General features: G+C 34.4%; 53 protein-coding genes and 1 pseudogene (1 of these 54 running past the window's edge). 2 read left to right on the plus strand and 52 right to left on the minus strand.

Annotation, left to right across the window (positions count from 1 at the left end; all coding sequences use genetic code 11):
* Positions 1–37: 37 nt before the first annotated feature.
* From HMPREF2603_RS05350 to coaBC, 16 genes are all read right to left on the minus strand, one after another.
* Positions 38–1,282: a glycosyltransferase family 4 protein gene (locus HMPREF2603_RS05350; RefSeq protein WP_186822223.1), complete on the minus strand. Its 1,245-nt coding sequence runs from the start codon at positions 1,280–1,282 to the stop codon at positions 38–40.
* Positions 1,283–1,311: 29 nt separating this feature from the next.
* Positions 1,312–2,523, minus strand: a complete 1,212-nt coding sequence (locus HMPREF2603_RS05355) for an O-antigen ligase family protein (RefSeq protein ID WP_060803951.1) — start codon at positions 2,521–2,523, stop codon at positions 1,312–1,314.
* 18 nt (positions 2,524–2,541) lie between these two features.
* Positions 2,542–3,510, minus strand: coding sequence for an ATP-grasp fold amidoligase family protein (locus tag HMPREF2603_RS05360; protein WP_060803950.1), 969 nt, complete (start codon positions 3,508–3,510; stop codon positions 2,542–2,544).
* A 24-nt stretch (positions 3,511–3,534) separates the two neighbouring features.
* Positions 3,535–4,725, minus strand: a complete 1,191-nt coding sequence (locus HMPREF2603_RS05365; RefSeq protein WP_002480644.1) for a lipopolysaccharide biosynthesis protein — start codon at positions 4,723–4,725, stop codon at positions 3,535–3,537.
* A complete protein-coding gene (locus HMPREF2603_RS05370) occupies positions 4,722–5,792 on the minus strand; it encodes a glycosyltransferase family 4 protein (protein ID WP_398575016.1) in 1,071 nt (356 codons plus the stop codon). The genes HMPREF2603_RS05365 and HMPREF2603_RS05370 overlap by 4 nt, the downstream gene beginning before the upstream one ends.
* A 72-nt stretch (positions 5,793–5,864) precedes the next feature.
* A complete protein-coding gene (locus HMPREF2603_RS05375; RefSeq protein WP_002480642.1) occupies positions 5,865–7,139 on the minus strand; it encodes a nucleotide sugar dehydrogenase in 1,275 nt (424 codons plus the stop codon).
* Between the two features lie 52 nt (positions 7,140–7,191).
* Complete coding sequence (locus HMPREF2603_RS05380; protein WP_060803948.1) at positions 7,192–8,331, minus strand: DegT/DnrJ/EryC1/StrS family aminotransferase; 1,140 nt, start codon at positions 8,329–8,331, stop codon at positions 7,192–7,194.
* Positions 8,332–8,333: 2 nt separating this feature from the next.
* Positions 8,334–8,954, minus strand: a complete 621-nt coding sequence (locus HMPREF2603_RS05385) for an acetyltransferase (protein WP_070501989.1) — start codon at positions 8,952–8,954, stop codon at positions 8,334–8,336.
* Positions 8,951–9,547, minus strand: coding sequence for a sugar transferase (locus HMPREF2603_RS05390; protein WP_060803946.1), 597 nt, complete (start codon positions 9,545–9,547; stop codon positions 8,951–8,953). Before HMPREF2603_RS05390 ends, HMPREF2603_RS05385 begins: the two co-directional genes overlap by 4 nt.
* Positions 9,548–9,585: 38 nt before the next feature.
* On the minus strand, positions 9,586–10,350 hold the full coding sequence (locus tag HMPREF2603_RS05395) for a tyrosine-protein phosphatase (RefSeq protein WP_060803945.1): 765 nt from the start codon (positions 10,348–10,350) through the stop codon (positions 9,586–9,588).
* Positions 10,350–11,042 carry a polysaccharide biosynthesis tyrosine autokinase gene (locus tag HMPREF2603_RS05400; protein ID WP_002480637.1) on the minus strand — a complete coding sequence of 231 codons (693 nt, stop codon included), beginning with the start codon at positions 11,040–11,042 and terminating at the stop codon, positions 10,350–10,352. The genes HMPREF2603_RS05395 and HMPREF2603_RS05400 overlap by 1 nt, the downstream gene beginning before the upstream one ends.
* A 17-nt stretch (positions 11,043–11,059) precedes the next feature.
* Positions 11,060–11,728: a Wzz/FepE/Etk N-terminal domain-containing protein gene (locus tag HMPREF2603_RS05405; RefSeq protein WP_002480636.1), complete on the minus strand. Its 669-nt coding sequence runs from the start codon at positions 11,726–11,728 to the stop codon at positions 11,060–11,062.
* A 243-nt stretch (positions 11,729–11,971) separates the two neighbouring features.
* Positions 11,972–12,319, minus strand: a complete 348-nt coding sequence (locus HMPREF2603_RS05410) for a hypothetical protein (protein WP_261676368.1) — start codon at positions 12,317–12,319, stop codon at positions 11,972–11,974.
* Between the two features lie 157 nt (positions 12,320–12,476).
* A complete protein-coding gene (locus tag HMPREF2603_RS05415; protein ID WP_060803944.1) occupies positions 12,477–13,109 on the minus strand; it encodes an NAD(P)-dependent oxidoreductase in 633 nt (210 codons plus the stop codon).
* 302 nt (positions 13,110–13,411) lie between these two features.
* A complete protein-coding gene (gene priA / locus HMPREF2603_RS05420) occupies positions 13,412–15,820 on the minus strand; it encodes a primosomal protein N' (RefSeq protein ID WP_060803943.1) in 2,409 nt (802 codons plus the stop codon).
* Positions 15,820–17,031 carry a bifunctional phosphopantothenoylcysteine decarboxylase/phosphopantothenate--cysteine ligase CoaBC gene (gene coaBC, locus HMPREF2603_RS05425; protein WP_060803955.1) on the minus strand — a complete coding sequence of 404 codons (1,212 nt, stop codon included), beginning with the start codon at positions 17,029–17,031 and terminating at the stop codon, positions 15,820–15,822. The genes priA and coaBC overlap by 1 nt, the downstream gene beginning before the upstream one ends.
* A gap of 216 nt (positions 17,032–17,247) precedes the next feature.
* On the opposite strand from coaBC, the gene HMPREF2603_RS05430 reads away from it, so the two are divergent.
* Positions 17,248–17,565 carry a thioredoxin family protein gene (locus tag HMPREF2603_RS05430; RefSeq protein WP_060803942.1) on the plus strand — a complete coding sequence of 106 codons (318 nt, stop codon included), beginning with the start codon at positions 17,248–17,250 and terminating at the stop codon, positions 17,563–17,565.
* Positions 17,566–17,634: 69 nt separating this feature from the next.
* On the opposite strand, the gene rpoZ is transcribed toward HMPREF2603_RS05430, so the two are convergent.
* Positions 17,635–17,865, minus strand: a complete 231-nt coding sequence (gene rpoZ / locus HMPREF2603_RS05435) for a DNA-directed RNA polymerase subunit omega (RefSeq protein WP_002480630.1) — start codon at positions 17,863–17,865, stop codon at positions 17,635–17,637.
* Positions 17,865–18,488, minus strand: coding sequence for a guanylate kinase (gene gmk / locus HMPREF2603_RS05440; protein WP_002480629.1), 624 nt, complete (start codon positions 18,486–18,488; stop codon positions 17,865–17,867). The genes rpoZ and gmk overlap by 1 nt, the downstream gene beginning before the upstream one ends.
* 169 nt (positions 18,489–18,657) lie before the next feature.
* Here gmk and HMPREF2603_RS05445 point away from each other — a divergent pair, with 169 nt between their 5' ends.
* Positions 18,658–20,376: an Rqc2 family fibronectin-binding protein gene (locus HMPREF2603_RS05445; protein WP_057511012.1), complete on the plus strand. Its 1,719-nt coding sequence runs from the start codon at positions 18,658–18,660 to the stop codon at positions 20,374–20,376.
* 51 nt (positions 20,377–20,427) lie between these two features.
* Here HMPREF2603_RS05445 and HMPREF2603_RS05450 read toward each other — a convergent pair.
* The 34 genes and pseudogenes from HMPREF2603_RS05450 to HMPREF2603_RS05615 all read right to left on the minus strand — a co-directional run.
* Positions 20,428–21,192 (minus strand): annotated as a pseudogene (locus tag HMPREF2603_RS05450) (tyrosine-protein phosphatase).
* Positions 21,193–21,341: 149 nt separating this feature from the next.
* Complete coding sequence (locus HMPREF2603_RS05455; protein WP_002480626.1) at positions 21,342–21,743, minus strand: VOC family protein; 402 nt, start codon at positions 21,741–21,743, stop codon at positions 21,342–21,344.
* Between the two features lie 503 nt (positions 21,744–22,246).
* Positions 22,247–22,438, minus strand: coding sequence for a hypothetical protein (locus tag HMPREF2603_RS05460; protein ID WP_060803941.1), 192 nt, complete (start codon positions 22,436–22,438; stop codon positions 22,247–22,249).
* Positions 22,439–22,464: 26 nt separating this feature from the next.
* A complete protein-coding gene (gene pyrE, locus HMPREF2603_RS05465; protein ID WP_023015755.1) occupies positions 22,465–23,076 on the minus strand; it encodes an orotate phosphoribosyltransferase in 612 nt (203 codons plus the stop codon).
* Between the two features lies 1 nt (position 23,077).
* The gene (pyrF, locus tag HMPREF2603_RS05470) at positions 23,078–23,782 is read right to left on the minus strand and encodes an orotidine-5'-phosphate decarboxylase (protein ID WP_060803940.1); all 705 of its coding nucleotides are present in this window, start codon (positions 23,780–23,782) and stop codon (positions 23,078–23,080) included.
* Positions 23,782–24,699 (minus strand): dihydroorotate dehydrogenase, encoded by a 918-nt coding sequence (locus HMPREF2603_RS05475; protein WP_057511010.1) that lies wholly within the window; start codon positions 24,697–24,699, stop codon positions 23,782–23,784. Before HMPREF2603_RS05475 ends, pyrF begins: the two co-directional genes overlap by 1 nt.
* Entirely contained in the window at positions 24,696–25,460 is a 765-nt protein-coding gene (locus HMPREF2603_RS05480; RefSeq protein WP_060803939.1) for a dihydroorotate dehydrogenase electron transfer subunit, read from the minus strand. Before HMPREF2603_RS05480 ends, HMPREF2603_RS05475 begins: the two co-directional genes overlap by 4 nt.
* Before the next feature lie 57 nt (positions 25,461–25,517).
* Positions 25,518–28,691, minus strand: a complete 3,174-nt coding sequence (gene carB / locus HMPREF2603_RS05485) for a carbamoyl-phosphate synthase large subunit (protein WP_023015758.1) — start codon at positions 28,689–28,691, stop codon at positions 25,518–25,520.
* Entirely contained in the window at positions 28,684–29,784 is a 1,101-nt protein-coding gene (locus tag HMPREF2603_RS05490) for a carbamoyl phosphate synthase small subunit (protein ID WP_060803938.1), read from the minus strand. The genes carB and HMPREF2603_RS05490 overlap by 8 nt, the downstream gene beginning before the upstream one ends.
* Positions 29,785–29,790: 6 nt before the next feature.
* Complete coding sequence (locus HMPREF2603_RS05495) at positions 29,791–31,062, minus strand: dihydroorotase (protein WP_002480618.1); 1,272 nt, start codon at positions 31,060–31,062, stop codon at positions 29,791–29,793.
* Positions 31,049–31,957 carry an aspartate carbamoyltransferase catalytic subunit gene (locus HMPREF2603_RS05500; protein ID WP_060803937.1) on the minus strand — a complete coding sequence of 303 codons (909 nt, stop codon included), beginning with the start codon at positions 31,955–31,957 and terminating at the stop codon, positions 31,049–31,051. The genes HMPREF2603_RS05495 and HMPREF2603_RS05500 overlap by 14 nt, the downstream gene beginning before the upstream one ends.
* A 30-nt stretch (positions 31,958–31,987) precedes the next feature.
* The gene (locus HMPREF2603_RS05505) at positions 31,988–33,289 is read right to left on the minus strand and encodes a uracil-xanthine permease family protein (RefSeq protein ID WP_060803936.1); all 1,302 of its coding nucleotides are present in this window, start codon (positions 33,287–33,289) and stop codon (positions 31,988–31,990) included.
* Between the two features lie 221 nt (positions 33,290–33,510).
* Entirely contained in the window at positions 33,511–34,038 is a 528-nt protein-coding gene (gene pyrR, locus HMPREF2603_RS05510) for a bifunctional pyr operon transcriptional regulator/uracil phosphoribosyltransferase PyrR (protein WP_002480615.1), read from the minus strand.
* Positions 34,039–34,573: 535 nt separating this feature from the next.
* Positions 34,574–35,425 carry a P-loop NTPase family protein gene (locus tag HMPREF2603_RS05515; protein WP_060803935.1) on the minus strand — a complete coding sequence of 284 codons (852 nt, stop codon included), beginning with the start codon at positions 35,423–35,425 and terminating at the stop codon, positions 34,574–34,576.
* Positions 35,422–35,739: a CRISPR-associated endonuclease Cas2 gene (cas2, locus tag HMPREF2603_RS05520; RefSeq protein WP_002480613.1), complete on the minus strand. Its 318-nt coding sequence runs from the start codon at positions 35,737–35,739 to the stop codon at positions 35,422–35,424. The genes HMPREF2603_RS05515 and cas2 overlap by 4 nt, the downstream gene beginning before the upstream one ends.
* Positions 35,740–35,763: 24 nt before the next feature.
* Positions 35,764–36,414, minus strand: a complete 651-nt coding sequence (cas1, locus tag HMPREF2603_RS05525; RefSeq protein ID WP_261676369.1) for a type II CRISPR-associated endonuclease Cas1 — start codon at positions 36,412–36,414, stop codon at positions 35,764–35,766.
* Positions 36,415–36,627: 213 nt separating this feature from the next.
* The gene (gene cas9 / locus HMPREF2603_RS05530) at positions 36,628–40,662 is read right to left on the minus strand and encodes a type II CRISPR RNA-guided endonuclease Cas9 (RefSeq protein ID WP_060803934.1); all 4,035 of its coding nucleotides are present in this window, start codon (positions 40,660–40,662) and stop codon (positions 36,628–36,630) included.
* 255 nt (positions 40,663–40,917) lie between these two features.
* Positions 40,918–41,835, minus strand: a complete 918-nt coding sequence (locus HMPREF2603_RS05535) for an RluA family pseudouridine synthase (RefSeq protein WP_002480608.1) — start codon at positions 41,833–41,835, stop codon at positions 40,918–40,920.
* Positions 41,836–41,847: 12 nt separating this feature from the next.
* A complete protein-coding gene (gene lspA, locus HMPREF2603_RS05540; protein WP_002480607.1) occupies positions 41,848–42,330 on the minus strand; it encodes a signal peptidase II in 483 nt (160 codons plus the stop codon).
* A 129-nt stretch (positions 42,331–42,459) separates the two neighbouring features.
* Positions 42,460–42,945 carry a CHAP domain-containing protein gene (locus HMPREF2603_RS05545; protein ID WP_060803933.1) on the minus strand — a complete coding sequence of 162 codons (486 nt, stop codon included), beginning with the start codon at positions 42,943–42,945 and terminating at the stop codon, positions 42,460–42,462.
* A gap of 6 nt (positions 42,946–42,951) precedes the next feature.
* Entirely contained in the window at positions 42,952–43,746 is a 795-nt protein-coding gene (locus HMPREF2603_RS05550) for a VOC family protein (protein WP_060803932.1), read from the minus strand.
* Between the two features lie 178 nt (positions 43,747–43,924).
* Positions 43,925–46,672, minus strand: coding sequence for an isoleucine--tRNA ligase (ileS, locus tag HMPREF2603_RS05555; protein ID WP_070501991.1), 2,748 nt, complete (start codon positions 46,670–46,672; stop codon positions 43,925–43,927).
* A gap of 234 nt (positions 46,673–46,906) precedes the next feature.
* Positions 46,907–47,521 carry a DivIVA domain-containing protein gene (locus tag HMPREF2603_RS05560; RefSeq protein WP_023015769.1) on the minus strand — a complete coding sequence of 205 codons (615 nt, stop codon included), beginning with the start codon at positions 47,519–47,521 and terminating at the stop codon, positions 46,907–46,909.
* Positions 47,522–47,547: 26 nt separating this feature from the next.
* Positions 47,548–48,321 carry a YlmH family RNA-binding protein gene (locus HMPREF2603_RS05565; protein WP_060803930.1) on the minus strand — a complete coding sequence of 258 codons (774 nt, stop codon included), beginning with the start codon at positions 48,319–48,321 and terminating at the stop codon, positions 47,548–47,550.
* 71 nt (positions 48,322–48,392) lie between these two features.
* Positions 48,393–48,686 (minus strand): YggT family protein, encoded by a 294-nt coding sequence (locus HMPREF2603_RS05570; protein WP_002480600.1) that lies wholly within the window; start codon positions 48,684–48,686, stop codon positions 48,393–48,395.
* Positions 48,687–48,697: 11 nt separating this feature from the next.
* A complete protein-coding gene (locus tag HMPREF2603_RS05575) occupies positions 48,698–49,300 on the minus strand; it encodes a cell division protein SepF (RefSeq protein WP_002480599.1) in 603 nt (200 codons plus the stop codon).
* Positions 49,301–49,305: 5 nt separating this feature from the next.
* Complete coding sequence (locus HMPREF2603_RS05580; RefSeq protein ID WP_002480598.1) at positions 49,306–49,980, minus strand: YggS family pyridoxal phosphate-dependent enzyme; 675 nt, start codon at positions 49,978–49,980, stop codon at positions 49,306–49,308.
* A gap of 19 nt (positions 49,981–49,999) precedes the next feature.
* Positions 50,000–50,788 carry a peptidoglycan editing factor PgeF gene (gene pgeF / locus HMPREF2603_RS05585; RefSeq protein ID WP_023015771.1) on the minus strand — a complete coding sequence of 263 codons (789 nt, stop codon included), beginning with the start codon at positions 50,786–50,788 and terminating at the stop codon, positions 50,000–50,002.
* A gap of 222 nt (positions 50,789–51,010) precedes the next feature.
* Positions 51,011–52,177 (minus strand): cell division protein FtsZ, encoded by a 1,167-nt coding sequence (ftsZ, locus tag HMPREF2603_RS05590; RefSeq protein ID WP_002480596.1) that lies wholly within the window; start codon positions 52,175–52,177, stop codon positions 51,011–51,013.
* 29 nt (positions 52,178–52,206) lie between these two features.
* Entirely contained in the window at positions 52,207–53,625 is a 1,419-nt protein-coding gene (gene ftsA, locus HMPREF2603_RS05595; RefSeq protein WP_060803929.1) for a cell division protein FtsA, read from the minus strand.
* A 102-nt stretch (positions 53,626–53,727) separates the two neighbouring features.
* Complete coding sequence (locus tag HMPREF2603_RS05600) at positions 53,728–54,657, minus strand: cell division protein FtsQ/DivIB (RefSeq protein WP_057510999.1); 930 nt, start codon at positions 54,655–54,657, stop codon at positions 53,728–53,730.
* 14 nt (positions 54,658–54,671) lie between these two features.
* Positions 54,672–56,021, minus strand: a complete 1,350-nt coding sequence (gene murD / locus HMPREF2603_RS05605; protein WP_070501993.1) for a UDP-N-acetylmuramoyl-L-alanine--D-glutamate ligase — start codon at positions 56,019–56,021, stop codon at positions 54,672–54,674.
* A 3-nt stretch (positions 56,022–56,024) separates the two neighbouring features.
* The gene (mraY, locus tag HMPREF2603_RS05610; RefSeq protein ID WP_057510997.1) at positions 56,025–56,990 is read right to left on the minus strand and encodes a phospho-N-acetylmuramoyl-pentapeptide-transferase; all 966 of its coding nucleotides are present in this window, start codon (positions 56,988–56,990) and stop codon (positions 56,025–56,027) included.
* 81 nt (positions 56,991–57,071) lie between these two features.
* Positions 57,072–57,671: the 3' end of a penicillin-binding protein gene (locus tag HMPREF2603_RS05615; RefSeq protein ID WP_060803927.1), read on the minus strand. 1,554 nt of this gene lie beyond the right edge of the window; 600 of the gene's 2,154 nt are visible here — the last part of the coding sequence; its start codon lies beyond the right edge, outside the window; its stop codon occupies positions 57,072–57,074.

The following is a 57,671-nucleotide window of genomic DNA, read 5'->3' on the forward strand; positions in this document are numbered from 1 at the left end:
TTGGACTGTATTTATGTCCCAGCCCCTTTGTTTAACTTTATCTTTCAATAACCTCTATTAATTTGTTAGTAAGATTTTCAAAATCAAAGTCGATAGATTTCTGTTTTGAATTTTCACCTTGTGTTCTTGCTTCATTTTCATTTTGAGCAAGATCAACTAAAGCTTTAGCAACTTCTTCTGGTGTTTGATTTTTTGCACAGTAACCACAATTTTCTGTTTCAATTACACTGTAGCCAGTCGAATAAGTTTGAATAATAGGTCTACCCGCTGCTAAATATTCAAACAATTTATTTTGACTCTGTCCATATTTATCTAAGTTTGTACTGCGATTATGAAGTATATTGCCATAAGAGTTTTTCAAAATAAACGGAACATATTTTTTATGTACTTTTCCTTTAAATACTATATTAGATAATTTCAATTCACTTACTTTTTCTTCTAAATTAGTTTTCTCGTCTCCATCGCCATAAACAAGAATTCTTATGTTTGAATCTGGATATTTTTCGTCTAATATTTTTGCAACATCAACTAAAAACGATAAGTAGTTTACTTTTCTTATTGATCCAGTGTATACATAATTTTTATAATTAGTGTCCATTAGTTCTGAGTCATTTACTTTATATAAATCAGCATTCTGATTAAAGTTTTTTAAAACTACACCATTACTAATATGGTAAATTTTTTCTTCTGATATTGAAGAGAACCAACCTTGATTTTTAATATAATCCTTACCACCTTGCCACGTCATTACAATTGCATCAGCTTTTTCATAAATTTTCTTTTCTGCTTGATACATCATTTGTGTAATTGGGTTGCTTTTACTTAAAATTTCATATGCAACAATACTTTCTGGCCATAAGTCTCTGACTTCAACTATACATTTCACTTGTAATTCTTTTGCTATTTTTAAACCTGCTATTAAAGTGAGTGGATGTACACTTGATGCTATAATAATATCCGGTTTGCCATATCTTTTTCGATATTCTTCTGATACTTTAAGTAATCTTTTACTAAAAGAAAGCATATTTAAAATTCTATGATGGTTATTTGAATTATAAGTATGGGATTTCACAAAAACAAATGGAATTTCGTTAACAACTCTTTCTGCATACAGTTTTCTGTTGGTATCTATAACATCATTAGAATTATGTCTCGTATTTGCACAAAATATTGTAACTTTATACCCTTTTTTCTTTAAAAATTCTGCAAACCAATAATGTCTTCCGCCTTCATTAAAATAATTGTCTGTAGCATAATGGTTAAATATCCATATATTTTTCAAGTTAACAACCTCCATATTTTTTCGATAAATCATTCTATTATCATTTTGCTTTCTTTGTTTAAGTTTGTCGCAACACTATATCCAACACCCATTATAAATACTTGTAGCAATCCTACTGATAACTGATTTTGGAATAAGGTAATCTCAAATGATTGGTGTACAATTACTCCTAAAAAATAACTAGCAGATAATTTAACAATGAAATTATCTCTTTGTTTTACCATTGCATTCCATATAATCAATAAAATAGCTGAAATTAGTATTAAGCCTAAATAACCAATTTGCATCAAAATATTTAAATATAAATTATGTGGCGACTGATCATGTGAATATAATTCTTCTGCCATAGTTCCAGGGCTATAACCAAACCAAGGCTTTTCATTAATTAATTCAATTAATGGAATCCACAAGTCATTTCTACCAGACATTATACTTTTACCAGTATGATCCAACATCCACTGTTCTATAGGTGTAAAGAATCTAAAAGTAGGTAACATTGGATAGATATAAACAAATGAAATACTAAGTATAATTATGAGAGCAAAAAATAAGACTGCTATAATTTGATACTTAGTTAAAAATTTCCAAAATAAGAACACGAATATCGTTGCAGCAATACTCAAAAGTATAGATCGTGTATCACTAGCTAAAACAAGAATTAAACTAATAAAAAGAATTCCAATATATATAATTTTAAATTTAGAGTATCTTATACCTAATATCAGGAAGAAAGAAGTATAAAACATATAAGGACCAATCAGGTTTGAATTATTATATATACTTGCAAAGAAACCAGGTAAACCCATTGCTACCCATACTATAAAATGAAATAGGACGAATATTGCGACTAACACGTTTATATATTTAAGATTTTCAAAACTTATTTTGATAAAAGATAAATACATAATGATTAATAAACACGCAATCATTTGAATTGTATTAATTAAATCCTTCATTTCAAATGTATTATTTGAAATAGAAGTAACACATACCATTGTCAATAATAGAATTAAAATCAATACTGCCAACTGCGATTTATCAAAAGGAACTAATTTACTGATATAAATAAGTATTCCTAAAGCGGCAATAAAAAAAGTTAGAAACAGCGATGCAGTTCCAATAAGGACAGTTGCAGATTCTGTCGCATTAAGTGATCCTATAATTATTAACAAATACAATATGAATATAACAATTGTAGATACTTTAATCGTAAACTTATGTTCATGCAGATTATTTTTCATACTTTACCTCCTTAACCATTAATGATTAAGCTGCTTTTTCAAATCGCTTTGAGGAATTTTATTCAAATGAATTTTTTCTCCATACTTTAATTCATTTTCTAATGGGTACAGCACTAATTGACCGCCATTAGGATGAAATGTCATTTCACCAAAATACAATTTATCCTTACTCACAAAAAAATCAACTCTACAAAACGGAAATCTCGACGCTAAATTTTCAGATACTTTAATCATTTCAGGTATAAATTTACTGAATTTGAAATCATCATCATTAAACTCTTGTCTTTTGATATCTATATTCATTTTATTCAGGTCTGTGTCGTATAGATTAATTTTACTTTCTAGAGATTGGTTGCCTTGCTCATCATTAATATTTTTTATGATAGCAAAAAATTCTACTTTACCTTCAAATACGAAGAATTTATAATCAATAAAATCCTTCATATCTAAATACTCTTCCACTAAAATTTTAGGTCTAATATTCTTATAATTCCATTCTCTTGAATATTTAAAATAGTTATCTTTCATAGCTGCATCAAATTTTTCTTTAGTTTTCTTTAAGTTTGTTTTGTTTTTTTCAACTGCTTGGTTTACCCCAGATGTATGGTTGGTTTTTAAAAATACTTTATCTGGCAATTTTTCAAAGTTAATATCATTAAAATTATCATATGCACCTAATAAAGGAGGTAATAAGTTGCTATACTCATTATCAATTAAATGCTGTCTCATTAGATACTTATCAGTATACTCAGTTTGCAAGTCATTTCTATAATTCAACTTCAGCCAATTTATTTTTTCAACAAACATCTTAGGGTTTTTCAAGTTTAGTTTAATACCTGTATTATGTTTTATATTGAGCTTTGTAAATTGCTCGTCACTCAAAAATCTCATCAATTTAGCTTTTATTTTACTCATTTTCTTATATAAATTTTTAGTACTTTCTCTTAATAACAATTTTCTAATAGCTATCTTAATACGACTAATCATCTTATTCCTCCATGTAATCTGTTTTTATACTTTTAGTTTTGAGAAGATATACAATTGTACAGATAGCTTTATTGAGTATGTAACTAATTGAGCAACTGCAATCATAACTAAACTATGGCTAAAAATACTTAATATCATTGATAATACTACAAAAAAGATTAGCGTTAATATGTCAATCAACGCTTTGCGTTTTAATGAATAATATTTAACTAAGAAACTACGTATAATGTAATCAGCACAAATCAATCCAAACGTTATTGTTACAAATAAATATATAGGTTTGACTGCTTCTAAATAATTTTCATATAACAGATATATCAAAATATAGCCAACAAAATAGGAAATAACAAATACAATAACACTTACAATCGGCATCAACATTAATACGCGTTTTTTAATTCTTTTTGTGATTTTTTCAGTATCAGCAATGTAACTCAAAATAACTGATGAAATCATTGTAAACGGGAATAACATTAATTTAGTTGGCAAAGTTGCTATATAAAAAATCGAAACACTACTTGCACCAAGTAAAAAACTTGTTATAAATCTATCAGAATAGTTCATTAAAGATCCTGCACAGCCTGAAATTAATAAAAAAGTTAGTGCTGATGCTTCAAAATAATAATTTTTTGTTTTGAACAATGCAATTACATTAACTTTAACTAATAGGTAAGTAACTACATTAATCAACAACTCTATCACTACAAAACATAAAAGAACGCCTCTCACACTTTCTATAGGTAAAAAGTATAGCAATATATACATAGAACTAAGTACTAAGTTAACATAAAGAATTTTCATAAATTCTTTTTTCACCCTGTAGAAAACTAGTAAAAACATTCTACTCGACGTAAATAAAACTAATAAATAAATTAGTAAATATTCTATTTCATCAATATGAAATACCCAAATTGATACAGAAAATATCACAGATACTAACGTAATATATAGCAACAACTTTTTATAATACGTGTAAAGTGCAGATTTGTTATCTAGTTCTTGATCAAACGTGTTGAATTTTTTTTGATACAGATTGGTAAAACTTGCATTTAAGGTTATTACCAATACATTAAAGTAACCATATATTATTAAAAATCTACCGAACTCCCCTTGACCAAGTGCTTGTTCGAAATTGGGAAATAAAAACAATTGTTGAACCGCTATAAATAAACCTTGAGATAATATGTTTATTAACATATCTTTGATAAATTTCATTGTTCAACCCTTGCCTTTGCTATTTCGTAAATTTCTTTGTGTTTTAAGGCATTGTTTTGCCAAGAAAATCGTTTCTTATCTATTTGACTAATATTTTTTTGTATTACATTATAATTTTCAATAATTTTTCTTACTTGCTTTATTAATTCATTATTATTCGTTGGGTTTACAGAATAACCAACATACCCTTCTTCAAAGTATTTATCAAAACCTTCATTTTTGGTATATATAACAGGTAAATTTTGTGTCAGCGCTTCTAAGTACACTAAGCCAAACGTTTCTGTAAAAGAAACCATTATAAAAACGTGCATATTTTTCATAATTTCTACAATGTTTTGTTTGCCTTTTTTGCCAAGAAAATACATATTAGGATATTTTTTTAAATTCTGGTAATATTTCAAATCAACTACATCACCAACTATATAAATATTTACATTTCTTCCTAAGTTTTTAGCAGTAAGATTTTCAGCTAAAAATTCCAAATTTTTATTTTTCATAATCCTACAAACACAAATAACATTTATATCTTCATTAATATGTTTTGTTTGGTCACTGGAATGCTTCAACCAATAATCATTAATACCATTAGGTATGACATGTGATTTTTCGTAAATTTCTTTTTTTATTTTTCTAGTACCAAACAACATTTCTATAGTATTGTTTTTATAAGACTCCGATAAAAATATTATTTGACTGGCTTTTTTTAAAATTTTTCTTCCTAAAGGTAATAGGTGCTTGTAAAATTTCATATAAAAATTTATATCAGTATTTCTCACTGTAACAATATATGGCTTACCTGATTTTAACGCTTGATAACCATCTGAAAATAAAGTGTGTGCGTGAACAATATCGTAATCATTCAAGTCAAAGTTTAATGACTGAACCCAAGCTAGTATCTTCTTTTGCTTTTTAAAATAAAAGAAACGATCAGTTGATTTTAAAAATTGTTTTTCAAACACATTTGTGTTTGTTTCAATCAACTTATCACTAACGTTTGCTTCATCTTTAATTTTCCTTGGCATAATAACATCATTTCTAACACCTTGTTTTTCTAATTGATTAAACATTTCGCTATATAAAGGTGAATGTAAGTAATTGCTATTAAAATGCAAAATTTCCATAACATCTAACCTTTCTTTTTAAATAGACCAGTAAGTAACGTTATCATTTTCATATTTCTTAAATCTATTTTTCAAATCAACAATTATAGAAGAGTCCTTTTTCAATAATTCTAAGAAACTTGTATCTTCTATATTTTTGAAAACATCATGATTCACGGCATATAGTAAGACATCAACGCTTTCTTTAAAGTCTTCCATATCTACAATATCCGCTTCAATTTCGTCGCTAAAACTATTAATATAAGGATCGAAAATTTTTGGTTTTATACCAAATTCATTTAAAGACTTAATCATTTCTAACACTTTAGAGTTCCTGAAGTCAGGTGTATTTTCTTTGAAGGTCAAACCGGCAATTAAGACTGTTGCATCTGATGATTTACCTTTTTTCATCAACTCCTTTATTATATTGTTAACAACAAATGCAGGCATCGCATTATTAATCTTTCTTCCTGCTGTAATTATTTGAGAGTGATATCCAAGGTTCTCTGCTCTATAAATGAAGTAATAAGGATCTACACCTATACAATGACCACCTACTAAACCTGGATAGAAACCTAATGCATTCCACTTTGTATTCATGGCATCTATCACTTCATGAGTATTAATTCCCATTAAATTAAAGACTTGTGATAGTTCATTCATAAATGCAATATTTATATCTCTCTGACTATTTTCAACTACTTTTGCACTTTCTGCTACTTTGATATTTGAAGCTTTGTGAATACCTGCTTTGATAACTTTTCCATATATTTCGGCAATCACATCTAGTGATTCTTTATCAATACCTGAAACAATTTTTATTATATTTTCAACTGTATTTTTCTTATCACCAGGATTTATTCTTTCTGGGGAGTAACCAACTTTGAAATCATTAATTACTTCCAATCCGGATATTTCTTCTAATAATGGTGCGCATACTTCTTCAGTAACACCAGGATAGACTGTGGATTCATAAACTACATAATCATTATTTTTTAAGTATTTCCCTACTAATTTAGTAGCGCTTTCAATTGGTGCTAAATTTGGTGTATTATCTTGTTTAATAGGTGTAGGTACAGTGATTATAAAAAATTCTGCATCTTTTAAATCATTCTCATTAGAAGTGAATTTTAATGATGTATTCTTTAACACTTCTTCTCCAACCTCTCCAGTTGGATCAATGTTATTGTTATATTTATTTATTTTATTTTCATCAATATCAAAACCAATTACTTCAAAATGTTTAGCAAAAGCTATAGCTAACGGCATTCCAACATATCCCATACCAATTACTGCGATTTTTTTCTCTTTCATCTTTATCCCTCATTTTTTATATTTATATTCTAAATTTTAACCACTGAAAAAATCATTTTAAAAGTGACTTAATACTTTCAATTACATCAATTAATTCCTCATTTGTTATATTTGAACCAGATGGCAGACAAACACCTTCTTCAAATAATTTTTTGGCATTATCTTTCTCATCATAAAAATAATCAAATGCTTCATATAATGGTTGTAGGTGCATCGGTTTCCATACTGCTCTTGCTTCAATATTTTTGACATTTAATTCTTTTATTAAATCAGCTGCAGAAATATTAATCTTATTTGGATTGATTGTCATTGCTGTTAACCAACGATTAGATTTACTATCTGGTAATTCAGGTTGGAAATTAATACCATCAATTTCACTTAATGCATCATAATACATGTCGAAGATGTCACGTCGACGATTCACACGATCATTAATAACTTCCATTTGGCCACGGCCAATACCTGCTGAAATATTACTCAATCTATAATTAAAACCTAATTCACTATGTTGATAATATGGTGCTTTATCTTTAGCTTGTGTTGCTAAGAATAACGCATGGTCAATGTATTCTTTATGATTAGAAAGCAACATGCCACCACCACTTGTCGTGATGATTTTATTACCATTAAATGAAAAAATACTTAAATCTCCAAAACTACCACTCATTTTACCGTGATAAGTTGACCCTAGAGATTCTACTGAATCTTCAATTAAGGTAACATTATAATGTTTACAGATTTTTGATATCTTCTCAAAGTCTGCTGTCTGACCGTATAAATTCACTACTAAAACTGCTTTAGGTAAAGTACCTTTATCTTCATATGTTTTGAATGCTTTTTCTAAAGCTGTCGGTGACATATTCCATGATTCCATTTCTGAATCAATAAATACTGGTGTAGCATCTTGATATAAAATTGGATTAGATGTTGCACAGAATGTTAATGATGAACAAAAGACTATGTCACCTTTTGCAACACCTGCTTCAATCAATGCAAGATGAATAGCAGATGTACCACTTGCTGTAGCTAGTGCATAATCTGCACCTACGTAATCTTTTATATCATTTTCAAATTCCGTTACATTTTCACCTAAAGGTGCAATCCAATTATCTTTAAAAGCTTTTTCTATGTACTGGGTTTCTGTCCCACCCATATGCGGTGTTGATAAAAATATTCTCTCTCTCATTATCATCATTACTCCTTAATAACTTTTGCGGGTGATCCTACTACCGTTACATTGTCCCTTACATTAGAAATTACGGTAGAACCTGCGCCTACCATAACGTGTGCTCCAACTTTCAAATTCGGAATCACTGTCGCATTTGCTCCAACTTGCGTGCTCTCACCAACCGAAACATTACCAGTTAACACTGCTCCTGGTGAAATATGTGTATAATCCTTTATTAAACAATCATGTTCAACTATGGAACCGGTATTTATAATGGCATGCTTCCCTATTACTGTATCCGCATTAACAATGGCACCGGGCATAACAACGGTACCATTGCTAATTTCTGCATTTTTACTAATAATTGCATGCGGATGAATAAACACTGGAAATCTTTCGATAGGCACATTAATCTTGTCGAAAATTTTATTTCTAACTTTATTATTCCCTATTGCAATAACAAAATAATAATTTTCTTGATAAAGTCGAATATTTCTAAGATTATCGAAAATCAAATCATTTTCTCTATACATTTTTTCAATATTATCATCCAAATATCCACTAACTTTATAATTGCCTTCAGCTTCGATTACATCTCTGACAACCTTAGCGTGTCCGCCATTACCAATAATTAATATTGATTTCATTGTGGCGAACCTCGAAATTTTTCCATTGTTACGTGATCCTTAGCACTTACATCCTTACGATTTAAAACATTGATAAATGTTTTGTATAGGATATACATATCTAACTTGAACGATTGGTTTTCAACATACCAAACATCCAATTTAAACTTAGCTTCCCATGAAATCGCATTTCTCCCGTTTACTTGCGCCCAACCCGTGATACCAGGTTTTACCAAGTGACGTTTCTTTTGCTCGTCTGAATATAAGGGAAGATATTCCATTAATAACGGACGTGGGCCTACCAAGCTTAAATCACCTTTTATGACATTAATTAATTGTGGCAGTTCATCAATGCTGGCTTTACGAATAAAACTGCCCACTTTTGTCATTCTTTGTTCATCAGGCAATAATTCACCTTGATCGTCTCGTGCATCAGTCATAGTTCTGAATTTATAAATATAGAAGGGTTCTCCATTTAAACCTGGTCTTTGTTGTTTAAATAACACTGGTCGTCCCATACTTTTGGCAATGGCAACAGATGCACCGACTAAAATTGGAGCACTTACTAAGAAAACTGAACTACCTATCGCTAAATCAATTGCTCTTTTTAACATCCCTATCACCTTTCTTTTATGAATAAAAATTTAAAGTATCAAAAAAGCCCAAGAATTTTCTTCTTTTTATACTCAATAGGTCTTCTTTGAGTAATTTTTTCATCACAAACCAGGTGTTTATTATTCTCATACATTTCCTTAATTTCTTCTTCATATTTACTAAGTTTAGAAATTGAAAATAGTTTCTCAGCTATAAATGGTCTAAATTTTACATCATGTGCATCAGAAGCAATGAAATGAACTAGATTATGTTTAATCATTCTAATTGAAAATTTTTGAATATTTTTCCCCATATTACCTGCTAAAGAAGAAGCTGTTAATTGACAAAGCGCTCCGATATTAACTAACCCATATAGTATGTTAATGTCTTGAGCAATTTTTTTATTTCTTTCTGGGTGCACAATAACTGGAATGTATCCTCTGGTTTGAATTTCATAAATAATATTTTGAAGAAAGTTTGGTACATTATTTGATGGAAGTTCAAGTAATAAGTATTTTGAATAATTAACTCCTTTAATATTTCCATTATCCAAATCAGTTAGTAATTCATCCGTCACCCTTATCTCTTGGCCAGGTAAAATTTTAATTCCTAACTTTCTAATTTCCTCATGTTTATTCAAAGAATTGACATGTTTCTCTACATCATCAAATTTATTATTGTATTTATAATGTAAATGATGTGGTGTTGCCACAATTTCGTTGATACCTTCTTCAGAAGCTTGTTGCAATAAACTAATCATTTCATCTTCATTTTTCGGACCATCATCAACGTTATATATAATGTGATTGTGAATATCTATCATTATGATTCTTCTCCATAATACGCATAGTAACTTGAATTTTTTTCATGTTCTGTTTTGTTTAAAACAACGCCTAAAACTTTAGCTCCAGTATTTTCAATCAATTCTTTACTTTTTAAGATTGACTTCCGATCATTATTTTTTACATTTATTACTAACGCAGCATATCCACTGATTTCTGAAAACAGTTGTGCATCTGTAACAGTATTTACAGGAGGAGTATCAATAATTATAAAGTCATATATTTCTTTTAATTCCTCTAAATGATTTTGAAACTGGATTGAGCCAATTAACTCAGACGGATTCGGTGGAATTGGTCCAGAAGTTAATAAGTCTAGGTTATCGATTTCTGTTTTAGTAATCGCCTTTTCAAAATATGATTTACTAATTATTAAATTAGATAATCCATCAATATTGCTAGTATTGAACATATAATGCTGAGTGGGTTTTCTCATATCTCCATCGATAAGCAATGTTTTATAACCGGCTTGTGCATATGTAACTGCTATATTTGCAGAAACCAAAGATTTTCCAACGCCAGGTTTTTCAGATGTTATTACTAAAGTTTTAACATCATCATTTGCAGTAGAAAACATTATGTTTGTACGTATTCCTCTAAATTTTTCACTAATAACAGATTTTGGGTCATAGTGAGTCATTAATGGATTATTTATAGCTTTACTCTTTTTTTTCATCTGTGAATTCTCCTTTATCATTTTTTATTAAACTCAGGAATTGCACCTAAAACTGGTAAATCCAATAATTCTTCAACTTCATCTTCACTTTTAATTCTTTTATCAAAAATAGCTATTAATATTATGATAATCACAGCAAGAATAAGACCTAATACTATACTGATAAGTGCATTTGTAATAGGTTTAGGAGCGACTTTTTTTGCATCTTCTGCTTTAGATAAAGTAGACACATTATCTATACTCATGATTTTACTAGCATCATCACTAAATACTTTAGAAATTGTATTTGCAACTTTTGTGGCGTCACCTTTTTTATTACTCTCTACAGTAATGCTCATGATTTGAGAATCTGCTTTATTATTTACACTTAACATACTAGATAATTCTTTTTCTGAATATTTACCATTTAAATCTTTAGAAACTTTATCTAAGATTCTCGGGCTTTTAATAATTTCTGAGTATGTTTTAACAAGTTGAATATTAGATTGAACCTGTTGTGCCATCATTTCATTGTTTGAGTGTTTCTGATTAACCAATACTTGAGTAGTTGCAGAATATTTGGGTTGTATAACAAAAAAACTTAACAATAAACTTACAACTAAAAATATTAACGGAATAATCAACAGCAATTTAACGTTTTTCTTTAGTGCGGTAAATATCTTACCGATATCAATTGTCTTTTCCATAGTAACCTCCATTATATGTATAGTACATACTAATTAACGTATATTTTACATTATATTAGGATAACATGACGCTTTTGAAACAAATTTTAAATATTTTTACAATCAAAATCAGATTGTAATATTTTTTAATAAAATCCACAAAATTATAACAATCACTAAATCTATTGATAGCTTAATTCACTGGATACCTATGCTAAGGAGTAAAAAAAGCACCTACCAAGATTTCTTAGTAGATGCTTTAAACTATTGTAAAATAATAAAGAAAACAATAACAAATATACTTACAATGAACCTCACACTTTGTGCTAAAAAGATGATTTTCCCAAAAGTTCTCTTTTGATAGATACCTATACCTACTTGGATCATTGCAAACCCAATGATTAAAAGAATCAGAGCTGGTATGAAATTAGCAATTAAAGCTCCGATATCTAACAATAAGCTTCCTACTATTAAGAGGATCATTGTAATTTTAGGTGTTTTCGGATTACGTGCTAACATTAATATCGCAGATAAAAATGTGAAAACTGAAAATGCTATGATAAACGTTTTGAGCAGAATCATAAAATCACTCCTTGATTCCTTATTATACATGAAAATAATCATTACAATATCAAAAAAGGGATATTAACTTATAATTACCTATATAAAATATATACACCTGTACAAGTTAGTGCATTCTTAATAATAAAACCTCATTAAAAGCAATTTACTTTCTATTACTTTTAATGAGGTTGCTTTTTATTATCAGTTAACCAAAAACTACTGTGATACCTTGGTTTGGATATTGATCATTTTCAGCTTCATCTATAAATGCGTTGCTGAAATCACTGTACGATACATAAGATTTATTTCTTGAGTTATAAATAATTGTATCAGTACCCAATTTATAATCGTTGGTTTCTGGACCATTAAAATCAAACATGCTTGCAGGACTTACAAACGTCCAGTCTTTTAGTTTGTCTTGCGCTGCTAGAATATCATAAGCTTCAGCCATTTTTATAGCTGATTCTTTTACAGTCTCTGGGATATTTGGATTATCCGCTACTCTTGTTGTTTTACTATCATATATATACAATCTACCTGTTCCACCAACAAACATCAGTTTTACATCTATACCGTCTAAAATATTAATAAGATGATTAGTCATTTGAATATATAACTCTTCTTTTCCACTTGGTGCGCCAAATGCGACGAATACTGCATCAAAACCTTCTAAATCTTCACGAGTAATATCTAATATATCTTTTTCTACATATGGAACATCAAATTGTAATTTATTATGATTTCTGACAAACGCAGTAACTTCATGGTTTCTCTCTAATGCTTTTTCAGTTAAAATTGTTCCTTGTTTACCCGTTGCGCTAATGATTGCTATTTTCATCGTTTCATCATCACCTTTTGAAAATTAATTATAACTTTGATAAACTGCTTACTTTTAAAAGTATGGTATCTCATAAAGAATCCTTAATCGTATATCTATATGAAGTTCGTAAGCAGATAAGCATTTATAATTTAATTTATTTTACACCACTTTTTGTATAGTACGCAATAATAAAGAACTTTCAAAAAGTGTTACACTTATACATTGATGTTGGCTGAAAATAAAAAGATAAGTGACAATCTAAAAAGCATCTAATACTTCCTAAATCATCACTTATCCTTGATTTTATGCTATTTTATTCACTACATCATGACATAAGGGTTTATGTCTATCTTTAATGAAAGCTTATCTTTTTGATAGCGTTCATGATAGTAATCATCTAAATATTGAAGTGCTTTGTGTAATTCGGGTTCACTTTTGTATTTGACTAGAACTTGGAAACGAAATTCTCTATTAATTCTAGCGATAGCTGCTGGTGATGGTCCTAAAATCAAAGCCCGATCCGTAAGGTGTTGTAATAATATTTTATGAACATGTGCCGCTGCTTGCATAACTTCTTTCATATTTTGGTGAGAAATCGTAAAGTTAATCAAGAAATAGTATGGTGGATACTTACCAATTTGTCTGTATTTCATTTCTTTATGATAGAACGATAAATAATCATTAAGCTGGACATCTTGTATCGCATAATGATCAGGGTTATAGGTTTGAATAATAACCTTCCCTTCTTTTTCATGACGTCCTGCACGCCCTGCTACTTGAGTCAGCAATTGGAAGGTTCTTTCACTGGAACGAAAATCTGGTAAGTTCAACATTGTATCAGCGTTTAATACACCGACAAGTGTAATATTTGGGAAATCCAACCCTTTCGCAATCATTTGAGTACCGAGCAGAATATCCCCTTTACCTTCTCCGAAATCATTCAATAGCTTCTCATGTGCGCCTTTTCGTGATGTTGTATCTGCGTCCATACGAATAATCTTCGCATTTTCAAATTCACGATTTAAAAGTTCTTCAACGCGTTGGGTACCAGTTCCCATTTGACGAATGTGTTCACTTTCGCAGTTTGGACATTTATTAGGCGGTGTTTCTTCATAACCACAATAGTGACATTTCAATTTATCGCTAGATTTATGGTAGGTCAATGAAATATCACAGTTTGGACATTGCGGTACATGACCACAGTCTCGGCATAATATAAATGAAGAATAACCACGTTGATTTAGGAACAGTACAATTTGTTCATTGCGAGATAAACGGTCTTGAATTGCTTCTCGCAATTCTGTCGAAAACATTGACCGGTTACCATTTGCTAATTCTTCACGCATATCTACAATATCAATTTCAGGTAATGGTTGATTATTCACACGATCAGGTAAGCTTAATAAGTGATAAACTCCCTTTTCAGCACGTGCATATGATTCAAGACTTGGCGTCGCACTACCTAAAATTAATGGACATTGATGATATTTTGCGCGCCATAATGCAATCTCTTTCGCATGATAACGCGGATAATCTTCTTGTTTGTATGTTGCCTCATGTTCTTCATCAATAATAATCATACCCAGATTTTTAAATGGTGCAAAAACACTAGAACGCGCGCCTACACTTACGCGTGCGCGTCCGTCACGTATTTTTTGCCACTCATCATAACGTTCACCTTTTGAAAGACCAGAATGCAATACTGCAACTTCATCACCAAATCTACGTTTAAAACGTAAAACCATTTGTGGTGTCAAAGCAATTTCTGGAACTAACATCATAGCCTGTTGATTTTTTTCTAGAACAGCTTCTATCGTTTGAAGATAAACTTCAGTTTTACCAGAACCTGTTACACCATGTAATAAGAAAGTCTCTTGTTTTTCTTCATCAATAACCTTTTTAATCTCATCGTAAGCGATTTGTTGGCTTGGAGTGAGTTGTCGTTTTTCTTCTTGTTCAAATACTCTTGATGCATATGGGTCACGTTCTACTATGGCATCATACTTCTCTACAAAACCATTACGTTCCAATGTTTTAGCACTTGAAGCTGATAACCCTACTTCTTCAAGTTCTTTTAAAGGAACATCTCTATTTTGTGCATCTAGCAAGTAAGCATAAACATCATATTGTTTAGGGTGTCGTTCTAACATTGCTAAAACTTCATCTGGTTGATGATCATCTCTTATTCGTATTGCACGTTGTGTTTTTTTCTTTGTATTTTGAGACAGTAACGTTTCTTCTCTAACGATACCTTCTTCTAATAAAGGAACTAAATGTTTTAAATCACCATTTTGTTGAGCAGCTTTATAAGCATAATGTCCTTCTTTATTAAAGCGTTTTAAAATGTCATCTGGTATTGATTCATCTTCTACAATTTCAAATACTTTGGTATATCTTGCTTTAATAGCACTTGGTAACATGGCTTCTAAAATAGAAATACGTTTCGTGACATGATATTTACCATACCAAGCGCTTAAATCAACTAATTCAGGTGTCAGTTCTGGTTTGATATCTTGAATTTCTTGGATTTCTTTTAGTTTAGATAAATCTAGTTCTGGATCTGGTTCCTCAGCTATTTCCATAACATACCCTTGAATGGTTCTGTACCCAAAGGGTACAACGACTCGTACACCAACTTGAATAATGGGTACGAGTCGCTCTGGTATTTTATAGTCAAAGGTAAAGTCTACGTTTTTAGCTGGGACATCTACAATTACCTTTGCATACATTATTTCCACCTACGTTCTAATTCTTCTAAGATTCTTCCAGCAAGCTGCTGTTTCTTACCTTTCTCTATATTAACTGCTTCGTCATTTTTGAAGTATAATGTGACTTCATTATCATCAGAACTGAAACCGATAGATGTGTCTCCTACGTTATTCGCAATAATCACATCTGCATTCTTTTTCTCTAATTTAGCTTTTGCATATTTTTCAATATCTTGTGTTTCAGCTGCAAAGCCAATTAATTTTTGATGCGATTTATGCTCACCTAAATATTTCAATATATCTTTAGTTCGTGTAAATGAAATGGTTAAATCTCCATCTTGTTTTTTCATTTTATGTTCCAGTTTTTCTGCTGGTTTGTAATCTGAAACTGCAGCCGTTTTAAAGACAAAGTCCTGAGCATCAAAACGTTCAACTACTGCGTTAAACATATCTTCCGCACTAGTTACAGGTACAAAGTCCACATTTTCTGGTGGCGTTAAGCTTGTTGGACCACTCACTAAAGTTACTTTAGCGCCTCTCTTTTGTAATGCATCAGCAAGTGCATATCCCATTTTTCCTGATGCTCTATTAGACACAAAACGTACAGGATCAATAACTTCGACCGTCGGTCCTGCTGTAACTAAGGCATGTTTACCATTGAACCAATCACTCTCATTGATGACTGATTGATTATTATTTTGTTCCATCGTTTGGCGCATGAATGCCATGATATCCAATGGTTCCATCATACGGCCCTTCGCTACATAGCCGCAGGCTAAAAAGCCTTCACCAGGTTCAGCGAAATGATAACCATCTTCAGTCAATACTTGCATGTTCGCTTGTACTCTTGGATTTTCATACATATGCACATTCATAGCAGGAGCAACAAATTTAGGAACAGTCGTCGCTAATAAAGTTGAAGTAATCATATCGTCAGCAATACCGTTTGCTAATTTACCGATAATATTGGCAGTTGCTGGCGCAATAATCACTGCGTCTGCCCAATCACCTAACGCTATATGTTGAATTTCAGCTGGATTTTCTTCTTTAAATGTACTCGTGTATACAGGATTACGACTGATTGCTTGGAAAGCAAGCGGTGTCACAAACTCTTGTGCATGTTCAGTCAGCATTACACGTACGTCATACCCTGCTTGTGTTAATTTACTTGTTAAATCAATCGCTTTATAAGCTGCAATACCACCCGATACTGCTAATAAAATATTCTTCATCGCAATCTTTGCCTCCAAGTTTATTCTCTCTTTATGTATACGGCTTAATATTAAAAAATGAGTCCAAATGAAATGGCCTCATAATTCATCAATCATTTTATATTTTAACACTCTAGGTCAAAAAAGTCCTTTGCTTTGCAAAGCAATAAAGTTGATTCTCTACCTCTATCCGCGTATGATAGCTTTCGACACAGACAATAGAAAGAAGGTTTGAAGATGGAGACTTTAAAGCAATATGACGATATTACACAACGCATTGAATCAGAAAATAAATTCTTATTATATGTCATGGCGAATGGTTGCTCAGTCTGCCATGCAGACCAACCTAGAGTAGAAAAATTAGTAAATCCGTTAGAAATACCTGCAGCACAAATTATTGTAAATGATATTCCTGAAGCTGCTGGTCAACTCTCACTCTTTACTGCGCCTGTCGTCATTCTTTTTAATAATGGAAGAGAATTTCATAGACAAGCACGTATTATAGATTTCGATCAGTTAGAACGTTCTATGGAGCAATTGAAGATGTCTTATTAAATGAAAAACAACCTTTAAAGCAGTTTTTTGCCTTAAAGGTTGTTTTCAATTTATATAATCACTTTAAACTCAGTCTTTTGTTTCGAATTCACTTTCGTTTAATTCTGGTTCGATTGGAGTGATTTTGCCATCGGCAATCTCTTCTAGAGCTTCTCCAACTGTTTTAACTGAGTGATATTTTTCTAATAACGCAGTGTCTTTTTTGTCATATAATTCACGTGCGCGTTTGGCTGCCACTGTTGCGATTAAATATTTTGATTTTACTTTTGAAGTTAATTGATTAAGCGGTGGGTATAACATTATTTTTTGGCCTCCAATATCATTTTTCTATACTTTGCTTCTATACGTTCACGTTTTAGATGTTCGGCTGCAACGATTGCTTGAATACGTTCTTTAGCAAGTTCTACTTCATCGTTTACCACAACGTAGTCATAAAGATTCATCATTTCCACTTCTTTACGTGCTTCTTTCACACGACTTTGAATCTTTTCGTCTGATTCTGTACCGCGGCCGACTAAACGCTCTCTTAAGTGGTCTAAACTTGGCGGTGCTAGGAAGATAAATAATGCATCAGGGAATTTCTTGCGTACTTGTTTCGCACCTTCAACTTCGATTTCTAAGAAGACATCATAGCCTTCATCCATAGTGTCTTTCACATACTGTACAGGTGTACCGTAGTAGTTACCTACATATTCTGCATACTCAATAAATTGATCTTGTGCGATAAGTTGCTCAAACTCTCGTTTTGTCTTGAAAAAATAATCAACGCCATCTTGTTCACCTTCACGCATTTCACGTGTCGTCATTGAAATTGAATATTTGTATGATGTTTTCGGATCATCAAATATTTCTTTGCGGACAGTACCTTTTCCGACTCCAGATGGACCTGATAAGACAATTAGTAAACCTTTTTCATTATCCATGCCTTACGACCTCTCTAAGCTATTGTTGTATTATATAATGATACCATATTCTAAATAAAATTGTATAGATGCCAATAGATAAAATCTTAATTTGGAAGTTTACCATATTCACATGGTACAATAATAAGAACGTAGTACAAGAACGAAAATAAAAAGGTAGCTGATAATTATGGCATTTGATGGCCTATTCACAAAGAAAATGGTAGAAGAACTGTCCTTTCTTGAAGGTGGACGTATTCATAAAATCAACCAACCTGATAACGATACAATTATAATGGTCATTCGTCAGAATCGTAAAAACCATTCATTACTGTTATCTATCCATTCTAATTTCTCTCGTATGCATATTACGAAAAAGAAATATGATAACCCATTTGAACCGCCAATGTTTAACCGTGTCTTTCGTAAACACTTAGACGGCGGAATTATACAAGCAATTCGTCAAATTGATAATGACCGTCGTATCGAAATCGATGTTCAAAGCACAGATGAACTCGGTGATAAAATATATCGTACCGTTATCCTAGAAATTATGGGTAAACACAGTAACTTAATACTAGTTGATGATAATCGTAAGATTATCGAAGGTTTCAAACATTTAACACCAAACACAAACCAATATCGAACTGTGATGCCAGGTTTCCAATATGAAGCACCACCTACACAAAATAAAATCAATCCTTATGAAGTTTCAGGTCAAGACGTATTAAAATATATAGATTTCAATCAAGGTAATATTGCGAGACAACTGTTACAAACTTTCGAAGGTTTCAGTCCACTCATTACGAAAGAAATTACAGAACGTCGTCAATTTATGACTACTGAAACATTACCAGCAGCATTCGATGAAGTTATGGAAGAAACTAAACTTAAACCTGTTCCGATTTTCCATAAAAACCATGAAACAGGTAAAGAAGATTATTACTTCATGCGTTTGAAACAGTTTGATGATGATAGTGTGACTTATGAATCACTTGATGAGTTATTAGATCGTTTCTATGATGCGCGTGGCGAACGTGAACGTGTTAAACAACGTGCGAATGATTTAGTTCGTTTTGTCCAACAGCAACTTCAAAAAAACCGAAACAAACTCGTTAAATTAAATGCTGAATATGAAGGTACGCAATCAAAAGAAGATATGCAGTTATATGGTGAGCTCATCACCGCAAACATTTATCGCATTAAACAAGGCGATGAAACCTTAACGACAGAAAATTACTATACAGGTGAAGAAGTGACGATTAAATTAGATCCGACTAAATCACCTTCACTGAATGCGCAATATTACTATAAGCAATATAACCGTTTAAAAACACGTGAACATGAACTTGAACATCAAATACAACTCACAGAAGAAAACATCGCATACTTTGAATCTATTGAGCAACAGTTGGCTCATATCACAGTAGAAGATATTGACGAAATCCGTGAAGAACTTGCAGAACAAGGCTTTATGAAGCAACGTCAAAATCGTAAAAAAAAGAAACAACCGCAAATGCAGTTGCAAACTTACCTTTCTACAGATGGCTCAACTATATATGTAGGTAAAAACAACAAACAAAACGATTATCTAACAAATAAAAAAGCACGTAAGCACCATTTATGGTTCCATACAAAAGATATTCCTGGTTCTCACGTAGTCATTTTCGAAGATGAACCAAGCGATAAAACAATTGAAGAAGCTGCAATGTTAGCAGCCTACTTCTCTAAAGCAGGAAACTCTGGTCAAATTCCAGTAGATTACACAGATATCAAAAACGTACACAAACCATCAGGTGCGAAACCTGGCTTTGTAACGTACGATAATCAAAAAACATTATATGCCACACCAGATTATGATCACATCCAATCAATGAAAAGCGATTCAGAAAAAGTGAAATTAAAATAATCTATTTACTTTAAAAGCACTCGAAGACAAAATGTTTTCGAGTGCTTTATTTTAAAATATCCAACCTTTAATTTTTTGACTATCAGGAATAAGCGGTTCACGCTTATCAATTTCTTCGTTTTTAATAATTGCTTCTGCATTCTTGATTAACTTCATCATAGATTCACAAAAATCCAATAACACTTCTTCTTTAAATAAAGACTTCATCATAAAAGGTCTAGCTTCAAAGTCATGCGCATCAGATGCGATAAAATGAGCAAGATTGCATTTCATTAGTTCATTCGATACATCTTGAATTCCTTTACCAAAATCCCCTACTAAAGACGTTGAAGTAATTTGACTTAATGCTCCTTGCTGAACTAAGTTATATAAAACACTCATATCTTTCAACAAAGCGATATTACGTTCAGGGTGTGCAATGATGGGAATATAACCTAAATCCTGTATATTTTGAAACATTTGATACGTATAATCAGGAATGTCGTTAGGAGGAAACTCAATGAGTAAGTATCTGGACTTGTTTAAACCACTTACCTTTCCGGATTTAATATCTTCAATTAAATTCTGATGAATTCTTACCTCTTGTCCTGGATAAATTTGAATTCCTAAATCTTTAAACTCTTTTTATTTACATAATCTTTTTATTTTTAACTTTACTTTATCAAAAGAATTATCGTATTTATTAGTATAATGAGGTGTTGCAATAATTTTTGTTACATTTTCTTTTTTAGCTTGTCTTAATAATTGAATAGCCGCTTCTTCATCTCTTGGTCCATCATCTGCATCAATTAATATATGATTATGCATATCTATCATGGGTATCACTCCAAAATTCAGACTACCAATCTATCTTTTTAAATGGCGTTTGTTCATAACTCACCTTCATTATATTCTTCTTTCATAGCTAGCTGTAAATAAAAAACAACCCACCTATCAGATGAGTTGTTTACATATCATTGATGAAATTAATCCATTAATGCTAGTTGGAAATTCACACCGAAGCGATCTTGTATCCATGCGAATTCTCTGTAAGGTCCAAGCTCAGTTTTGGCCATTAAAATGGCACCGCCGCTTTTTAATCCACTGTATAGACGTTCCATTTCCATAGCATTATCTACTGTCACAAATAAAGAAATAGATGGATTCATCGGTATTTCAGTTCCATTAGAATTATCAATCGCCATAATAATTTGGTCTTTTAAACGAATAATTGCGTGTTGGACTGCACCCGCTTCTCCGCTTCCAAACTCATCATACTTCACCATTGAAACCACTTCACTGTCTTCAAATACTGAAGTATAAAGTTCAATCGCTTCTTCAGCTTCATTATTAAACATTAAAAATGGTGTTACCTTTGGTATTTGCACACTATCCCCTCCTCATAGACTTACTATTTACTAATCACATAGTAATTTAAAATTAAGCAACTTAAAAATCACTATTTTGACACTTAAAACGATACATGAATGACTATACAAAAGCAACTCAACCTATACATAGAACTGCCTTAATTGAAATTGTGTTTTTCCTTAAAAGGGTTAACTTAAGCTAACATTGTGAAAGACCAAAAGTGAATCAAACAGTACCTTTTTCTATATGTATGACACAATTCATAGTATAATGACTTTATTCCAAAACAATGAGTAAATCTTAATCAGATGATTGAATGAATGGAGGTCTATGATGTCTCACTTTTTCTTACCTATTTTAGCAATGTTAGCAGTGATTATTATCGGTTATATCTTTATTAAAATATATTTACGCTAGTCTATCTGTCACTTTTGACTTAGACGCGTTTTTCTTAAAATTTAAAAATCCGCAATCATAAGCTCAAAATGAGTGTTCATGATTGCGGATTTTGTCGTTTGTTTTAAATTAAGCCTTTTTCTTTTATATCTGTTTTACATTTCTTGAATATGTTTTTCTCGTGTTCATTCGATAACCATTGATTTTCATCTTGATCATGATTATTGACCGGCTCACGGTAATCTTCATTTGCGGATAAGAACTTATTTAAGTGCGCAAATGGTTTATGAGCAGTTTGTGCATGTGTATTGGACATGGCTCATCCCTCCATCCAATTCCATCTTATGCTAAATTGTCTCTCCATTCAACTAAAGATTGAATATCAGACTCAGAAATTTTTCCTTGTTCTTTAGCCACGTCGATTAATTCGTTGTAGTCACTTAAAGTATAGAACGGAATATCAGCATCTTTAAACATTTGATCCGCTTTAGCAAGACCATACGTAAAGATTGCGACTACACCTAATACTTCGGCGCCAGCTTCTCTTAATGCTTCTGCAGCAACTAAAGAAGAACCGCCTGTTGAAATTAAGTCTTCAACGACTACGATTTTTTTACCTTTACTTGGTGCACCTTCGATTTGGTTTTGTTTACCATGGCTTTTACTTTTAGAACGTACATAGCTCATTGGCATATCTAATTTTTCAGAGATGAACGCTGCATGAGGAATGCCCGCTGTCGCAGTTCCTGATACAATTTCAGCATCTTTGAAATGTGTTTGAATCAATTCGATTAAACCGTCACGAATCGCGTTACGAACTTCTGGATAACCTAATGTAACACGGTTATCACAATAAATCGGAGATTTAATCCCTGAACTCCATGTAAATAAATCATTCGGTGATAGTGCAACTGCACCAATATCTAACAATGATTGCGCAATTTGTTTTGACATCTTAACCTAACCAACTTTCTTTAATATGATGATAACTTTCAACCGGATTGTCACTTTGTGTGATTGGACGACCTACTACAATATGTGTAGAGCCCATTTCACGTGCTTTGTCTGGTGTTGTAATACGTTTTTGATCGTCTTGTGCGTAATGTGCTGGACGAATACCTGGTGTTACTTTCAAGAAGTCTGAACCTAATTCTTTTGTCAGTAATTCTGCTTCTAATGGTGAACATACTACGCCATCTAAGCCAGCTTCTTTAGTTAAACGTGCATAGTTTAATACAGCCTCTTCAATTGAAGTTTGGATGTTTTGTTCTTTTTGCAGCATTTCTTCTGTTGTTGATGTTAATTGTGTGACCGCAATAATTTTAGTGTCTTTGTTAACGCTACGTAAGCCTTCAACTGCTTGGCGCATCATTTCAGTACCGCCTGCAGCATGTACGTTTACTAAATCTACATTTAAACGTCCTAAACCAGCCATCGCTTGTTTGACTGTATTTGGAATATCATGCAGTTTTAAATCTAAGAAGATTTGGTGGCCGCGTGCTTTAATTTTGTTGATTAATTCAGGGCCAGTTTGATAATAAAGTTCCATTCCGATTTTGATGTATAAAGGTTCATCAAATAAATCTAAGAAATTTTCTACTTCTTCAGCCGTCGCAAAGTCTAATGCGATAATCGGTAAAGGTAAATTACGATTTACCATTATTTAGTCACCTCAAAAGTCCTTTTGTACAATTCATTGATATGGTTTACACCTAAGTCGTCGAGCAATGCTGGCAGTTCATCAATGATTTCTTTACATACCATTGGATTTTGGAAGTTAGCTGTTCCAACTGCTACCGCATTCGCACCCACTGAAATATAGTCTATAACATCTTGTGCGTTTTGAACACCGCCCATTGCGATAATTGGAATATCTACAGCTTGTCTGACTTGATAAACCATTCGCATTGCGACAGGTTTGATTGCTGGTCCGCTTAAGCCACCGACTGTATTTGCGATAATTGGACGCCCTGTTTTCGCATCAATACGTAAGCCGACTAATGTATTAATCATTGTTAAACCATCCGCATATTGTGCGATTGCTTTAGCCATTGCGACAATATCTGTTACGTTTGGTGAAAGTTTCACGTATACAGGCACTTCAGAAACTGCTTTAACTTTACGTGTCAATTCAGCAGCAACTACTGGATCCACACCAAACTGCATACCGCCTTCTTTCACGTTCGGACAAGAGATGTTTAATTCCAACGCTTTCACGTTTGGTGCTTTTGAAATATGTTCAGCCACGTATACATAGTCTTCTTCAGTAGAACCAGCAACGTTTGCGATAATCGGTACATCAAATTGTTCTAACTTCTTAAGTTCATGTTCAATAATGTGATGCACACCAGGGTTTTGTAACCCAATCGCATTAATCATACCACTATCAGTTTCAGCAACACGTGGTGTTTCATTACCATAACGTGCTTCTTTCGTAGCGGCTTTAATCATAATGGCACCCAGTTCACTTAAGTCATAAAATTGACTGAACTCAGCACCGAAAGCAAAACAACCGCTTGCTGGCATAATCGGGTTCTTTAACTCTAATCCTGGAATTTCTACATTTAATCGACTCATAGGATGACTGCTCCTTTCTCAAATACAGGTCCATCTGTACAAACTTTGACATAACTTGTTTCAGATTCAGGTGTATGGCAGACACATGCGTAACATGCACCGATACCGCAACCCATGCGTTCTTCAAGTGATAAGAAACCTTCAACATCTGCTAATTTGTCATGTTCTTTAATGGCTTTTAACATCGGTTTAGGTCCGCATGTATAGTAAATATCATAATCTACCGGCAACTCAGAAATCACATTTGTCACAAAGCCTTTTGCTCCCATTGTGCCATCTTCAGTCACAATGTGTGTTTCACCTAATTGCGCAAACTCATCTGCGTAGAAGACATCTTTTTTACTTCTGAAACCTAAAACATGTACTGTTTCAATACCTTGACGATTCAGTTGTTTAGATAGTTCATATAAAGGAGGAACACCGATACCGCCGCCCACAAGAAGCGCTTTACGTTCTGCTTTTTCAACAGGGAAACCATTACCTAAAGGTGCAATAATATCAATCGCATCATTCTCACGCATTTGAGACAGACGTTGTGTCCCAGCACCTTCTGCACGATATAACATCGTAAAGGTTTCAATTTCAGGTTCGATATGACAAATTGAGATCGGACGTCTCAACATATGCAGTGAACCTTCACCTACTTTAATATGAACGAATTGTCCAGGTTGTGTCATTTTACGTGTCACAGGTCCTTTTACTTTAATTTCAAAAATGCGGTCCGCAATTTCTCGATTGGATACGATAATGTTTTGTTCCACTGTTAAATCCTCCTTTTAATCTTGAATCTATCTTCATTATAGCCACTTTAACTACTTTTACATACTTCTCATTGTGAATGTCATACTTTCAATCACATTCGTTAACGCATTCGCTGTATCTAATGATGTTAAACATGGCACACCATTTTCTACAGACGCACGTCTGATTTGGAAACCATCTCTTTCAATCGTTTTCCCTTTTGTCATAGTGTTAATGACAATTTGTACGTCACCATTTTGAATGCGATTTAATAAATCATCTTCACCGCCGATTTTACCCACTGTTTCAACCGGAATATGATTTTCAGCTAATTTCGCAGCTGTACCTGAAGTTGCGAGTACTTTATATCCCACTTCATGTAAACGTTTGGCGATTTTAACCATTTCTTCTTTATCTTTATCACTGACAGTAATTAACACTGTACCATGATCTTTTACTTCCACACCGCTCGCAGTTAAACCTTTGAACAATGCTTTTTCTAATGTTAAATCTTTACCCATGACTTCACCTGTTGATTTCATTTCAGGTCCAAGCGTAATGTCGACATTTTTCAATTTATTAAAACTGAATACTGGCGCTTTAACATAAACGCCCTCTGAATAAGGTTGAAGTCCTGGTTTGTAACCTAAGTCACTGAGTTTTTCTCCTAAGATGGCACGCATCGCAAGTTGTGCCATTGGAATATCTGTAATCTTACTTAAGAACGGTACTGTACGACTTGATCTTGGGTTCACTTCTAAGACATAGACACCATCATGTGCTAATACGAATTGGATATTGATTAAACCGATAATATCCAAGCCTTTCGCAAGTTTCGTTGTATAAGCTTCTAAAGTTTGAATCACTTCATCAGATAACGTTTGAGGCGGATAAACTGCGATAGAGTCACCTGAGTGCACCCCTGCACGTTCAATATGTTCCATAATACCTGGAATAATCACTGTTTCCCCATCTGAAATCGCATCAACTTCAATTTCTTTACCTGTTAAGTAACGGTCAACAAGTACAGGATGTTCAGGACTCGCTTTTACAGCTTCTCTCATGTAGTTTTCTAACTCTGCATCATTATACACGATTTCCATCGCACGGCCACCTAATACATACGATGGACGTACAACAACTGGATAACCGATTTCTCGTGCATTGTCTAAAGCTTCTGCAGGGGAAGTTGCAGTTTTACCTTTCGGTTGCGGTACATCGATGGTATTTAATAGTTCTTCAAACTCTTTTCTATCTTCAGCACGGTTTAAATTCTCTAAAGATGTACCTAAGATTTGTACACCGTGTTTCGCAAGTTTTTCTGCTAAATTGATGGCAGTTTGGCCACCGAATTGAACTACAACACCTTTAGGTTGTTCGAGTTCAATAATGTTCATGACATCTTCTTCAGTTAATGGTTCGAAGTAAAGTTTATCTGAAATTGAAAAGTCAGTTGACACTGTTTCAGGGTTGTTGTTGACGATGATTGCTTCATAGCCTGCATTTTGGATTGCCCAAACGGCATGAACTGTCGCATAGTCGAATTCAACACCTTGACCGATACGGATCGGACCAGAACCAAGTACAATCACTTTTTCTTTATCTGTTACGATGGATTCGTTATCTCTTTCATATGTTCCATAGTAGTACGGTGTCGCAGATTCAAATTCTGCAGCACATGTATCTACCATTTTGTATACTGGTTTAATATCATTTTCATGGCGGAGTCGATAAACATCTTCTTCTTCCATATCAAATCTATGTGCGATGACTTTATCGCTGAAACCATAGTCTTTCGCATATTTAAGATATTCGATATCACCTTTATGTGCTTTTAATTCACGTTCGATATCGATAATATGTTGGAATTTGTTAAGGAAGAAGTAATCGATTTTAGTCATCTCGTGAATTTCTTCGAGTGTTGTACCACGTCGAATCGCTTCACCGATGAAGAAAAGACGTTCATCATCTTGTTGTAAGATACGTTCTTTTATGTAGTCTAAATCGTAACTTTCTCCATTCGGTAATCCTAGATGATGGACACCATATTCTAATGAACGAATGGCTTTTAATAATGATTCTTCATACGTACGGCCGATGGCCATAACTTCACCTGTTGCTTTCATTTGTGTTCCAAGTACACGTTCGCCTTTTTCAAATTTATCAAATGGGAAACGTGGAATTTTAGAAATTACATAATCTAATGCTGGTTCAAAGGCCGCATAAGATGTGCCTGTGACAGGATTTAACATTTCATCTAATGTTAAACCAACCGCAATTTTAGCTGCTAATTTCGCAATCGGATAACCTGTTGCTTTTGATGCTAAGGCTGATGAACGTGATACACGTGGGTTAACTTCAATGATATAGTAATTCATTGAATATGGATCAAGTGCTAATTGTACGTTACAACCACCTTCGATACCTAAAGCACGAATAACTTTTAATGATACATCACGTAACATTTGATATTCAACATCTGTCAAAGTTTGACTTGGCGCAACAACGATAGAGTCACCTGTATGGATACCAACTGGGTCGATATTTTCCATATTACAAACCACAATGGCGTTATCGTTTTTATCACGCATTACTTCATATTCAATTTCTTTAAATCCTGCGATAGATTTTTCAATCAAACATTGTGTAGCTGGGCTATAATGCAAGCCGTTTGTCACAACTTCTTTTAATTCTTCGTCGTTATGACAAATACCGCCGCCTGTACCACCCATTGTAAATGCTGGACGTACGATTAATGGATATCCCACTTGTTCTTTAAACGCAAAAGCTTGTTCTACGGTGTGGACGATGTCACTTTCAGGAACAGGTACATCTAAGTCATTCATCAAACTTCTGAATAACTCACGGTCTTCTGCTTGTTGAATTGAGCTTAATTTTGTTCCTAATAAACGTACATTGTTCGCTTCTAAAACACCGCTGTCATGAAGTTGAATGGCCATGTTCAAACCTGTTTGTCCACCAAGTGTTGGTAAGAGTGCATCAGGTTGTTCTTTACGGATGATACGTGCGATAAAGTCGTGTGTTAAAGGTTCGATATAAACTTTATCTGCAATTTCTTTGTCAGTCATAATTGTTGCTGGGTTTGAATTGACTAAGATAACGCGGTAACCTTCTTCTTTTAAGGCTAAACACGCTTGTGTACCGGCATAATCAAACTCTGCAGCTTGACCGATGATGATAGGTCCTGAACCAATCACTAAAATGGTTTTGATGTCATTATTTCTAGGCATTGACTGTACGCTCCTTCGCTTTGAATTCTTTCATCATATCAATGAATTGATCGAATAAGTAATTTGAATCAGTAGGTCCTGGGCATGCTTCTGGATGATATTGTACTGAAAAAGCAGGAAGCGTTTTATGTTTTAATCCTTCCACTGTGCCATCATTTAAGGCAATATGTGTGACTTCTAAATCTGTGTGTGCAACTGAAGCTTCATCAATTGCGTAACCATGGTTTTGACTTGTTAAAGCAATTTTTCCTGTTGCTAAGTCTTTAACTGGATGGTTTGCACCACGGTGACCAAACTTCATTTTGAAAGCTTCGGCACCTTGTGATAATGCAAATAGCTGGTGACCTAAACAAATACCGAAGAATGGAATTTTTCCTAAGATACCTTGAATCATTTCCACAGCTTCTGGTACATCTTCAGGGTCTCCTGGGCCATTCGATAACATAACACCGTCAGGTGACATGCCAAGAATAATTTCAGCTGGTGTATTGTATGGCACGACAGTTACATTACAACCGCGTGCGTTAAGTTCTCTAACGATATTTTGTTTCTTTCCGAAGTCTACCAATACGACGCTTAAGTCTGAGCCAGTTGATACATAAGGTGTTTTCGTCGATACCATCGGTACTTCGTCACGAGAGAGTTCAAATTGTTTAAGTTCTTCTATGAATGCTGGAATATGTTCAGCGTGATCTGTAAAACCTGCTTTAAGTACTCCGTGTTCACGTATTTTACGTGTGATACTACGTGTATCTACACCAGAAATACCTGGAATATCATATTGAACTAATACATCGTTGAAAGTCTTTTGTTGACGGAAGTTGCTAGGATGTGTACTCGCTTCTTTTACGACTACACCACTTAATGTCGGTACTAACGATTCAAAATCATCTCTGTTAATACCGTAATTTCCGATTAAAGGATAAGTGAATGTAATGATTTGACCTGTGTAAGACGGGTCAGAAATTGTTTCTTGATAACCCGTCATTGCTGTGTTGAAGACAATCTCACCTTTAGTCAGATTGTCTGATCCCAGCTTTCTTCCTTCATAAATTGAACCATCTTCAAATACAAGATATCGTTTTTCTAACATTGTTGTTTATTCCTCCTTGAATGCCACTTCTCCAGCTACCATTGTTAATACAGGGTTGCCGTATACTTTATAACCGATGAATGGTGTGTTGCTTGCTTTTGAATGGAAATCTTCTGCTTTGATTTCTCTCTCTTCTTCTAAATCGATTAATGTTAAGTCTGCTGTTTTGCCTTCTTCTAGGATGCCGTATGGCAAGTCAAAGATCTGTGCAGGTTTAATTGTTAAGTAGTCAACTAATTGTTGTAATGACCAATCTCCATTTTTTACAAAGTGTGTGTAAAGTAATGGAAATGCTGTTTCACTGCCGACAATACCGAATGGTGCTTTTGTCATTGGTTGTGCTTTTTCATCAGCTGCATGTGGTGCATGGTCAGTTGCGATACAATCAATTGTGCCGTCTAACAATCCTTCAATCAGTGCATCTCTGTCTTCTTTACTTCTTAAAGGAGGATTCATTTTGTACATTGCGTTGTCACCAGGGACATCGTCTTCTGTCATTAATAAGTGGTGCGGTGTCACTTCAGCAGTGACTTTGATACCTGCTGCTTTCGCATCACGGATAGCACGTACACTTTCTTTTGTTGAAACGTGACATACGTGGTAGTGACAATCTGCTGCTTCAGCTAATAATACGTCACGTGCGATTTGTACAGCTTCACAAATGTTTGGAATACCTGGAATACCTAATTCTTTACTGCGTTTCCCCTCGTGCATAGCGCCGCCGTAGATTAAACTGTTATCTTCACAGTGTGCAACCACTGCTTTGTTTAATTTGGCTGCTTGTTGCATTGCTTCATACATTGTGCCGGCTGTTTGTACCCCTACACCGTCATCTGTGAACGCAAATGCGCCGTGCTCAGCTAACCCTTTGAAATCAACTAATTCGCTGCCTGCTTGTCTGATTGTAATTGAAGCGTATGGTAATACACGAACGCGTGCGTTATCTTCAATTAATTTGTTGAGTTTTTCTAAATGTTCAACTGTATCTGGTACTGGGCGAGTATTCGGCATTGGACAAACTGTTGTGAATCCACCGCGTGCTGCTGCTTTTGTACCTGTTTCAATTGTTTCTTTATGTTCTCCGCCTGGTTCTCTTAAATGTACGTGTACATCAACTAAGCCAGGTGCTGCGAAGCGACCTTTTGCGTCGATCACTTCAACTTCTGAACCTACTGTGATTTCTGGTGCGATTTCTTTTACTTTGTCGTCTTCTACTAAGATAGAAGCCTCTGTTAATTTCCCGTCTTTTAATACTTTTGCATTCTTAATTAGCAACATCGATAAGAACCCCTTTCTGTTGTTCCGCTATAATATGGCTGATGACTGACATACGTAAGAACATGCCGTTTTTCATTTGTTTGAAGATACGTGCTTTTGGCGCTTCTACTAATTCTGTATCAATTTCAACGCCTCTGTTCACTGGTGCTGGGTGCATTACAATTGCGTTTGGTTTCATGCGGTTGTATCTTTCTTTTGTTAAACCGTATTTTTCATGGTATTCATGTGGATCAAAGTTTAATTCTCCGTCATGTCTTTCGTGTTGTACACGTAATAACATCACAATATCCGTTTCTTCGATGACATCATCAATTTTGACATATGGTGCATCTAGAGTATCGTCAATCCATTCATCTGGTGCTGCGAATTTAACGTTAGCACCTAAAGCTGTAAGTGCTTGGTAGTTACTGCGTGCTACACGTGAGTTTTTAATATCTCCGCAGATTAACACGTTCAAGCCTTTGAATTTTTTGTATTCTTCATAGATTGTCATGATGTCAAGTAAGCTTTGTGTTGGGTGTTGACCACTGCCGTCTCCGCCATTAATGACTGGGATGTTTAATCCTTCTAATTCTTTGTAGTAATCATTTTGTGGGTGACGGATAACTAATGCGTCTACACCGATGCTTTCTAAAGTTTTGCATGTGTCATATAATGACTCACCTTTTTTAACAGATGAAGTACTAGTTTCAAATGGAATTTCTTGCATACCTAAGCGACGTTCTGCCATTTCGAAGCTGCATTTTGTGCGTGTTGAGTTTTCGAAAAATAAGTTTGCTACGTATGTGTCATTTAATTTATGAACTTTCTTACCTTGTTTATATTCGATTGCTGTTTCGATAAGTGAATAGATTTCTTCATTTGATAAATGTTCCATAGATACTAATTGTTTCATTGTTAATTCCCCCTAAGAATTGGATAAAGTTTATTTATTTGATGTTTCCGGTTTTACTTTAGGTAAAATTAGGTTCAATACGATACCTGAAAGTGCTGCAAGTGCCATACCTTCAACTTTGACGCCGTGAATATCGAACATTAAGTTTCCGATACCCACCACAAGAATAACTGACGCGATTACTAAGTTACGGTTTTCCGAAAAATCTACCTTGCTTTCAACCAGCATTCTTAAGCCGCTTGAAGCGATGATACCGAATAAGAGAATGGATACCCCACCCATGACTGGTGTTGGGATTGATGAAATCAATGCTGTGAACTTACCTACAAATGCCAGGATAATCGCAATGACTGCTGCACCGCCGATAACGTAGATACTGTAAATCTTTGTTATCGCAAGTATGCCGATGTTTTCACCGTATGTTGTACTTGGCGGTCCGCCGATAATACTTGCAAACATTGTAGATACACCGTCTCCGATAATTGATCTGTGAAGACCTGGTTTCTCGAAGAAGTTTCTGCCGACAATCTTGTTGATGACCATTTGATGTCCGATGTGCTCACTGACTGTGACGAATACAATCGGAACCATTAAGAGCACCAGTCCGAAGTGGAAGCTTGGATGATAATCTACAAATGGTACATAGATGTGCGGCCAGTCGAACCATGATGCTTTCATCACTGGTTTGAAATCTACGATGCCGAAGATGATGCCTGCGATGTAACCTACAATGATTCCGATTAAGACTGGAATCAGTGAAAAGAACCCTTTCATGTAGCCTTGAACAACTAATGTTGTGATTAACGTGATCATTGCGACAATCAAGTAAGTAACGTTGTAACCTTTCATGTCTGCAGTATTTTCAAACATTGCCATGTTGGCAGCTGTTGGCGCAAGACTTAATCCGATAACCATGATGACTGGTCCTACTACAACGGGCGGTAACAAATGCATAAGCCAACCGATTCCGCTTAGTTTGATTAAGATTCCGATGATGACATACATCACACCACTCATGAAGAGTGCCACAAGCATGTCTCCTAAGCTGTGTGTACTTAATCCTGTAATAATCGGTGTGATGAAGGCGAAGCTTGAGCCTAAGTATGCTGGAATCATTGATTTTGTAATTAAGATATAAAGCAATGTTCCGATTCCTGATGCAAGCAATGCTGCTGAAATTGGCAAGCCTGTTAGGAATGGTACTAAGACTGTTGCTCCGAACATCGCGAATAGATGTTGTAAGCTGAGGAAGGCCCATTGGCCTGCTTTCGGCTTTTCATTGACATCTAGTACGGGTTTCACCGTTCGCTCAAACATTTGTTCATTTTCCATTTCTCTTTCTTCCTTTCATAAAAAAATCTCTTTACAGCAATCAGCGTGCAAAGAGACATTGTGGGGGAAAGATAAGAAGGTGTTGTCTGTTTGAGATACACGTGTACCTCTTTAGAAGTTGTTTCTTACAAGCTTTGTAGCCTCTCGTGCTAGTATTGTAAGTCGACAACAGTTCTTATCTAACCCTTTGTCAGTCTCTCGTACTGATTTAAAAGGGTAAGCTATTCAATTATAACTGCGTTACGACCATCTGTTTCGTCTACATAGACTAAAACTTCTTCGTCTTTCGCAGTTGGAATATTTTTACCTACGAAGTCAGCGCGTATTGGTAATTCGCGGTGTCCGCGATCCACTAATGTTGCTAACCCGATTTTTTGTGGTCGAGAATGTAGTAAGATTGCATCGAGTGACGCACGTACAGTTCGACCCGTATAAAGCACATCATCAATGATGATAACGACTTTGTCTTTAAGGTCTACATCAATGACATAAGACTTCTCAGACATTTTAGGTGTCGGTAACTCTAAATCATCTCTGAATTGCGTGATGTCTAATGTTCCTGTAGGAACACTTACGTCTTCAATTTGTTGAATCTTCATTTGAATACGTTTCGCTAAAAATTCTCCGCGTGTTTTCACACCAAGCAACACAAGATTTTCAGTACCTTTGTTATACTCTAGAATTTCATGTGCGATACGTGTTAAAGTCCGCTGCATGCCTGCATCATCTAATACAATACGTTCTGTCATTCCCGCACTCACCTTTCCATAAAAAAATCCCGTATCTCAATTGAGAGACACGGGACACGAAGAACATGCGAGATTTACTATCTCAACTATTTAAATCAGTAACTGTTTTGTCGGTTACTTTACTAAATTTGTATGGCAATCAGGGTTGGTGAATTGCGTGTTCATACAAAATTACCTCTTAATAAAGTGTTTACTTAGTTACTTTCTCTAGTTTCAACATGTAAATTATCTGCCTTCGGAGCATCTCTGTACTCTCAATTAAAGACTTACATTAAACTGTACTAAGTTTAACACAGATAGATGAAAAGTCAAAGACATTTCCTAAACAAATATAAAGATTTTTCCATTCAAACAAGCATGATAAATAGTTAAGTTATACCCGCTTGTTTAAATCATTCTAAAAGATCACAATTCTAAAACGAGCTATGTTGGAAGTGTGAATGGTGAGGGTTCTACTTCATTCTAAAAGATCATAATTCTAAAACCTTAAACAACGAGAAATCAAGGTTTTAGAGACCTTTATAATGACAGTAAACTAATATTTGTTCATAAATTGAATGAAGAACTCATCATCAAGATATGGATGTTGGCAAAATTCATGATAAGCTATCATTTTGCTTGTCTTATCCAAATCAGTTATTGTTTCTTTTTCTTTAAACAACAATAACTCTTCTCTTATTTGTTTAGTATTTACCGGTTCTCCATTCATTTTAATAAGCGCTAATGTATCTGACTCGATAATAAAATAAGGATGACTCGTAACAATAATACTAAACATATTTAGAGTCTGCAGATATTTTTTAAATGCCTTCATATCCGAAAGCCCTAAATGAGCTTCAGGAAATAACAAAACCAACACATTTTCTTTTTCTGTTGATGTTAATGTGTCTATAAATAACTTGCGTTGCTCTATCGCATTTAAATCATCTAAATCATTATGAAAGTCTGGTTTAAACATGCCAAGCAACTTTTTCAAAACAATATTAGAGGATTGAAAGTCAACTTGATAACTTTCATTCTTTATTTCTAATGAGTTTAAGAAACTTTCTATCGTTGACTCTACCTTATTATATAATAAATTAGTCGTTTCTTCGTTAAAAATTTGTTGTTCGAAACGATGATATAATGCTTCCTTGAATATTTTACTATCAAAGAGGTTTATATCACCGCACGGAACAATAATTAAGTTTACTTTATTAGGTAATATTGTTTGATAATCATCTGCTACAAGTCTAACGTTTTCATCATAATTTTTAGATTTAGACTGACTATACTTTATAAGTCCCTCAGTTAAAGCATTCAATTTACTAGTATTCTGAAAAGAAATCACATTTAATCTTTGCTTTGCTATTTCAATCGGTTTATTAAATTCTCCAACTAATTTCATAATTCAAGAATTCTTTCTGTTGTATTTACATCATATTTCGTTCTAGGTTCGCCAACTAGATAGGTCATGTCTGAAAATTGTTTTTCAGTGACAATTAACGATTGCACAATTCCATGCGCAGGCAAGTTTTGTTTAAGCTTACTTATTTGATGGTTTAATGTACCTCTATTTAATATCAATTTACAATAAATTGAATATTGACTTCTGACATATCCTTCATTCAACAAAAATTTAACAAACTTTCTATATTCACGTCGTTCTCTCGAAGTTTCAACAGGTAAATCAAACATAATAAAAAGTCTCAAGAATCTCATATTACTCCTTTCAAACACAAATTTTTAAAAGTTGAAAATAGGCATTTTTATAAAGTTTACATCTCCACTTTCCAAAAATTTAAAAATCCCATCCAAATATATTTCAATCGCATTGACTAAAAAGTATTTCTTTTTGTTTAACTTAACTTTCTCATTAAACATGTTTAAAATCGCTCTTTTTTCGTCCTTTTCAAATTGATCGTACACATTTTGCAGAACCAAAAAATCTACCAACGGTCTAAAGACTTCCATAAAATCACATGCTAAGTTAAAAGGGTTAAATTCATTTTTATGTTTTATGCCAATCTCAGTTAAATAACCTTTACTAACAATAGTTCGTACAAATACAGCTAATAATACTTGATAGCCATAATCCAGTCCTGCATTCACAAATTCATCTGAATTTCTAGAAACACCTGAATCTAATATAATATTGAAATAAGACTTTGCGGCTAGTCCCTCTCTATTTGTACTATCATTTAATCTGGTTTCATGAACACAGTTATCAAAGAATGAGGTATCAATATTTCTATAAAAATATTGAATCACTTGTTTTTGTTTAGCAATTTTATTTTTTATAATCCTCTGCCAAAGTAATGATTTATATTCCTTATTCCAGTTCAATTGTTTAGCAATATGCCTAGATTGTTTGTGATGCCCATAAATTGGCACCACAAACGATGAAGGTAAATGTTTTTATCGCATAAAAGCGTAATAATCTTATTTTCAGACAAGGCATTTAATAAATGTCCAGTAATAGAAACGCTTGGATTTTCTATCACCAAGCATAGAATTTCTTGGAGTGGAATTTTATACAATTCATCAGCTTTTACTATTAAATGATTCATTCTCAAGGACAACTTTGATTCTTTAGTAATTATGACAGTCCTAAAGCTCATTTTTAGACTCCGCTAATTTGAAAATAGATTTAGGTTTAGTTGTTTTTAAACCAGTAATAGATTTATATTGTATTTCAGCATTATTTTTAGTATCTATAAATGTGTTTGGCGTTTGTCCATTCCATCGTATCTTTAATTCTTTTGATCTCTCAGCTGAGACTTTAGTCATCTTCAAAACTTCTAATATAGATTGAGTCATTGAGTCGTTAGACTTTTCTGTATTGTTAAACAGATTTTTTATTAAGTTAACCTTTCTATCTCTAGATTGTAATCCAATACTATTTCTGAACTCTTCAATAACTTTTTCTGCAAACTGATTATAAAACTCTACTTTTTCTTGTTCTGTCATATTATTATATGGACTTAATGCCTGTTTTATTTTACGTTGCATTGCGATATCAAACTCTAATTGTTTACCATTAATGCGTTCATATGCAGAAACAAATAAGAATGGATGTCCATTGACAAGAAGTGTATCGCCCTTATTAATACTAAATAGATATTGTACTTTTTTAATGTCTAATTTAGGAAATGCTTTTCGAACAATTTTCAATGCACGTGTATTCATATCTACATCAGCATTATTTACATATTCAAATACCGTTTCATTAAATACGCCGTAACCTATTAACTCTTGATCTTTTTTAACATAAGTGTAGCTAACTACAATACCACGTTTATTTTTCATTTCTTTATAAATAGCTGTTTTATTTTTATCCGAGTCATACTGTGCAGTCGTATTTTTAGGAGAAAAAGCACTTTGTTTATAGAATGCACTTTCTGTACTTTCTACTTTTCTTGAATAATTGAACTTAAAATTATCTAAGTCAAATATCAATTTAGAAATCATACCTTCCCCATGTTCATTAACATAGTTTTCCATACGCTTAAACAGGAAGAATTCTCTTTTCTTATTATTCTCAGTGAATTCACCCAATTGTCTCCATTTTTCACGCACTTTTTCCCACTTGAAGTTAAATTCAAATAAATTAACTTTAGGATAAAAGACACGAGCAGCTTGATATACGAAACCATTTAAATACGCATCTACCGCATGATGCCAATCGTTAAGTTGACGAATTTTAGGTATATCAAATTTACGTCTTAATTCAGAAACGACGTTTGCTTTCATAGGAACGACAGTAGTTGATGGATATTCTTCTGTTAAGAAGTCACTTACATGAGAAATAATCTGTCTTGTTTCAACAAGTTGTCTTTGAATAAAACCTTCTTTATCCAAATCATTAAATTCTTTCTTCATTAATTTTGAAAGCTTACTACTGCTAATTAGGTCGTTTTCATATAGCATCTTCCAAAATGGAACAAGTACATGATTATCAAAAATTTCCAGCGGCATTTTATCGCCTGATTTTTTCTGGTTAGCACTTTGTATAACAAGCACTTTATTGTTAATACTATCGTCCTTTACAAATGTTCTCGGTAAAATATGATCTATTTCATAGAGTTGATTATTCGTATCTGACAATAATCTTTCTAAATCTATCGGCTTCTTGGTATACATACATTTACCGTTTTGATGAATATAAAGCCATAATTTAGGATTAGAAAAATCTAAATCAGGATAAGCTTTTATTTCTTCAAACAAACCTTTGAACTCTTTATTTCGTTTTAGGTTATTCTTTTTAACCAAATCATCCCAAAGTTCGCTACGTGACTTTTGGCGTTTACCTTTTACTTGATCTTCTGTCGCAAATTCAATAATAATTTTCTCTGGTGCACCAAATAAATTGCTAATTTCTCTTACCATTTTTATCGCGTTCCAAATGCCCTTTTTAAGTGCAGGAGAAGTTCTTAATTCAGCAACATCTTTATAAGAAATTTTAGCATTTTTTACCTTATTACTATTTTTAATGAAACAATCAAATCCTAAAGTTTTATCTGTGATAATTTCCATAAAGTTATTTTCTGTACTATACATCAAATCTATTAAAGAACGACCATTCACTTCTTTAGTTAGTAATTTTTCACTTAGTCTTCCCCATCCAGAATAATTCAGTTTAACAATTTGATTAAGTTGTTTCTCAGTAATATTTGGATACTTTTCACCAATTTTCTGTTTCAATATCGCTTTATCTTCAAAGATTGTAACCCATAAAACTAACTCTTCAATCATCTGTCTTTTATTTTCAACAGAACCAAAAATAGCTTTCATATCATTATAAGTAGAGAGTTTTGACGCAAATTTTGAATCATTTTGCGTACCAAACACTTTTAATTTTTGACCACTTGTTTTGTTTAAAGTATTTCTATGTTCAGAGTTTTGCAGTAAGGTGATTAAATCTTTATGCGTGACATTCTTTTTCTTTTGGAACAGATTATGATAAATAAATTGTTTAACTTTAGGATCAAGTCTATGGATTCTATGCTTAGGTTCATTTTCTCCTCTAAGTTGCACATTATTAAGTTCATTGAGTACTTCCATCTCTTGGTATAACAGACTGTGTTTTGGTAATACATCTTCTTCTAACAAATAAGTACACTTACTTGTCATACGTCTGATGAATTTTTCAGCACTCTTAGATTTATCAATAACTTTGTCAAAGTTCCATGGTAAAGCTTGTTCATCTGATTTTCGAATCATCCACGCAAAATCAGATTGCCCATTTTTATTAGTGAGCGGACCTACATAGTATGGAATTCTAAATGAAATTAAATTGATAACTTTACCAATCATCTCTTCAGTAATTTCAGGATAATATTTTTGTTGATTTCTAAGTATATTTTCCGCTTCAAACACATTATTTTGATACGGTATACTCGCATTATCCGTCGTATTTTGGACCACTAAGAACTTTTGTTCATCTATTAAATTTAAAACCTCAGTATATTTTTTAGGCACTATCCCTTTTAAGTCCTTCATCAATTTCGCATACTGATCTTTAGGATGAATGAGATATTGATCAAACTTAGATAGCTTCCCGAACGTTTTCGCATCAGGGTTTTCTTGATATGCTCTCATATCTTCTTTACTTGTCACGAAAAACTCATGATATTTATCATACTTATTTTGATAAACGATATCTTTAATTAACTTCAATTGATTTTTGAAAATCTTATAATCTCTCACTTTGGCTGCAGAGATACTTGTTGCACCTTTTAATATTCTGTCTAACATAATACCCATAAAGAACGTATTAGCCGACTCAATAAAATTCAGTTGTTCGTCTGTAAGAAACTCTGATAAATTTTCATAATAATCATCAGATAACGAAATTGCATCACTCCCTGTAGCACTTTCTTTTATATCTTCTACATTTTCCATATTTTCAAATAAAATACTTTGCTTAAATTTAAGGCCAACTAACATTTTAAATAGCTCTGCATGAGTTTTTGACACATTTCTCTTTAATTCTTTAGATTTATCATTTCTTGTTAACTGATCATCTTTTAAAGTATCAACAATCACTTTAATATCTTTATTGAAAATAGAGCCTTCATATGGATTAATACTTTGATATTGTTCTAACAGCTCTGATAGTTGTGCTTCATTATCAACAGTTTTTCCTTTATCAAAACTTAAATTATTAAATAAGAAATGGCCACGGTACTTAACTAAGTGGTAAAGCGCTAAAAAAATTAATTCTGGTTCAAATTTCTTTTCGGGATGGTTCTGAATGTCTTGTTGTAAATGATAAATCGTAGGATAAGTTTTAGGGTTCTTCCCTAAAGTTTTTAAGACTTCAGATAAACTGCGATGTTTAAAATCCTCATTTGAATTTTTCCATTTATGCAAGTTTAATAATTGGTAATAATTAGGATTCTTTACTAATGGTGCTAAAACTTCCTGTAATAATCCAAGACGTTTAATTCTTCTATTTTTACGTCTTCTACTTGTTCTAAATCCACGCCTTTCAGCTGCTGTATCCGCACCTTCAAATGTAAGCACACCTATCGCATCTTTATCATGGTATTTTAAAATATTAAAATCTAAATCCATACAAGCATAACCAATACTTGCTGTTCCAATATCTAAGCTAAGAATATATGGGTTAGTTTTTTTCATCTCATCACCTATTGTTCACTATTTTTTAAATTATCTCAAAATTCTTTTGTTTTTGAAAGTAATATGTTATTCTATATTTAGAAGTTTACTTCATTCTAAAAGATCATAAATAAGTTAAAACAAGCTTAAAGCGAAAATGTAGCTTAAATGCTAACGTCTTACTGTGTCAGTAAGACTTTTTTTATGCAAAAAATCCCTTGAAACGAACACTTTCATTTCAAGGGGTTTTCTATTAGATATTAAGTTTACTTTTATTTACGCATGTCTAGTGCGAATATCTTCAAGGATTTCCTCAAAGTAATCTGGAAGAGGTGCTTTTCTTTCGATGTATTCACCAGTTACTGGATGTGTGAAGCCGATGACACCTGCATGTAAGGCTTGACCACCAATGTCCATTGTTTTTTTCGGTCCGTATTTTGGATCTCCAACTAATGGATAACCGATGTATTTCATATGTACACGAATTTGGTGTGTACGTCCTGTTTCAAGTTCACATTCTACTAATGTGTAATTGTTGAAGTGTTCTAGCACATTAAAGTGTGTAATCGCATCTTTACCGTCATCGACAACATCCATAGCTTGACGGTCTACTTTATTACGGCCGATTGGCGCATCGATTGTGCCGTAGTCATGTGGAATATTACCATGAACTAATGCCGTATATTTACGCGTTACAGTTTTGTCCATGAGTTGTTCAACTAAACCTCTATGCGCAATATCGTTTTTCGCAACCATTAATAAACCTGATGTATCTTTATCGATACGGTGGACAATACCAGGTCTGATTTCACCGTTAATGCCGCTTAAATCTTTGATTTGGTACATTAAGCCATTTACAAGTGTTCCACTGTAATGACCTGGTGAGGGATGCACAACCATACCTTTAGGTTTATATACAATTGCCACATCTTCATCTTCATAATAAATGTCTAAGTCCAAATTTTCAGGTTGAATATCCGCTTCAACCGTCTCCTTCTCCGTCACTTGAACTTGATCATTCTTCTTCATTTTATAATTCGCCTTCACAACTTTTTGATTCACTTCAACTAAGCCTTCTTTAATCCAATCTTGGATTTGGCTACGTGACCAATCAGAGTTTTGTTCAGGCAAGAATTTATCTATACGTTGGCCAACGTGTTCATCTTCTGTAATCTGAAAATCAAATTGAGTCATTTCAACACTCCTTTACTTCACTTTATTTTTCTTAGAATCAAACAACAACAAAATCAAAATTAAAATGACACCTACGGTCAAACTAGAATCCGCAACATTAAAGATTGGGAAATCATAACCGAAAATATACGTATCAATAAAATCGACCACTTCACCATTTTTCATACGATCGATGAAATTACCTAACGCACCAGCAAATAATAAACTGATTGCCATCTGCATCCAGAAATGACCTCTTGCTTCTTTAACGTAGAAATAAGTAAGTAACCCTAATACAATAATCGTAACTAAAAAGAAAAAGCCCATCTTGCCGCTGAGTATTCCCCAAGCAGCGCCTGTATTACGGTGAGAGGTGATGTTTAAAAATCCTGGAATGACTGAATATGAGTCGCCTACTGACATTGTTTTTACAATATATGCTTTAGTAAATTGATCTAAAATCAGTACCGCTAAGGTCACAAATAACGTGGCACCGATGAAATATGATTTTCTCATGTCTTCCTCCTTGAAGCAGCCAGATAATCTATTGTGTCACCACAATGATGCATACTGACCTTTCACTTCTTCATAACAACATTGTATATTATAACAAATTGCCAGTAGAACAGATACTAAAATTATCAATTAAGCTTCTTTAGTATCTTGTGTCTTTGGCTTCTCTTTTGGATGAATATAATGATAATTTTGAACTTGTTGTGGTTGAATCGTACGTGAAGTCACTTTATGAGGGGCAACGTAATTCATTTCAGTTACATATAATGAACCATCGTCATTCACATGTTCAATGTATGCGACATGACCTTCTTCACCTCTTGGTGATTGTAAGAGTGATGAAGATTTAGGTTGTTGATTCACTGTGTAACCCGCTTCTTCAGCTTTGTCTGCCCAGTACTTCGCATCTCCCCAACTTTTACCAATCATATTACCGTCATCTTTGACTTTCTCAAACACATAATCCGTACATTCTCCATCATCGTACGGATTAATTGCCATAGGATCAGGTTTCATCTGTTCTATATAATGTTCAATCTCATCTTGATGGTCGACTGCCACATATGTTGCTCCACCAAGGACGACCAACATAACACCTGCTGAAATTAGTTTTTTCAATGATTATCAAACTCCTAGATAATTAAATCGAAATGCGATACCGTCCGGTCCTTTTAGCCAAGTATGTGTCGTCTCTGGATAATGGAAATCTACTAATGTTAAACCATACGTATCATCATTTTCCATCCGCTGCATACTAGACATCCAATGATTGACAGCTAAAGTATGATGATAACCGTTTGATGACATAAAGAGTGATGATTTATTCACAAAAGAAGATTCTTCTAATCCAAAGTGTGCTAAGTAATAATCTTTCACTTCAGAAATACGTACCGTCTTCAAATGTAAATTACCAATCATACTGTCATCTGGAATACCTTGCCATCCATCACGTGAACGTAAGTTCATTAGTTTAGAGGCATATAAATGTCTTGTATCCATAATCACACGATTCTCTTTATCAAAATCCCAGGTTTCTTCCGGTTGGTCCGCATAAAATTCAAAGCCATTACCTTCAGGGTCTGTAAAATATAATGACGTACTGACATTATGTTCCGCACCATTTAACGGGATTTCATGTTCCGTTAAGTGTGCCATTAAATCCGCTAAATGCGCGTGCGAACCTAAGCGAATACCGATATGAAATAATCCTGCTTCTGATACTAATGGCTCTCTGCCATCATCTATTTGATGTAAGGTAATGCGATGTTTTGAATCTCCTACTTCATATTGAATAGAAGTATACGTTTCATTAATCACATTTAATCCTAATATCTCTTCATAAAAGTGTTTTAAGTTTTCTTTATCTCTCACATTTAACGTCACACCATTGACGTAATGTTTTTCTCCTAATTGACGCAATGCCGTCGCTCCTTTCTGTCTATTTTCATTGACGTTCCATAAGCGTATTACTCATTATACCGAGTTTTCGACTCAATTACTCAGGATTGGCTCACAGTCTATACATTGAAAAAAGCACTCTGAGGGTTAGTCAGAGTGCTTCATTTTTACTTTAAGCTTTATTTTAACAATGTGTGACTTATAAAGTTTCTACAACTGCTTGGCAACGTGGGCATAAGTGATCTAAGCCGTTTGCTGAACCAAGTTCAGTGCTGTAGTTCCAGCATCTTTCACATTTTTCACCGTCAGCGTGAACAACTTTGATATCGCCGTGATAGTATTCAGTACCATTTTCAACTTTATCTTCTACTTCCACTTGAGATACGATGAATAATTGTTGTAAGTTTTCAAAGTCTTTTAAGAAGCTAGTCGCATCGAAGTGTTCGTTGCTTCCGATGATTACTTTCGCTTCTAATGATTTACCGATAACTTTGTCGTTACGTGCACTTTCTAAAGCACGGTTCACATCGTCACGTAATTTCATGAATGTGTTCCATTTTTCAAGTAATGCTGTGTCTGGTTCAACCACTTTAGGCATATTTGCTAAATGTACACTTTCTTCTTCTACGTGAGGGATATATGACCAAACTTCTTCAGCTGTATGCGCTAAGATTGGTGCTAATAATTTAGTCATGTCGACTAAGATTTGGTAAAGCACTGTCTGCATACTACGACGTTTTGGTGAATCTTGTTTTTCGATATACAAGATATCTTTACCGTAATCTAAGTAGAAGTTACTTAATTCAACGTTGATGAAGTTTTGAACTTCTTGATAGATGTTTAAGTAGTCGAAGTTATCATAGTGTTTGATAATATTCGCTGTGAATTCACGTAAACGATTTAATAAATAACGATCGACTTCTAATAAGTCCGCTTCATCCAACGCATCTGTGCTTGGATTAAAGTCATTAACGTTACCTAACATGAAACGTAATGTGTTACGGATTTTACGGTAAACATCCGCAGTTTGTTTTAAGATTTCATCAGAAATACGTACGTCAGATAAGTAGTCTACACTGCTCACCCATAGACGTGCGATATCTGCACCTTTTTGTTTTACGATTTGATCAGGAACGATAACGTTACCTAATGATTTACTCATTTTCTTACCTTCTCCGTCCATTACGAAACCATGTGAAAGTAAGAATTTATATGGTGATTGGCCACGTGTCGCAACTGAAGTTGTGATAGAAGAGTTGAACCAACCACGATATTGGTCACTACCTTCTAAGTAAAGGTCAGCTGGGAATGACAATTCCGGACGTGTTTCTAATACACCACGGTGTGATGAACCTGAGTCAAACCATACGTCCATGATGTCTTCTTCTTTTGTGAATTCACCATTTGGACTGCCTGGATGTGTGAAGCCTTCAGGTAATAAGTCTTTCGCTTCACGGTCGAACCATACATTTGAACCATATTTTTCAAATAAGTTCGCTACATGATAGATGACTTCTTTATCCATGATGATGTCGCCATTTTCAGCGTAGAAGACTGGAAGTGGTACACCCCATACACGTTGACGTGAGATAACCCATTCGCCACGGTCACGGATCATGTTATAGATACGTGTTTTACCCCAGTCGACTTTGAAGTGTGTTTCTTCAATTGCGTCTAAGATATCTTGACGTACTTTACTGATTGAAGCGAACCATTGTGGTGTCGCACGGAAGATAACCGGTTTTTTCGTACGCCAGTCATGTGGGTAACTATGTGTGATGAATTGTAATTTTAATAAAGAACCATTTTCTTTAAGTAAGTCTGTGACAGCTTTATTTGCTTTGTCATAGAACATACCTTCGAATTGGCCGCCTTCTTCAGTGAAGACCCCTTTATCATCTAATGGGCTGATAACAGGTAAACCATATTTTTGTCCGACAATATAGTCATCTTCCCCGTGTCCAGGTGCTGTATGGACCGCACCAGTACCAGCGTCAGTTGTAACGTGTAAGCCGTTGATAACTAATGATACACGATCAACAAATGGATGTTGTGTTTCAACATATTCTAATTCTTTACCTGTGAATGTTTTTTCAAGTTCGATTGCGTCTTTATCCCAATCTAATGCTTCAGCAACTTCTTCTACTAAGTCAGTACCTACAACATATTTTTCACCATTCACTTTATATTGACCATATTTCAATTCTGGGTGAACTGTGATCGCAACGTTTGAAGGTAATGTCCAAGGTGTAGTTGTCCAGATAATGAATTTCGCATCTTCATCTACAACACCTTTGCCGTCTTTAACGTCAAATGCCACATAGATAGATGGTGAACGTTTATCATAATATTCGATTTCCGCTTCAGCTAATGATGATTCACTTGATGGTGACCAGTAAACTGGTTTTTTACCTTTATAGATTAAACCACGGTCAGCCATTTCACCGAATAAACGGATTTGTGCTGCTTCATATTCAGGTTTTAATGTGATGTATGGATCGTTGAAGTCACCATTCACACCTAAACGTTTGAAGTCTTTCTTTTGAATATCGATTTGTTCTAAAGCGAATTCCTTACATAATTCACGGAATTCAGATACAGGCATTTCTTTACGCTTAACACCTTTTTTCGTTAACACTTGTTCAATTGGTAAACCATGCGTATCCCAACCAGGAACATAAGGTGAATAGTAACCTTGCATTGATTTATAACGTACGATAAAGTCTTTTAAAATTTTATTTAAGGCATGTCCCATGTGTAAGTTACCGTTCGCATACGGTGGGCCATCATGTAAAATATAAGTTTCATTTCCCTTATTTTTTTCTAAGATTTTATGGTATAAATCTTGTTCGTCCCATTGTTTTTGGATTTCTGGTTCTTTCTTTGGTAATCCCCCTCGCATTGGGAAGTCTGTTTTCGGCATCAATAGCGTTTCTTTGTAGTTCATTAATTTTCACTCCTTAAAATATAAAAAAGAACTCTAAGTTCAATTAACAGGGACGATTAACCGCGGTACCACCCTGATTAACTCAACTTAGAGTTCTCTTCATTCTTACCTATATGATTGGATAAAACAGTGATATAAGAATTAAACATATATTAGGCTCGCACCATCCCTAACTCGCTGTTATGTTGATATGTTCACTTAATTCTTACGCGTCTGTTTTACAAAATTCAATTATTATTTTTGTTCTTTATCTGCTTCATTTTGTGCTGGTGTGCCGTCTTGTGCTTCAGCTTGTTGTGCTTGCGCTTGTTGTTTCTCTTGTTCAGTCACATCATTTTGATGTAAATGTTGGAAGTTTTCTTCTGTGACTTGTTGTGCATCTAAGTCATAGTTTAATAAGTAATCCCAATCATCATTCTTCAATAAATCTAACTGAGCTTCCACTAACATGCGGAAACGAGAACGGAAAATCTTAGATTGACGTTTCATATCTTCTGTTTGGAAAGATAAACGTCTTGCTTTTTCCACACCGTCATTCACAATACGATCTGCTTCTGCTTTTGCTTTCGCAATAATCGCTTCTGCTTCTTTTGTCGCAGCCATTTTTGTTTCTTGGCTTGCTGATTGTGCTTGAACTAAAGCGTCACTTACTGATTGTTGTACTTCTTTGTACGCTTTTAAGTTATTTTCTTTTTCTTCTACAACTGTTTCAAGTTGTTTTTTCTGTTCTTTTAAATGTTCAATTTCTTGACTGAGTTGGCTTAAATAATCAGCGACTTCAGTGGGTTCAAGGCCATTCTTAATTCTAGAAAATTCTTTGTTTTTAATTTCATTCGGTGTAAAAGACATCTTATATTGTCCTCCTTAATCATACACTATTTGAATAAAGTTTCATATACTATGCGCAGTTTGTCTTTCTTTGTTTTATGACCGATTTCAGTCACTCTCGCACGGCCATGTCCTTGTATCGACAGCAAATCTCCAGGTTCTAGTTGGAAATCTGGACGTTCAATAATTGTATGATTCACTTTGATACGTTTCTTTTCAATATATTGTTTCGCAATTGAACGTGATTTACGAATCATTTCCTTCAACACAACATCTAAGCGCATTGCGCTGACCGTTGCTTGATGGAGCGTCCAATCCTCTTTTGATTGTATCATATCTTCTAGTGGTACTTCATGCAGTTTGACCGGTACACCCTTGATTCGCTTTAATTCCAACATTATATACGATTTAATATTCTTTGTCAAAATAAACTGAATTTTATCGCCTACAATAATATCACCGAGTTGATCGCGTTCAATACTGAGTGACATCAACGTTCCAAGCACGTTACGATGATCAATTGACGCAAACTTTTCAGGATACTCTAAATCAAACAGCACCAGCTCAAAATCTTCTTCAGTCGGTTCAAAGTAATCTGGCGCAATCACTGCACGCTTACGTTCACTAGATGGACTGCCGCCATTAAATGAAACCTGCAAATCATCGAAACTATTGACGATGACCTCTAAAATATATTGTGCTCTTGGATCTAGAAAGTGTGTTAACACCGGCGCATAATTGCGTTCTGCTTGTTGTACTTTATCCATCAACATAGTGATGATAGGTTGTTCTTCTCTTCTAAAGTGTTGATATATATCTATGTGAATTCACCCCTGACAAAAGAAAAAGGCAGCCTGATTCCAATGAAATTCGGCATACCTTTCATGATTTATTAAACTAATTGTTGCAGAATCAATACGAATATCGCATGTAAGCCTCTTTGGAAGAATATCAACACAAAGATAGCGGCTAAACTTGAGATATCAATCATACCGATTGGCGGGATAATTTTACGAAATGGTGCTAAAAACGGTTCGTAAATCTTACGTAGGAAACGTCCAAATGCAGAACCTTGCGCATTCGGTATCCATGACATAAAGAAGTATAAAATCATACCCCAGTAATACACTGTCAACAATATCTCTATCGCATTAAATAAGAGCGCTAAAACATTAACTAAACTCATAGCTGGTTACCTCATTCATAATCAAATTCAGACGTATCAATATCTTCTGTAATACTGCCAGCTACTTCTACGTTATCTGGTGTACATAAGAAAATATCATTACCGACACGTTGGATGTCTCCGCCGATTGCGTATACTGTTCCGCTTAAGAAATCAATAATACGTTTCGCAGAAACATTGTCAATACGTTGTAAATTGACGAGTGTCGCACGTCTATTCTTCAACTCATCCGCAATATCTTGCGTATCTGAGAAGACACGTGGCTCGAATAAACACATTTTTGAACTTTCGTGCAAGTTCCCAGCGTTCATATTGACTACATTTCTTGAAGGGTCATTGTTTGTGTGATTAGCCATTTGATACTTCCTTTCATTGGAAGACGTCTGCAATCGATTGCTTTGTGTTTGACGTTTAGGGACAGTCTTAATTGCACGCTGTCTTTCATTATAATAATTATTATTGTTTGTTGATTGCGTTTGCTGCGCTGTTGTAGTAGCTTGTGTTTGAGGTTCTGGTTCAGCTTGTGCAGTATTTTTTGTAGGTTGCTGACGATCAGCAACTTCCTCTTCTTCTTCTATGACAAAAAAATTGTTAAATAGGTCTTTTAAAGCCAATTGGCTCACTCCTCTTTCCCTACTAGTTTAGTACCGATTCGTACGAAGGTTGCGCCTTCTTCTGCAGCAATTTCATAATCATTACTCATGCCCATAGATAATTCAGTGCATGGCGCATAATCTAATTGTTTTGCTTGAATTTCATCACGTTTATGTCTTAATGTTTCAAAAATCTGTCTAATTTCTGCTTCATCTTCTGTATAAGGTGCCATTGTCATCAGACCCACGACTTGAATGTTCTCATATTGTTCAAGTAATTCGATAAATGCATCTACTTCTTCTAAAGCAAGACCATGTTTACTTTCTTCTTCAGAAACATTCACTTGAACAAAACATTTAACGACATGTGATGCGCGTTTATTGATTTCTTTCGCTAAACTTTTACGGTCTAATGCATGTAAGTAATCAATGTCATCGATGACTTCTTTGACTTTACGTGATTGCAATGTACCGATAAAGTGCATTACCACGTCATCTGGCAATGCTTCACGCTTAGCTTGGAAACCTTCCAAACGATTTTCCCCAAAATGTCTGATGCCAGCATCATATGCTTCTTTAGCTCGCTCTATTGTAACATATTTTGTTACAGCAATCACGTTCGGTCTGGTGTCACGATGGACTTTCTCAAGACTTTTCGTAATATGTTCGTTGATTTGTTCTAGATTTTGTTTCACATTCATTCCAATTACTCCTTACTTCTTACTGTCCGATAAATGCCAACATACGGCCAGTCTTACTTTTTTCTACCCTATATGAAAAGAATAAGTCCAAATTCTCAGAAGTCGCATAATCTGTTACGTCAATATTTTCACTCGGTACACCTGCTCGGATAAGTAATTGACGATTCGCTTCTTTTAAATCGATGCCATGACGATCTTCGCCACGTGTGTCAATAAATGTTGATGCATCAACAGGTAAGGCTTCAAATTGCGCTTTAATGTCATCATTAATTTCATAACTATTTGAAGTCGCAGGACCTATCACAACTTGCAGATCTTTCAAATCAAAAATGATATGTTCTAAAATTTCTTCTGAAATACGGCCAACTGTACCTTTCCAACCTGCATGTGCTAATGCAATAAAATGATGTTTTGGACTATAGAAATAAACAGGTACACAATCGGCATAGCACATCGTTAATAATACATCTGAATCATATGAGTACATACCATCTACTCCATGCAAAGCATCTGTTAATGTATCGATGTTTGTATTTGCGTCGTCTGTTGTCACTTCAACAACATTTGTGCCATGTGTTTGAATCGGGAAGATCCATTGTTTTCTATCATAACCGATGGCATCAGCAATGATACGTTGATGGGCATGTACATTTTCAGCAGCATCATCGATATATAATGCCATATTAAACGCGTTTTCTGGATACGGACTCTGTCCGCCTTCTCTGGTAGTGAATCCTAAAGTAATCCCTTCTGATTTCGCACCCGTATGTTCTAAATAATGTGGTTGTTTGCTAAAATTCTCTGGCATAATAATCTCTCCTATTTATAGATTGATGCCTTTTAAACTAGGTTGTTAATTTAATAGTAAAGCTAATTGCGCTTATATTCAAATATATAAAAAGTGTCATCAGATCAATCGATCTGATGACACTTTAGATTATTGTTCTCACTAGACCACTCGATGACCTGTTGCATCTAATCTTGCGTGATACTATGGTTGATTGCTCAATGCAAACTTTATAGAAAGAGATTAACGTCTAGTTCTTCTTGAACGTCTTTCTTCTCTGTTTCTGATGAAGCTTGGAATATCATCTTCTTTAGTAGTGTGTGTTCTTGATTCGCTTGATGATTCAGAACTATGAGATCTTGGCGCATGACCGATACCTTCGTCGCTTGAAGCACTTGTGCTTGTTGCGCTAGATCCGAAACCTGTATTAGATTGTTTACGTGCATGAGTTGCTGGTTTGTCTTCGAAACCAGTCGCAATTACAGTAACTACGATTTCATCTTGTAATTCAGGGTTGATAACAGTACCGAAGATCATGTTTACATCTTCATCTGCTGCATCTTGTACGATGTCAGCCGCTTCTTGCGCTTCGAATAAAGATAATGATTCTCCGCCTGTAATGTTCATTAGGACACCTTGTGCACCAACGATTGATGTTTCAAGTAATGGAGAAGAAATAGCTTTTTTAGCTGCTTCAACTGCACGGTTTTCACCAGAAGAAACACCGATACCCATTAATGCAGAACCTTGGTTAGACATGATTGTCTTAACGTCTGCAAAGTCAAGGTTTACTTCACCAGATACTGCGATTAAGTCTGAGATACCTTGTACACCTTGGCGTAATACGTTATCCGCTTCTTTGAACGCTTCCATCATTGGCGTAGATTTGTCAACGATGTCTAATAAGCGGTCGTTTGGAATTACGATTAATGTATCAACAGCTGCTTTCATTGATTCTACCCCTGCAGCAGCTTGAGTTTGACGTTTACGTCCTTCGAAACTGAATGGGCGAGTTACAACACCAACTGTTAATGCACCCATTTCTTTCGCGATCTTAGCAACAACTGGTGCAGCACCTGTACCAGTACCGCCACCCATACCAGCAGTTACGAATACCATATCAGCGCCTTGGATAGCGTCTTCGATTTGCTCGCGAGATTCTTCTGCAGCTTTTTTACCAATTTCTGGGTTCGCGCCAGCACCTAAACCACGTGTTAATTTTTCACCGATTTGGATTCTGGACTCAGCTTTAGATAAGTTTAATGCTTGACCGTCAGTGTTGATTGAAATAAATTCAACATTGTTCATTCCATGGTCAATCATTCGGTTAACAGCGTTGTTACCTCCGCCACCGACACCAATGACTTTTAACGTCGCTAAATGATTAAATCCTTGTTCAAATTCTAACATTTAAATTTCCTCCTAGTTTTAATGGGCAATCAATCAAATAGAGATTTCAATAATTTTTTAAATTTACTTTCTTCTTGTTTCTCATGAGATTGGTCTGAGTTATAATCAGTTTCTTGCTTAGTATTGTGTGTTTCTGGTGTTTCAGAAACTTCGTCTGTTTCAATTGATTCACCTGAAGCAGGTGTTTCATGAGTCGGTTTAGCTTGTTTTTTCTTGAACCAGTCGAAACCGCTTGCTTTTTCAGTATGCGGCTTAGGTTCTGACTCGATTACTTCCTCTTCAAATTCTTCATTATCATGATTACTAATTGTAACATAATCTAATAATTCATCAAAAGTGATACTGCTAGAAATCGTTGAAATTGCAGATGAGAATTCAGGTTTTCTGATTCCCATTTGTGAAGGTGTATGTATGCTTACCTTCTCATTAACCATATCTTGCAATAATTCACGAACACCTAACAAGTTTGCTGAACCGCCTGTTACCACAAATCCGCCGTTGACTTTCGTCAATCCTAATTCTTGCAGTAAATCAAAGACATTGAAGAAGATTTCTTCTACACGGGCTTCGATAATATCTGCTAAATCTTTTTGCGTGAATTGTGCATCTTCATCATTATCGATTTGTTCAACAGAGAAAACATCTTGATCTGATGCTGAGTTATAGAATGCATGACCATATTGATGTTTCACTTTTTCTGCTGTCGCATAAGATGTGTTAAGGCCTTGCGCAACATCATCAGTGATATCACGTCCGCCCATTTCGAATGAATCAGCGTCAACTAACTCGCCGCGTTCGAAGAATGCTACTTGCGTTAAATCTTGGCCAATGTCAATCACACATGCGCCTAACTCTTTCTCAGTCGGCGTCAAGATTGAGCCATAGTTGTATGCATCAGAATAAACATCTAATACATCCACACCGCAAGCTTCTACACATTTAATCAAGTTGACAAGAATTGATTTTTGAATCGCAATAACACCTGATTCAACTTTTAACGAATGTCTTGCAATCAATTCTTTAGGATCAGAAACTTCGTTGTCGCCATCTACGATGAAACGAATTGGGAATGTATCCACCACTTCAGTTTCTTCAACGTCGTTTTTATCTCTGATGCCTTCTAACACAGTTTCAATGTGTCTTCCGTTTATTTCAGTATCTTCATAAAATTCGATTTCATTGGTTTCATCATAAACTTCAGTAGCGACAATCGGCAATTTCAAGAATACTTCTTTAATATCAACGCCTGACGCGATTGAAGCTTTCTTAATTGTATCTTTAACAGCTTGTTTAGCTAAATCGAAATCATCGATTAAGCCATTCTTAATTCCGCTTGTATAGGTTTGTCCTGTACCTATCACATTAATTCCATTATGAAATTTTTCGCCTACTATTGTTTTTACACTAGATGAACCAATATCTACACTTACATAGTAATGTTCCTCCATAGATAGGCACCTCCTGACAATTTCTTTAAAAAATACACTATAGTTAGTTTACAATACGTTTCTATGGTTGTGAACTATAAACACATGATATTCAAGACTTTTTTAATTATTTGTACTACTTTCTTTCTGAGAATTATCTTTTGTTGTCTTATCGTCTTTCATTTGGTCATTAATTTTGTTCAAAGTATTCTGCAATTCATCTTTCGCTTTATCTTCCATTGCTGTACCTTCTTTCAATTTCACACTGCTGTCTGATGATGTTGATGAAGAAGATTTGTATGGAATAAATGAAGCACCGACATATAAATCAATATAACCTGATTTTTTCAGTTCACCAGAGTCATCACGTTCTAGTGCGCTGACCATTTCAGGATAATATTTTAATTTATCGGCAATCGTGCGTATATTGCCGATGACTTGAATGCCATCTTTCATATACAATCTGATTTTATTGCGGTTGTCTTTATCATCCGCATATTCTACTTCAGAAATTGATTGTCTGATTTCTGTCGGTATTTCCGATAAAGCTTGAATCATTTTATCGCGTCGTGATTCACTAAAACCTGATATCACTGGCGCATCATTCGGTACTTGTCCTTTATAATCTTTTAAAATATGATCATTTGAAAGCACTGGATGATATTTGCCCTTATCTTCTAACAATCCGACCAATTGATACTCAGAAACATTCACCTCTAAATTATTCGGCAATTTTCTCTTGATCTGGACGTCTTTAACGAAAGGATTTTCTTTCATTTTGTTGATGGCTTTCCCTTTGCCGAACATGTAGATTTTAGTATCTCTCTTTAAATCCAAAGCTTGTTTCGCTTCTTTATCAGAAAGATAATGGTTGCCTTTAACCTCTACATGGTCAATATTACTAATTGGCGTGAACATATACAATACTATCAGAATAATTAACGCTATGAGTGTTCCAAATATTATAAGTTGAACGCGCCGCTGTTTTGCTCTGCGTTTTCGGCGTTTTTCTTTTAAGTACTCTGAATCAATTTTTCGTACTTTGTCTGCCATCCATCATCACCCTCCTACTTCGAAGGGAGATGTGAACGAAAACTGTCGATGAAAACATCTCCTCGTTCTTCAAAAGTATTGTATTGATCCCAACTTGCACATGCTGGTGATAATAAGACCACATCATTTGGCTCAATAATATCTTGAACTTTCTCCACTGCGTCTTTAACATCTGTTGCACGTACCACATACTTGCCTTGGCTTTCACCAAGCTTCGTCAACTTATCTTGTGTTTCACCAAAGGTCAACATCGCACGCACATTCTTCATGTATGGAATCAATTCATCAAATCCATTTCCGCGATCTAACCCGCCGCACAACCAAATGATCGGTTGTTCGAATGAATTCAACGCAAATTGCGTTGCTAAAGTATTCGTTGCTTTCGAGTCATTATAATATTTGTTCGTTTTGTTCGAACCAATATATTGCAGACGGTGTTTGATACCTGAGAATGTTGTTAGTGTATGAATGACCGCATCAATGGAAACACCTGCTAACACTGCTGCAAGTACAGCAGCTAAAATGTTTTCTAAGTTATGTTCACCAGGAAGCACAATATCATCTTTATGAATAATACGTAAACCATTCAAGACGATATATCCGTCTTTCATATAAATGCCGTTAACTTCTTGATTTGTAGAGAAATAATATGTTTTGGCTTTTAAGCCTTCTGTTTCAATCAAATGACGTTGACTGTAATTACAAATCAAGAAGTCATCTTCAGTTTGATTTTTATAAATACGTCGTTTCGCATCACGATAGTTTTCTAAAGTACCGTGATAATCTAAGTGCGCTGAATAGATATTCGTAATAATCGCAATATGTGGACGATACGTATCGATATCAAGCAATTGGAAAGATGACAACTCAGTAATTAAGTAATCTTCAGATTTTGCTTCTTGTGCAACTTTAGATGCTACAAAACCGATATTGCCTGAAAGCAGACCTTTTTGTCTGCTGTTGTCGAACATGTCGCCAATTAACGAAGTCGTTGTTGTTTTACCATTTGTCCCAGTTACCGCAATAATCGGTGCTTCTGAAATCAAATAACTCAATTCGACTTCCGTTAATATTTTCAAACCACGTTGTTCTGCTTCTTCAATCAATGGCACAGTATAGGGAATACCTGGATTTTTAACAATGATTGGATTGTCATCCAATAAAGATAATGGATGATGTCCCCCGATGACAGTTAAACCCATTTCTTTTAAATCTTTCGCATGCGGATCTTTGGAAAGGTCCCCGCCATCATTGACAGTAACTTCTGCACCAAGATGGTGTAGTAATTTAGCCGCTTCATATCCGCTTTTCGCTAATCCAACTACTAATACATGTTTTCCTTCTAATCCTTTATATTTAAGCATTGATTAATGCACTCCAATCCATAAACCTATCAAGCCTGTGATGAGTCCTGTAATCCAAAATACTGTCACAACTTTCCATTCATTCCAGCCGCATAATTCAAAGTGATGATGTAACGGACTCATCTTGAATATACGTTTGCCTGTCAATTTGAATGAAGCGACTTGTAAAATAACTGATAATGTTTCAGCAACAAATACAAATCCGATGAACAATAATGAAATTTCCGCGTTTAACATAATTGATACAGTTGCGATGATACCACCTAAAGCTAAGCTGCCTGTGTCTCCCATGAATACTTTTGCTGGGTTGACGTTATAGAATAAGAAACCAAGCAATGCGAAGACCATAATAATACAGAATGTACCTACTGCATGATTACCAAGCATAAAGCTCATAATCGCATACATAGAAAATGCAATGATAGATAAACCTGTCGCTAAACCATCTAAACCATCTGTTAAGTTAACCGCGTTAGAGAAGCCGACTTGCCAGAAGACAATGAAGACAACATAAACGACAGAAAGCGGAATTTGTACTGTTGTAAACGGAATGTGAATGCCTGTCGCAAAATGAATCATGTTAAATGTATCACTCAAGATAAAGAAGATAACCGCAATCGCAATTTGTGCTAAGAATTTTTGCTTACTTGTTAATCCTTGGTTATTCTTCTTCACGACAATGATGTAGTCATCGATAAAGCCGATTAAACCAAAACCGACTGTCACAAATAACAATAGAATAAACGGATTCGGATTATCTGAGAAGATAATCGCAATTAATGTTGCGACGATAATACTGATTAAGAACGTTAATCCACCCATCGTCGGTGTACCTGTTTTCTTCATGTGGCTTTTCGGGCCTTCTTCACGGATACTCTGTCCAAACTTCATCCTTTTTAATGTTGGAATCAGTATGGGTACTAATACTGCTGTAACTAAAAATGCGACAATTGCTAAAACATAAACCATATTGTTCTCCTTGTGTATCTTAATTTAATTTTATATGTAAGATGAGGGATGGATACCAAACGTATCCATCACCTCTTGATGCTAATCTGCTTGTGGTGCGGACAATTTCACTTCTACTTCTTTTTTATCTTTCAACGACGTATTCGGACTGATAGATTGTTCAGAAACAAAGCCATTACCTTTCATTTTAACACGAATTCCTGTTAATGATTCGAAAGCTAAGACATCATCTTTACTCCAATCTTTCATATCAGGCATTGTCATGTCACCATCTGTTTTCATAAAGACTTTACTGTGCAGTAATGTCTTTTCATCAGCTTGCGGTAATTGCTGTGCAACCGTATCGCCTTCACCGATGACTACTGGTTTCAAGTCTTTGTTTTTCACAGCTTCTTCAGCTTGATCCACAGTCTCGCCTGAAACATTTGGCACTTTGCCGAATGAATCTTTAGTTGCTTTTTCATTATCTTTACCGACATTTAAATACTTCAATGTGTTTTCCATAATTGGATTAAATGCCGAGCTGACATTCATTTCATAAGCTTCTTGTTTATTTTTCTGAGCTAAGCTCATCCCAGCATAAACAATAATTTCAGGATTTTTGCTTGGCGCATGTCCGATAAAGCTTGAGAAGTATGGATAAGGACCTTTAACGTAACCGCCGTTTTCAGGGTCAGCTAC

The organism is Staphylococcus sp. HMSC055C03, from assembly GCF_001809385.1.
Classification (GTDB): Bacteria; Bacillota; Bacilli; order Staphylococcales; family Staphylococcaceae; genus Staphylococcus; species Staphylococcus simulans.

What these genes read in the sequence shown, in the direction of transcription:
- HMPREF2603_RS05365 (WP_002480644.1), bottom strand. Translation starts at nt 4,725, where the DNA reads ATGAAATTTATCAAAGATATGTTAATAAACATATTATCTCAAGGTTTA.
- HMPREF2603_RS05380 (WP_060803948.1), bottom strand. Translation starts at nt 8,331, where the DNA reads ATGATAATGAGAGAGAGAATATTTTTATCAACACCGCATATGGGTGGG.
- murD (WP_070501993.1), bottom strand. Translation starts at nt 56,021, where the DNA reads ATGCTTAAATATAAAGGATTAGAAGGAAAACATGTATTAGTAGTTGGA.
- mraY (WP_057510997.1), bottom strand. Translation starts at nt 56,990, where the DNA reads ATGGTTTATGTTTTAGCAATTGTCGCATTTTTAGTTACAGCAGTATTA.
- pyrF (WP_060803940.1), bottom strand. Translation starts at nt 23,782, where the DNA reads ATGGTAAATCGTAATTTACCTTTACCGATTATCGCATTAGACTTTGCG.
- HMPREF2603_RS05385 (WP_070501989.1), bottom strand. Translation starts at nt 8,954, where the DNA reads ATGAAATCAATATTAATTATTGGTAATGGCGGACACGCTAAGGTTGTC.
- HMPREF2603_RS05560 (WP_023015769.1), bottom strand. Translation starts at nt 47,521, where the DNA reads ATGTCTTTTACACCGAATGAAATTAAAAACAAAGAATTTTCTAGAATT.
- HMPREF2603_RS05395 (WP_060803945.1), bottom strand. Translation starts at nt 10,350, where the DNA reads ATGATAGATATTCACAATCACATTATATATAACGTTGATGATGGTCCG.
- ftsZ (WP_002480596.1), bottom strand. Translation starts at nt 52,177, where the DNA reads ATGTTAGAATTTGAACAAGGATTTAATCATTTAGCGACGTTAAAAGTC.
- cas9 (WP_060803934.1), bottom strand. Translation starts at nt 40,662, where the DNA reads ATGAAAAAAACTAACCCATATATTCTTAGCTTAGATATTGGAACAGCA.
- priA (WP_060803943.1), bottom strand. Translation starts at nt 15,820, where the DNA reads ATGTATGCAAAGGTAATTGTAGATGTCCCAGCTAAAAACGTAGACTTT.
- HMPREF2603_RS05400 (WP_002480637.1), bottom strand. Translation starts at nt 11,042, where the DNA reads ATGAAAAAAAAGAGTAAAGCTATAAATAATCCATTAATGACTCACTAT.
- coaBC (WP_060803955.1), bottom strand. Translation starts at nt 17,031, where the DNA reads ATGAAGAATATTTTATTAGCAGTATCGGGTGGTATTGCAGCTTATAAA.
- HMPREF2603_RS05360 (WP_060803950.1), bottom strand. Translation starts at nt 3,510, where the DNA reads ATGATTAGTCGTATTAAGATAGCTATTAGAAAATTGTTATTAAGAGAA.
- HMPREF2603_RS05355 (WP_060803951.1), bottom strand. Translation starts at nt 2,523, where the DNA reads ATGAAAAATAATCTGCATGAACATAAGTTTACGATTAAAGTATCTACA.
- HMPREF2603_RS05370 (WP_398575016.1), bottom strand. Translation starts at nt 5,792, where the DNA reads ATGTTTAATCAATTAGAAAAACAAGGTGTTAGAAATGATGTTATTATG.
- HMPREF2603_RS05580 (WP_002480598.1), bottom strand. Translation starts at nt 49,980, where the DNA reads ATGAATGTGAAACAAAATCTAGAACAAATCAACGAACATATTACGAAA.
- HMPREF2603_RS05490 (WP_060803938.1), bottom strand. Translation starts at nt 29,784, where the DNA reads ATGTTAGAAAAACGATATCTTGTATTTGAAGATGGTTCAATTTATGAA.
- HMPREF2603_RS05375 (WP_002480642.1), bottom strand. Translation starts at nt 7,139, where the DNA reads ATGAAAGAGAAAAAAATCGCAGTAATTGGTATGGGATATGTTGGAATG.
- HMPREF2603_RS05475 (WP_057511010.1), bottom strand. Translation starts at nt 24,699, where the DNA reads ATGAGTCGATTAAATGTAGAAATTCCAGGATTAGAGTTAAAGAACCCG.
- HMPREF2603_RS05405 (WP_002480636.1), bottom strand. Translation starts at nt 11,728, where the DNA reads ATGGAAAAGACAATTGATATCGGTAAGATATTTACCGCACTAAAGAAA.
- HMPREF2603_RS05600 (WP_057510999.1), bottom strand. Translation starts at nt 54,657, where the DNA reads ATGGCAGACAAAGTACGAAAAATTGATTCAGAGTACTTAAAAGAAAAA.
- HMPREF2603_RS05445 (WP_057511012.1), top strand. Translation starts at nt 18,658, where the DNA reads ATGGCATTTGATGGCCTATTCACAAAGAAAATGGTAGAAGAACTGTCC.
- gmk (WP_002480629.1), bottom strand. Translation starts at nt 18,488, where the DNA reads ATGGATAATGAAAAAGGTTTACTAATTGTCTTATCAGGTCCATCTGGA.
- HMPREF2603_RS05495 (WP_002480618.1), bottom strand. Translation starts at nt 31,062, where the DNA reads ATGTTGCTAATTAAGAATGCAAAAGTATTAAAAGACGGGAAATTAACA.
- ftsA (WP_060803929.1), bottom strand. Translation starts at nt 53,625, where the DNA reads ATGGAGGAACATTACTATGTAAGTGTAGATATTGGTTCATCTAGTGTA.
- HMPREF2603_RS05500 (WP_060803937.1), bottom strand. Translation starts at nt 31,957, where the DNA reads ATGAAACAATTAGTATCTATGGAACATTTATCAAATGAAGAAATCTAT.
- rpoZ (WP_002480630.1), bottom strand. Translation starts at nt 17,865, where the DNA reads ATGTTATACCCACCGCTTAATCAATTAACTTCAAAAGTAAAATCAAAA.
- HMPREF2603_RS05430 (WP_060803942.1), top strand. Translation starts at nt 17,248, where the DNA reads ATGGAGACTTTAAAGCAATATGACGATATTACACAACGCATTGAATCA.
- ileS (WP_070501991.1), bottom strand. Translation starts at nt 46,672, where the DNA reads ATGAACTACAAAGAAACGCTATTGATGCCGAAAACAGACTTCCCAATG.
- lspA (WP_002480607.1), bottom strand. Translation starts at nt 42,330, where the DNA reads ATGAGAAAATCATATTTCATCGGTGCCACGTTATTTGTGACCTTAGCG.
- HMPREF2603_RS05535 (WP_002480608.1), bottom strand. Translation starts at nt 41,835, where the DNA reads ATGACTCAATTTGATTTTCAGATTACAGAAGATGAACACGTTGGCCAA.
- HMPREF2603_RS05515 (WP_060803935.1), bottom strand. Translation starts at nt 35,425, where the DNA reads ATGAAATTAGTTGGAGAATTTAATAAACCGATTGAAATAGCAAAGCAA.
- pyrR (WP_002480615.1), bottom strand. Translation starts at nt 34,038, where the DNA reads ATGACAGAACGTATTGTATTAGATGATGCAGGCATGCAGCGGACTTTA.
- pyrE (WP_023015755.1), bottom strand. Translation starts at nt 23,076, where the DNA reads ATGTCAAAACAAATTGCGCAATCATTGTTAGATATTGGTGCAGTTGCA.
- HMPREF2603_RS05570 (WP_002480600.1), bottom strand. Translation starts at nt 48,686, where the DNA reads ATGAGTTTAGTTAATGTTTTAGCGCTCTTATTTAATGCGATAGAGATA.
- HMPREF2603_RS05505 (WP_060803936.1), bottom strand. Translation starts at nt 33,289, where the DNA reads ATGGAAAATGAACAAATGTTTGAGCGAACGGTGAAACCCGTACTAGAT.
- HMPREF2603_RS05460 (WP_060803941.1), bottom strand. Translation starts at nt 22,438, where the DNA reads ATGTCCAATACACATGCACAAACTGCTCATAAACCATTTGCGCACTTA.
- HMPREF2603_RS05415 (WP_060803944.1), bottom strand. Translation starts at nt 13,109, where the DNA reads ATGAAAATAGCAATCATTAGCGCAACGGGTAAACAAGGAACAATTTTA.
- pgeF (WP_023015771.1), bottom strand. Translation starts at nt 50,788, where the DNA reads ATGCCAGAGAATTTTAGCAAACAACCACATTATTTAGAACATACGGGT.
- HMPREF2603_RS05390 (WP_060803946.1), bottom strand. Translation starts at nt 9,547, where the DNA reads ATGTTAAAAAGAGCAATTGATTTAGCGATAGGTAGTTCAGTTTTCTTA.
- carB (WP_023015758.1), bottom strand. Translation starts at nt 28,691, where the DNA reads ATGCCTAGAAATAATGACATCAAAACCATTTTAGTGATTGGTTCAGGA.
- cas2 (WP_002480613.1), bottom strand. Translation starts at nt 35,739, where the DNA reads ATGAGATTCTTGAGACTTTTTATTATGTTTGATTTACCTGTTGAAACT.
- HMPREF2603_RS05410 (WP_261676368.1), bottom strand. Translation starts at nt 12,319, where the DNA reads ATGTATAATAAGGAATCAAGGAGTGATTTTATGATTCTGCTCAAAACG.